At 68.0% G+C, this 56,309-nt stretch carries 52 protein-coding genes and 1 tRNA gene (2 of these 53 cut by a window edge); 24 read left to right on the forward strand and 29 right to left on the reverse strand.

The features are described 5' to 3' along the window. On the forward strand, positions 1 to 93 hold the 3' portion of the coding sequence (locus tag AC1D2F_RS08330; RefSeq protein ID WP_476966536.1) for an AMP-dependent synthetase/ligase. The gene continues 1,737 nt to the left of window position 1, outside the view; the window shows 93 of its 1,830 coding nt (coding positions 1,738–1,830); its start codon lies beyond the left edge, outside the window; the stop codon is at positions 91 to 93. A 23-nt stretch (positions 94 to 116) separates the two neighbouring features. On the opposite strand, the gene AC1D2F_RS08335 is transcribed toward AC1D2F_RS08330, so the two are convergent. The 5 genes from AC1D2F_RS08335 to AC1D2F_RS08355 form a co-directional block, all read right to left on the reverse strand. Further along, complete coding sequence (locus tag AC1D2F_RS08335; protein WP_364747238.1) at positions 117 to 1,391, reverse strand: TIGR01906 family membrane protein; 1,275 nt, start codon at positions 1,389 to 1,391, stop codon at positions 117 to 119. Positions 1,392 to 1,503: 112 nt separating this feature from the next. Further along, a complete protein-coding gene (locus AC1D2F_RS08340) occupies positions 1,504 to 2,730 on the reverse strand; it encodes a L,D-transpeptidase (protein ID WP_476966537.1) in 1,227 nt (408 codons plus the stop codon). Positions 2,731 to 2,887: 157 nt separating this feature from the next. Beyond that, positions 2,888 to 4,366, reverse strand: a complete 1,479-nt coding sequence (gene ahcY / locus AC1D2F_RS08345) for an adenosylhomocysteinase (RefSeq protein ID WP_229995159.1) — start codon at positions 4,364 to 4,366, stop codon at positions 2,888 to 2,890. A 131-nt stretch (positions 4,367 to 4,497) separates the two neighbouring features. Continuing rightward, on the reverse strand, positions 4,498 to 4,776 hold the full coding sequence (locus AC1D2F_RS08350) for a Trm112 family protein (protein WP_476966538.1): 279 nt from the start codon (positions 4,774 to 4,776) through the stop codon (positions 4,498 to 4,500). An 85-nt stretch (positions 4,777 to 4,861) separates the two neighbouring features. Beyond that, on the reverse strand, positions 4,862 to 5,251 hold the full coding sequence (locus AC1D2F_RS08355; protein WP_091250737.1) for a DUF3499 domain-containing protein: 390 nt from the start codon (positions 5,249 to 5,251) through the stop codon (positions 4,862 to 4,864). Positions 5,252 to 5,384: 133 nt separating this feature from the next. On the opposite strand from AC1D2F_RS08355, the gene AC1D2F_RS08360 reads away from it, so the two are divergent. Next, on the forward strand, positions 5,385 to 5,936 hold the full coding sequence (locus AC1D2F_RS08360) for a metallopeptidase family protein (protein WP_229995161.1): 552 nt from the start codon (positions 5,385 to 5,387) through the stop codon (positions 5,934 to 5,936). Here AC1D2F_RS08360 and AC1D2F_RS08365 read toward each other — a convergent pair. Genes AC1D2F_RS08365 through AC1D2F_RS08375 form a run of 3 tightly spaced genes read right to left on the reverse strand, consistent with a single transcriptional unit; the run spans position 5,933 to position 11,584 of the window. Further along, positions 5,933 to 7,645, reverse strand: a complete 1,713-nt coding sequence (locus AC1D2F_RS08365; protein ID WP_476966539.1) for a DUF5719 family protein — start codon at positions 7,643 to 7,645, stop codon at positions 5,933 to 5,935. The genes AC1D2F_RS08360 and AC1D2F_RS08365 overlap by 4 nt on opposite strands. Continuing rightward, entirely contained in the window at positions 7,638 to 11,012 is a 3,375-nt protein-coding gene (locus AC1D2F_RS08370; protein WP_476966540.1) for a glycosyltransferase, read from the reverse strand. The genes AC1D2F_RS08365 and AC1D2F_RS08370 overlap by 8 nt, the downstream gene beginning before the upstream one ends. A 29-nt stretch (positions 11,013 to 11,041) precedes the next feature. After that, positions 11,042 to 11,584, reverse strand: a complete 543-nt coding sequence (locus tag AC1D2F_RS08375) for a WhiB family transcriptional regulator (RefSeq protein ID WP_229995170.1) — start codon at positions 11,582 to 11,584, stop codon at positions 11,042 to 11,044. Between the two features lie 358 nt (positions 11,585 to 11,942). Between AC1D2F_RS08375 and AC1D2F_RS08380 the strand changes: the two genes are divergently transcribed. Beyond that, a complete protein-coding gene (locus AC1D2F_RS08380) occupies positions 11,943 to 12,647 on the forward strand; it encodes a TIGR03089 family protein (RefSeq protein ID WP_229995164.1) in 705 nt (234 codons plus the stop codon). 29 nt (positions 12,648 to 12,676) lie between these two features. On the opposite strand, the gene AC1D2F_RS08385 is transcribed toward AC1D2F_RS08380, so the two are convergent. Continuing rightward, on the reverse strand, positions 12,677 to 13,264 hold the full coding sequence (locus tag AC1D2F_RS08385; RefSeq protein WP_229995165.1) for a GtrA family protein: 588 nt from the start codon (positions 13,262 to 13,264) through the stop codon (positions 12,677 to 12,679). A gap of 268 nt (positions 13,265 to 13,532) precedes the next feature. Here AC1D2F_RS08385 and AC1D2F_RS08390 point away from each other — a divergent pair, with 268 nt between their 5' ends. The 5 genes from AC1D2F_RS08390 to AC1D2F_RS08410 all read left to right on the forward strand — a co-directional run bounded on the left by AC1D2F_RS08390 (position 13,533) and on the right by AC1D2F_RS08410 (position 19,360). Further along, positions 13,533 to 14,681: a 5-(carboxyamino)imidazole ribonucleotide synthase gene (locus AC1D2F_RS08390; RefSeq protein WP_476966561.1), complete on the forward strand. Its 1,149-nt coding sequence runs from the start codon at positions 13,533 to 13,535 to the stop codon at positions 14,679 to 14,681. Further along, positions 14,678 to 15,289, forward strand: coding sequence for a 5-(carboxyamino)imidazole ribonucleotide mutase (gene purE / locus AC1D2F_RS08395; RefSeq protein WP_476966541.1), 612 nt, complete (start codon positions 14,678 to 14,680; stop codon positions 15,287 to 15,289). The genes AC1D2F_RS08390 and purE overlap by 4 nt, the downstream gene beginning before the upstream one ends. A gap of 10 nt (positions 15,290 to 15,299) precedes the next feature. After that, complete coding sequence (locus AC1D2F_RS08400; RefSeq protein ID WP_476966542.1) at positions 15,300 to 16,946, forward strand: LCP family protein; 1,647 nt, start codon at positions 15,300 to 15,302, stop codon at positions 16,944 to 16,946. A 148-nt stretch (positions 16,947 to 17,094) separates the two neighbouring features. Further along, positions 17,095 to 18,384, forward strand: a complete 1,290-nt coding sequence (gene manA, locus AC1D2F_RS08405) for a mannose-6-phosphate isomerase, class I (protein WP_364747231.1) — start codon at positions 17,095 to 17,097, stop codon at positions 18,382 to 18,384. Between the two features lie 4 nt (positions 18,385 to 18,388). Next, entirely contained in the window at positions 18,389 to 19,360 is a 972-nt protein-coding gene (locus AC1D2F_RS08410) for a lipid II:glycine glycyltransferase FemX (protein WP_364747229.1), read from the forward strand. Between the two features lie 46 nt (positions 19,361 to 19,406). Here the strand turns inward: AC1D2F_RS08410 and galE are convergent, their stop codons facing one another. Continuing rightward, on the reverse strand, positions 19,407 to 20,381 hold the full coding sequence (galE, locus tag AC1D2F_RS08415; protein WP_364747227.1) for a UDP-glucose 4-epimerase GalE: 975 nt from the start codon (positions 20,379 to 20,381) through the stop codon (positions 19,407 to 19,409). 166 nt (positions 20,382 to 20,547) lie between these two features. Continuing rightward, positions 20,548 to 21,570 (reverse strand): class II fructose-bisphosphatase, encoded by a 1,023-nt coding sequence (glpX, locus tag AC1D2F_RS08420; RefSeq protein ID WP_175460428.1) that lies wholly within the window; start codon positions 21,568 to 21,570, stop codon positions 20,548 to 20,550. 212 nt (positions 21,571 to 21,782) lie between these two features. Here glpX and AC1D2F_RS08425 point away from each other — a divergent pair, with 212 nt between their 5' ends. The 5 genes from AC1D2F_RS08425 (at position 21,783) to AC1D2F_RS08445 (ending at position 27,246) form a co-directional block, all read left to right on the forward strand. Beyond that, on the forward strand, positions 21,783 to 22,499 hold the full coding sequence (locus tag AC1D2F_RS08425; protein ID WP_476966543.1) for a DUF4245 domain-containing protein: 717 nt from the start codon (positions 21,783 to 21,785) through the stop codon (positions 22,497 to 22,499). A 9-nt stretch (positions 22,500 to 22,508) separates the two neighbouring features. Then, entirely contained in the window at positions 22,509 to 23,123 is a 615-nt protein-coding gene (locus AC1D2F_RS08430) for a carbonic anhydrase (protein ID WP_229995697.1), read from the forward strand. Between the two features lie 71 nt (positions 23,124 to 23,194). Further along, on the forward strand, positions 23,195 to 24,631 hold the full coding sequence (locus AC1D2F_RS08435) for a class II fumarate hydratase (protein ID WP_090576918.1): 1,437 nt from the start codon (positions 23,195 to 23,197) through the stop codon (positions 24,629 to 24,631). A gap of 177 nt (positions 24,632 to 24,808) precedes the next feature. Continuing rightward, a complete protein-coding gene (locus AC1D2F_RS08440; RefSeq protein WP_476966544.1) occupies positions 24,809 to 25,525 on the forward strand; it encodes a TetR/AcrR family transcriptional regulator in 717 nt (238 codons plus the stop codon). Continuing rightward, the gene (locus AC1D2F_RS08445) at positions 25,522 to 27,246 is read left to right on the forward strand and encodes an MDR family MFS transporter (RefSeq protein WP_229995694.1); all 1,725 of its coding nucleotides are present in this window, start codon (positions 25,522 to 25,524) and stop codon (positions 27,244 to 27,246) included. Before AC1D2F_RS08440 ends, AC1D2F_RS08445 begins: the two co-directional genes overlap by 4 nt. 136 nt (positions 27,247 to 27,382) lie before the next feature. On the opposite strand, the gene AC1D2F_RS08450 is transcribed toward AC1D2F_RS08445, so the two are convergent. Then, on the reverse strand, positions 27,383 to 27,853 hold the full coding sequence (locus AC1D2F_RS08450) for an NUDIX hydrolase (protein WP_229995693.1): 471 nt from the start codon (positions 27,851 to 27,853) through the stop codon (positions 27,383 to 27,385). Between the two features lie 11 nt (positions 27,854 to 27,864). Beyond that, positions 27,865 to 28,422, reverse strand: coding sequence for a prepilin peptidase (locus tag AC1D2F_RS08455; protein ID WP_229995692.1), 558 nt, complete (start codon positions 28,420 to 28,422; stop codon positions 27,865 to 27,867). 58 nt (positions 28,423 to 28,480) lie between these two features. Here AC1D2F_RS08455 and AC1D2F_RS08460 point away from each other — a divergent pair, with 58 nt between their 5' ends. Further along, complete coding sequence (locus AC1D2F_RS08460) at positions 28,481 to 29,305, forward strand: hypothetical protein (RefSeq protein WP_229995691.1); 825 nt, start codon at positions 28,481 to 28,483, stop codon at positions 29,303 to 29,305. Positions 29,306 to 29,353: 48 nt separating this feature from the next. Continuing rightward, a complete protein-coding gene (locus AC1D2F_RS08465) occupies positions 29,354 to 30,004 on the forward strand; it encodes a GNAT family N-acetyltransferase (protein ID WP_476966545.1) in 651 nt (216 codons plus the stop codon). 447 nt (positions 30,005 to 30,451) lie between these two features. Here AC1D2F_RS08465 and AC1D2F_RS08470 read toward each other — a convergent pair whose 3' ends face one another. Both AC1D2F_RS08470 and AC1D2F_RS08475 read right to left on the reverse strand, forming a co-directional pair. Beyond that, complete coding sequence (locus tag AC1D2F_RS08470) at positions 30,452 to 31,891, reverse strand: PhoH family protein (protein WP_229995689.1); 1,440 nt, start codon at positions 31,889 to 31,891, stop codon at positions 30,452 to 30,454. 233 nt (positions 31,892 to 32,124) lie between these two features. Next, positions 32,125 to 32,886: an isoprenyl transferase gene (locus AC1D2F_RS08475; RefSeq protein ID WP_229995699.1), complete on the reverse strand. Its 762-nt coding sequence runs from the start codon at positions 32,884 to 32,886 to the stop codon at positions 32,125 to 32,127. A gap of 154 nt (positions 32,887 to 33,040) precedes the next feature. On the opposite strand from AC1D2F_RS08475, the gene trhA reads away from it, so the two are divergent. Beyond that, complete coding sequence (gene trhA, locus AC1D2F_RS08480; RefSeq protein WP_229995688.1) at positions 33,041 to 33,757, forward strand: PAQR family membrane homeostasis protein TrhA; 717 nt, start codon at positions 33,041 to 33,043, stop codon at positions 33,755 to 33,757. 156 nt (positions 33,758 to 33,913) lie between these two features. On the opposite strand, the gene AC1D2F_RS08485 is transcribed toward trhA, so the two are convergent. From AC1D2F_RS08485 to mca, 4 genes are all read right to left on the reverse strand, one after another. Then, a complete protein-coding gene (locus AC1D2F_RS08485; RefSeq protein WP_229995687.1) occupies positions 33,914 to 34,579 on the reverse strand; it encodes an HAD family hydrolase in 666 nt (221 codons plus the stop codon). Next, complete coding sequence (locus tag AC1D2F_RS08490) at positions 34,576 to 36,792, reverse strand: thioredoxin domain-containing protein (protein WP_229995686.1); 2,217 nt, start codon at positions 36,790 to 36,792, stop codon at positions 34,576 to 34,578. The genes AC1D2F_RS08485 and AC1D2F_RS08490 overlap by 4 nt, the downstream gene beginning before the upstream one ends. Further along, the gene (locus tag AC1D2F_RS08495) at positions 36,770 to 37,135 is read right to left on the reverse strand and encodes a hypothetical protein (RefSeq protein ID WP_229995685.1); all 366 of its coding nucleotides are present in this window, start codon (positions 37,133 to 37,135) and stop codon (positions 36,770 to 36,772) included. The genes AC1D2F_RS08490 and AC1D2F_RS08495 overlap by 23 nt, the downstream gene beginning before the upstream one ends. A 90-nt stretch (positions 37,136 to 37,225) precedes the next feature. Further along, complete coding sequence (gene mca / locus AC1D2F_RS08500; RefSeq protein WP_476966546.1) at positions 37,226 to 38,131, reverse strand: mycothiol conjugate amidase Mca; 906 nt, start codon at positions 38,129 to 38,131, stop codon at positions 37,226 to 37,228. A gap of 108 nt (positions 38,132 to 38,239) precedes the next feature. On the opposite strand from mca, the gene AC1D2F_RS08505 reads away from it, so the two are divergent. Further along, on the forward strand, positions 38,240 to 38,692 hold the full coding sequence (locus AC1D2F_RS08505) for a DUF4307 domain-containing protein (protein ID WP_229992876.1): 453 nt from the start codon (positions 38,240 to 38,242) through the stop codon (positions 38,690 to 38,692). Between the two features lie 207 nt (positions 38,693 to 38,899). Beyond that, positions 38,900 to 39,394, forward strand: coding sequence for a transcription elongation factor GreA (greA, locus tag AC1D2F_RS08510; protein ID WP_229992877.1), 495 nt, complete (start codon positions 38,900 to 38,902; stop codon positions 39,392 to 39,394). Between the two features lie 155 nt (positions 39,395 to 39,549). Here the strand turns inward: greA and AC1D2F_RS08515 are convergent, their stop codons facing one another. From AC1D2F_RS08515 to AC1D2F_RS08530, 4 genes are all read right to left on the reverse strand, one after another. Then, positions 39,550 to 40,176: a rhomboid family intramembrane serine protease gene (locus tag AC1D2F_RS08515; RefSeq protein ID WP_229992878.1), complete on the reverse strand. Its 627-nt coding sequence runs from the start codon at positions 40,174 to 40,176 to the stop codon at positions 39,550 to 39,552. A gap of 5 nt (positions 40,177 to 40,181) precedes the next feature. After that, positions 40,182 to 41,420 (reverse strand): threonine ammonia-lyase, encoded by a 1,239-nt coding sequence (ilvA, locus tag AC1D2F_RS08520; RefSeq protein WP_229992879.1) that lies wholly within the window; start codon positions 41,418 to 41,420, stop codon positions 40,182 to 40,184. Positions 41,421 to 41,441: 21 nt separating this feature from the next. Then, positions 41,442 to 42,755 carry an AI-2E family transporter gene (locus tag AC1D2F_RS08525; RefSeq protein WP_229992880.1) on the reverse strand — a complete coding sequence of 438 codons (1,314 nt, stop codon included), beginning with the start codon at positions 42,753 to 42,755 and terminating at the stop codon, positions 41,442 to 41,444. Positions 42,756 to 42,845: 90 nt separating this feature from the next. Further along, on the reverse strand, positions 42,846 to 43,820 hold the full coding sequence (locus AC1D2F_RS08530; RefSeq protein ID WP_476966547.1) for an aldose 1-epimerase family protein: 975 nt from the start codon (positions 43,818 to 43,820) through the stop codon (positions 42,846 to 42,848). Positions 43,821 to 43,896: 76 nt separating this feature from the next. On the opposite strand from AC1D2F_RS08530, the gene galK reads away from it, so the two are divergent. Both galK and AC1D2F_RS08540 read left to right on the forward strand, forming a co-directional pair. Further along, positions 43,897 to 45,057 (forward strand): galactokinase, encoded by a 1,161-nt coding sequence (gene galK / locus AC1D2F_RS08535; protein WP_364747216.1) that lies wholly within the window; start codon positions 43,897 to 43,899, stop codon positions 45,055 to 45,057. 20 nt (positions 45,058 to 45,077) lie between these two features. Then, entirely contained in the window at positions 45,078 to 46,316 is a 1,239-nt protein-coding gene (locus AC1D2F_RS08540; protein WP_364747215.1) for an acetyl-CoA C-acetyltransferase, read from the forward strand. Between the two features lie 116 nt (positions 46,317 to 46,432). On the opposite strand, the gene AC1D2F_RS08545 is transcribed toward AC1D2F_RS08540, so the two are convergent. Next, complete coding sequence (locus AC1D2F_RS08545) at positions 46,433 to 47,380, reverse strand: Bax inhibitor-1/YccA family protein (RefSeq protein ID WP_229992883.1); 948 nt, start codon at positions 47,378 to 47,380, stop codon at positions 46,433 to 46,435. Between the two features lie 166 nt (positions 47,381 to 47,546). Beyond that, on the reverse strand, positions 47,547 to 48,455 hold the full coding sequence (locus AC1D2F_RS08550) for a hypothetical protein (protein WP_476966548.1): 909 nt from the start codon (positions 48,453 to 48,455) through the stop codon (positions 47,547 to 47,549). A 478-nt stretch (positions 48,456 to 48,933) separates the two neighbouring features. Between AC1D2F_RS08550 and AC1D2F_RS08555 the strand changes: the two genes are divergently transcribed. From AC1D2F_RS08555 to AC1D2F_RS08570, 4 genes are read left to right on the forward strand one after another with little or no spacing between them, the layout of a single operon-like run. Then, positions 48,934 to 50,217, forward strand: coding sequence for a branched-chain amino acid ABC transporter permease (locus AC1D2F_RS08555; protein ID WP_229992885.1), 1,284 nt, complete (start codon positions 48,934 to 48,936; stop codon positions 50,215 to 50,217). A gap of 9 nt (positions 50,218 to 50,226) precedes the next feature. After that, entirely contained in the window at positions 50,227 to 51,195 is a 969-nt protein-coding gene (locus tag AC1D2F_RS08560; protein ID WP_229992886.1) for a branched-chain amino acid ABC transporter permease, read from the forward strand. Continuing rightward, a complete protein-coding gene (locus tag AC1D2F_RS08565) occupies positions 51,192 to 52,274 on the forward strand; it encodes an ABC transporter ATP-binding protein (protein ID WP_229992887.1) in 1,083 nt (360 codons plus the stop codon). Before AC1D2F_RS08560 ends, AC1D2F_RS08565 begins: the two co-directional genes overlap by 4 nt. Next, complete coding sequence (locus AC1D2F_RS08570) at positions 52,271 to 53,044, forward strand: ABC transporter ATP-binding protein (protein ID WP_229992888.1); 774 nt, start codon at positions 52,271 to 52,273, stop codon at positions 53,042 to 53,044. Before AC1D2F_RS08565 ends, AC1D2F_RS08570 begins: the two co-directional genes overlap by 4 nt. A 342-nt stretch (positions 53,045 to 53,386) precedes the next feature. Here AC1D2F_RS08570 and AC1D2F_RS08575 read toward each other — a convergent pair whose 3' ends face one another. The 4 genes from AC1D2F_RS08575 to AC1D2F_RS08590 form a co-directional block, all read right to left on the reverse strand. Then, positions 53,387 to 54,736: an ABC transporter substrate-binding protein gene (locus AC1D2F_RS08575; RefSeq protein ID WP_229992889.1), complete on the reverse strand. Its 1,350-nt coding sequence runs from the start codon at positions 54,734 to 54,736 to the stop codon at positions 53,387 to 53,389. Between the two features lie 187 nt (positions 54,737 to 54,923). Continuing rightward, a tRNA-Leu gene (locus tag AC1D2F_RS08580) sits at positions 54,924 to 54,997 on the reverse strand. A 32-nt stretch (positions 54,998 to 55,029) separates the two neighbouring features. Beyond that, positions 55,030 to 55,974 carry an N-acetyltransferase gene (locus tag AC1D2F_RS08585; RefSeq protein ID WP_229992890.1) on the reverse strand — a complete coding sequence of 315 codons (945 nt, stop codon included), beginning with the start codon at positions 55,972 to 55,974 and terminating at the stop codon, positions 55,030 to 55,032. Between the two features lie 124 nt (positions 55,975 to 56,098). Beyond that, positions 56,099 to 56,309 carry the end of an NAD(P)/FAD-dependent oxidoreductase gene (locus AC1D2F_RS08590; RefSeq protein WP_229992891.1) on the reverse strand. The gene runs 1,253 nt beyond the window's last position, so 211 of the gene's 1,464 nt are visible here — the last part of the coding sequence; its start codon lies beyond the right edge, outside the window; it ends in the stop codon at positions 56,099 to 56,101.

Consider the following 56,309-nt stretch of genomic DNA (forward strand, 5'->3'; position numbering starts at 1 on the left):
GTGGAGTCAGGGCACCTGACCCCCTCGCTCAAGCTCAAGCGGGCCGCCGTCGTGCGGGACTACGCGGAGCACATCAACCGCATCTACGGCTGAACCCCAAGGGGCAACTGGCCCTCTTAGACGGTGTGCCGGGTGCGCGCAGCGCCCTCTGCCTCGTTGCCGGTGCCACCGGGCGTGCCGTCTCCCGTGGGCGCAGCCTCGGCGGTGCCGGCGGTGCCGGCGTCAGCGTCTACGTCCGTGACTTTGGACGTGCCGGCCTTCTTGCCAAGGCCGCGGCGCCGGCGCGTGGGCCAGGTCAGGATCAGGGTGAGAAGGGAAGCAAGCAGGACGAGGGCTCCGATGACGATCCCGGCGTCCATCCAGAACTGGCCCGGGAACAGCCGGATCAGGGTGTCCTGGAGCGTAAAGGTCCAGGTCCCGTTAGCGAAGAAAATCCGGTGGAAATCGGTGAAGAACTGCTCCCAGCCGAGCACGGCGAGGGTTCCGAGGCCGATGATGACCGCGAGGGTGACGATCGAGCCGGCAAACAGGCCGCGGCGGACTCCGCCGTTGTGCTTCCGCAACAGGTAGATCACGGCAACCAGGCCCAGCAGGATCAACAGCGTGCCGGCACCGAACGTGGACAAGATGACGGCCTTGACGTCGGCCATGTGGCTGACTTCGCCGGCCTTGAACAGCCGCTCGCCGCCTAGGTCCACAAGATCGCCGAGGTAGCGCGGGCCTGACCAGTTGCTCAGGTAGTCCACCGCGTAGGAGCCGTAGGTCATGCGGTCATCCGTGCTGAAGCCGTAGCCGTCGCCGGGGAAGCCTGGCCGGTTGTACTCCACCCAGAGGAACATGGGGCTGGTCACGGCACGGACGGCGAGCACCAGCAGGATGAGGGGGTAGAACACGGCGAGCAGCACCTGCATCACCCGGGGCAGGACAGGCTTGGCCTTGGCGGCCTGCTCGCGTTCGGCATTCCGGCGTTCGGCATTGCGGCGTTCGGCGTCCTCCTGGGCAGGATCCTGCAGGGCCGTGGTCTGCAGCGGCTCGTCGGAGCCGGAGTCCTGGCGTGCTCCGGCTGATGCACCGGACGTCCCGGCCTCCGTCTGGAGGACGGCGGCCTCGGCCGCCTTGCGGTCGGCGCGGCTCCCTGGCTGGCTGGTTGCGGACGCCGCCGCGGCGGCCGCAGCAGCTGCGGCGCCGTCGTGCTTCGTGGCAGCGGGCTTGCCGGCAGAGCCTGCGGCGGAGGTGGCAGCGGGCTTGCCGGCAGGGGCGGCTGCGGAGCCTGCGGTGGGCTTGGCGGCGGTGGCCGGCTTCATCCAGTCGAACGCCGGCTCGTCGGTGTCGTCCGTGGGATCCAGGTGAGGATCCGGCCGGTCGGGTGGGGTGGGACTCTTGTCAGTCACGTGGAGCTTCGCTTCCGTAGGCTTTTGTGCTGCCCGGCCTGCGCCCGGCTGCGCAATTTATCTGGCTCCGAGCCTACCGTCAGAGGATCAGGCTCGGCGAGGTGCCACCCCGTCAGTTGGCGTATTGGGCCCAAGGGATGTTCCAGTCCCCGTAGCCGTCATCGAAGTTGGCGTACTCCCCCTCGGTGTTCACCACTTGGACGACGTCGCCGGTGGTCATGTTGTCAAAGACCCACTTCGCCCCGTCCGGGCCCAGGCCGATGCAGCCGTGGGAGAGGTTCGCCTTGCCGATGTAGGGCATTGCGGAATCCGTGGCCTGGTGGATGAACTCCCCGCTGGGCGTCAGGCGCGTGGCGTAGTTGACGTCAAGCTGGCCGTAGTAGGCCGGATCCCCCGGTTTGAGCCCGATCGTGGAGGCGTCCATGTACTCCACCCGGTGCTTCTCCATGAACACGAGATAGCCCCGGGCAGACGGGAACCGCTTGTCCCCCATGGTCGCCGGCCACTTCCCGACCGGCTGGTCGTTGATGCTCACCGAGAAGGTATGGGCCTTGGCGTCGGCCACTGCCACTTTCTTGTCCCCGACGCGAATGGTCACCGTCTTGTTGAAGTTGCCCACCTGCCCGTTGCCCAACTCGACGCCGAACAGCTGCATGTCCATCGTGATGGTGCTGTTCGCTGCCCAGAAGGCCTCCGGCCGGTACCTGACGGTGTTCTTGCTGAACCAGCGGAAATCTCCCTTCTGGCCGGAAGTGGAGGTGATCTTGATGGCCTTTTCGACGGCGTCCCGGTTCAGGACCGGCTCGCTGAAGGTGATCTGCAGGGGCTGGGCCACGCCCACCTTCATCCCGTCCAGGGGATAGATCGCGGCGTCGGCCTCGTTGGCCGTAGAGACGGTGGTGAAGGTCCGCGTGCTGTTGGTGTTGCGTCCGGCGTCATCCACCACGGAGTAATTGAAGTTGTACCGAGTGTTGAACGTCAGGTCGCCGGAGGAAGTCCATGCGGCCCCGTCCGCGCTCAGGGTGCCGTCAACGGTGTCGCCGGCGTCGGTCGTGAGGGCCACCCGGTCAATGCGCCCGTTGGTGACCTTGAGGGATACCGGCGCTGCGGGGTTTACCTGCTTGGCGCCGTCGGCCGGCGCGACGGCAAGTTCCGCGGGGGCCACCACCGGGACGGCGAGTCCCGGCGTCGTCCGGGCCGGGGATCCCGCCTCGGAGAAAATCGCCGGCTGGGCGATCCCCGGAGCCGCCGCTGCGAAGGCCCCGCCGCCGGCTGCCAGGGCGCAGACCACGCCCACCAAGGCGATCTTGCGGCCAGTACTCCAGTTTTTCAGGGCCATCACAGGACCCGGGCGTTTCCACACGTCATCTTGCCAGCATAAGCGAGTTACCTTGGAACCCCGGACCGTTTCGACCACGATCCGGTTACAAAAGTGCCCCCAAAACGGTCACAACAAGGGGCCCCGGACCTGAGTCCGGGGCCCCTTGGGAGGCTTCCTAGTAGCGGTAGTGACCAGGCTTGTACGGCCCGGCCACGTCGACGTCCAGGTACTCGGCCTGTTCCTTGGACAGCTCGGTCAGCTCCACGTCGAGGGCACCCAGGTGCAGGCGGGCGACCTTCTCGTCCAGGATCTTCGGCAGGACGTAAACCTGCTTCTCGTATTCACGTTCGCCCTCGGGCTGGCCGGCCTTCGTGAACAGTTCAATCTGGGCGATCGTCTGGTTGGCGAAGGAGTTGCTCATGACGAAGGAGGGGTGTCCGGTGGCGTTGCCGAGGTTCAGCAGCCGGCCCTCGGACAGGACGATGATGGAGCGCTGGGCGTCTGTGTCGGCTTCGAAGACCCACTCGTGCACCTGCGGCTTGATCTCGACCTTCTTGATGCCGGGGACCCGCGCCAGTCCGGCCATGTCGATCTCGTTGTCGAAGTGGCCGATGTTGCCCACGATCGCCTTGTCACGCATCCCGGCCATGTGCTTGGCCATGATGACGTCCTTGTTGCCGGTGGTGGTGATAAAGATGTGGCCTTCGCTGAGGACGGATTCCAGCTTGGCGACCTGGTAACCGTCCATGGCCGCCTGGAGGGCGCAGATCGGATCGATTTCCGTGACGATCACGCGCGACCCCTGGCCGCGGAAGGCCTCCGCAGCGCCCTTGCCGACGTCGCCGTAGCCGCAGACGACGGCGACCTTGCCGCCCATGAGGACGTCGGTGGCGCGGTTGATTCCATCCGGCAGGGAGTGGCGGATACCGTACTTGTTGTCGAACTTGCTCTTGGTGACGGAGTCGTTGACATTGATGGCCGGGAAGAGCAACTTGCCCTGCTCCGCCAGCTGGTACAGGCGGTGCACACCGGTGGTTGTCTCCTCGGTGACGCCGAGCAGGACGGAGCCGATGCGGGTCCACTTCTGCGGGTCGGCCGCGAGCGAGGCGCGCAGCACGTCGAGGAAGACCCGGCCTTCCTCGGACTCGTCCTCGGTGGCGGCGGGGACAGCACCGGCGGCCTCGAAGTCGACCCCCTTGTGCACCAGCATGGTGGCGTCGCCGCCGTCGTCCAGGATCATGTTCGGACCCAGCTCAGGGTTGGCGTCGGCGCCCGGCCAGGTGAGGATCTGCTGGGCCGTCCACCAGTATTCCTCCAGCGTCTCGCCCTTCCAGGCGAAGACGGGGACGCCCTGCGGGTCCTCGACGGTGCCGGTGCCGACCACAACTGCGGCGGCGGCTTCATCCTGGGTGGAGAAGATGTTGCAGGAGGCCCAGCGGACCTCTGCGCCGAGCGCGGTAAGGGTCTCGATCAGCACCGCGGTCTGGACCGTCATGTGCAGGGATCCGGCGATCCGGGCGCCCTTGAGCGGCTGGCTGGCGCCGAACTCCTCGCGCAGGGACATGAGTCCGGGCATCTCGTGCTCGGCGAGGCGGATCTGATGGCGGCCCGCCTCGGCCAGGGAAATGTCCGCAATCTTGTAATCGAAAGTCATGTGAATCCTTTGTTGTGGCCGGTGGCGTTGCGTGTCTGGAGCTGGTTGTAACCAGGTGGTTCTGGGTCTAGGCAGTCATTCGTTGCCGGGTGCTTCCCTGATGGGTGGCCGGGAGATGATTTGGGCGCCCGTTATTCCGCGGCGTGGCGCGGGGCTGTGCCGTGCTGGCCGTCGTCGGGCTGGCCGGCGCCGGGCTGGCCGGCGTCGTGCTGATCAGAGGCGGCCGCCGCGGCAGCGGGCAGGAGCTCCGGCGGCAGCAGCAGCGGGATGCCGTCCTCGATCGTGTACCGCAGCTTGTTCCCGGCTTCATCCGCCGTGGCGGTGACGAGCTCGTCGCCTTCCTGCACCAGGCCGGACCCGGTGACGGGGCATCGCAGGACAGACAACAGTTCGGGACTGAGCTTGGGCATGGTGAACGCTCCCTGATGGGCGCCGCGAAAGGGCGCCGGTGGCTGACGGCTTTTTGCAGTTTCCACCCTACCGCCAGTTGGCGCCTTAGGAAGGTTCGCGCAGGACGCGCAGATGCCCGCGCCTGGTGCCCTCGGCCGGTGCCGGTGCTTCCAGCGCCGGGTGCAGCGTGCGCTGCCCCTTTGCCGGTTCCGCCGCGGCCGGACGGGAGGCGGCCTCGCGGACCGCGTTGGCGAGGGCCAGGAGGTCGTCGGGACCGGGACCGGCCGGGGTTGCCGGCATCGCCAGCCGCATGACTTCCCAGCCGCGCGGAACGGTCAGCGAGTCGGCGTGCTGTTCGCACAAGTCGTAGCAGTGCGGTTCGGCGTACGTCGCGAGCGGGCCCAGGACGGCTGTGGAGTCGGCGTACACGTACGTCAAAGTGGCCACCGCAGAATTGCGGCAGGCAGACCTTGAACAAAGACGAATTGCACCCACGACATCACAGACTACTCCCCCTCGGGCCGGGGGCTGCGCATTGAAACGACCGTGGTCGTGCCGCGGCGGTGCGGCGGCGGATCGCCGCATGGCCTGTATCGCGTAAATCATTCCGCGGGTTTAGAGTCAAGATATGCAGTCATCGCACCACGATTCGGGTTTTACGGTCCGGTTGGCTGACCCCGACGCCGGACGTACAGGCGCCGGCTCCGGCCCCACCGGCGCGCCTGTGGCCGGATCGCCCACCGCTGTCCGGGGAAAAAACTTCCGGCAGCGCCGCAGGAACCGGCACGGCCGGGGTCTTCGTGGCGAGCTCATGCTCCCCACGCTGCCCGGCTACCGGACCCGCTCCGACCGCTTCGATGACTTCGTCCTGGACTCGGCGCAGCGGCTGCACGATATCTGGGGCAAACCCCTCGACGGTGTCCGCTTCGCCGTCGACGAGATCCCTCCCGGCCTGGAGCAGCTCGTGGCGGACCGCACGCCCGCGCCGATGGGCGCCTTCACGGCCGCGACGGCCGAGGACGGACCGGTCATCACGCTGTACCGCCGGGTGGTGGAGCAGGCGTGCGGAACCCGGGACGAGCTCCAGGACCTGGTCCACGACGTCGTCGTGGAATACACGGCTGAGATGCTCGGCGTACCCCCGGAGTCCCTCGACCCGGTCTATCGCCGCCGGTACTAGTACCCCAGCGTGACAGGGACCTGTTGTTGTCCTGCCGCTTCCGGCGCCAGGGCCACCGCGGAAATGTCCTGCCGGCCATCCCGCCCCAGGACCAGCGCCCCGTAGGCTGGGTCCCCGGCGGCGGACACCACATAGCCCACGAGCGGCGAGCCGCCCACGTCCGTGGGGACCTTGATGGACACGGTGGTTCCGCCGGCAATGTCGGCGGTACCGGCGGTCCGGATTTTGCCGTCGGCCGTGATGGGTGTGTAGGTCACTGTCGCCCGGCCTTCGGGTGCACCGAAAACGAGCTGCCGGTCCCCGGTGCGGGGAACCGGAACGATGTGCTGGCTGCCCAGCCGGGCCGAGGCGGCGGAAAACGCAATGTCCGCGGCGTCCCCGGACTGCAGTCCCCGCGTGAGCCGGGCAGTGGCCGCGAACGAGACATCGGAACTTGCCGCGACGGTGTAGGTCCCGGCCGGGACCCCGGCCAGGGAAACTTCCGTGACTGCGCCGGCCTTCGCCGTGACCACGCCGCCGCCGGGCAGCGCCTTCTGGCCGTCGCGTCCATACAACTTGATCTCAACCACGGCATCGGCCGCCCCGGGCACGGTGATTTCCAGGGCCGGTCCCGCATCGGCGAAGCCGGGCTTTGCCGTGAGCGCGGCCAACGCCGCCGGATCCTGGATCTCGAGACCGGCGGCCACCTGGCTGACGGACGGGGCGGTGCCGGGGGTGATGAAGTCGACGCCGCCGGGCGTGAGGCCGCGGAGCACGCTTTGCTGGATGACGGCAGCCACCGGGCCGCCCGTGCTGCGGACCCGCACGCCGAGCCGTTCCTGTCCCGGCGCAAGCCCGGCCAGGACTATGGAGCGGGTGCTGCCAGGCGCCACGAGCAGGCCGCGGCTTCCGGGCGCCGGGATCAAGCCCTCGGAGCCAAAGAGGTCCAGGCTCACCGTCGCCGGTGTGCTGGAGGCATTGGTGAGGTTCAGGACTGCCGACCGGCCGAGGGCCGTGTTGGCGCCGACCAGCCAGAGATCGTTGCCGGGTTGTTGGCAGGCGGCGGCCGCGGAGCCTTGGAGGTCCCCGTCCTCTGCCGTGTAGCTCAGGACGGCGCCGGCTGCTGCCTGGCGGTTGTCCTGGGCATCGGCGCTGAGGACGCTGATGTTGTCCACCTCTCGCTGGGGCACGACGCCGGCGATCAGCACGGGCGTGCGGGCCGCAGCCGCGGAGGCGGTGGGCGCAGCCGCGGCGCCCTTGGCGATTTCGGCGAGGGGGGCACCCTTGAGCGGCGCCAGCCGGCTCCCGGGAATGACGCCCGCGCTTGAGCCGAGCACAGCGGCGCTGACGGAGGTCTTCGCGGTGCCGGATTCCGGACTGAACTGGGGGTCGGTGCCCACGGAGGTGCCCTCAAGCAGCCGGGCCGGGCCCGGGCAGACTCCGACGCTGCTGCCGGCCGGCACCGAGGCCACAGGGGCCTCGAGATGCCGGCTGGCGGGACTCTGGGGGGTCAGCGACGCCGCCGACACGAGGCCTCCGCCCGCGGCAACGAGGGCGACCGCGGAGAGGATACCGCCGATCATGCCGGCCCGCGGCACGCCCCTCTTCCGCAGCGCCGCACCGGCGCCGGACTCGCCAGCGGCCGGGGTTTCCGTCATGGAAGATGCGTCCGTCGGGGTTTCCGGCGCCGGACCGGCGTCGTTTTTGTTTTTGTTGTCGCCCTTAGACATGCTGATGTTCCTTACGCAGGGAGGCTTCGTCCCTGGACAGGCCGGCGTTGGACCGGCGGGCAGGCATGGGCACGGCCAGGAGGACGGTCAGCCCGATCATCACGGCCTGCGCAATTCCGATCAGGACGGCCCAGGGTGCTTCATAACGGATGCTCAACTGGCCGCCCTGGGCGGGCAGCGTGAATGCCTGGGCCCATCCCGACGTCGTTGAGGTCAGGCGGCGGCCGTCCAGCCAGGCGCTCCAGCCCGGATCGGCCCGGTCGGCAAGAACCACCAGGCGGCCCTCGGGGCCGGCCGGGATGGTGCCGGCGGCCGAGACTTCCTCCGCAGGCAGCAGGCCGACGGTCGTGCCGGTGCCGTCCACCACGCGGACCCGGTGTGCGACGTCGGAGGCCTTGCTACCGGGCCGGTCCAGGGGGCTGACCCGCCAGAGCCAGCCTGTACCGGTCTGGCCGACGGCGACAAGACCGGGGACGGCGTCCATGCGGCTGGCCGTCAGCTCGGACGCTGAATCGGCAACCCGGAGCACGACAAATCCGACGCCGAGCCGCTCGAGGTCTTCCCGCGGATCCACGCCTTCGCCGGCCACAATGGTGGCCACGACGTTCCGGAGCGAACCGGCGACGGCGTCGTCGTCGCGGACCGTCTCTTGGCCTGGCGCCCCCATGATGCCGCGGGCCGCGGCGATCGTGGACAGGGCGTCCAGAGTGGTGCCGGCGCCGCGCATAAGTGTTGCGTCGAAGCTTCCGTCCTCGTTGCTGGCAATCAGGAGCGTCTTGGACTGTTCCGGGCCCTCGCCGCGGTCAACCGCCGTGGCCGGCAGGGTGCGGGCCTGGGTTGGCTGGACGAGCCTCGGGGTCCCGAGACCGGCGGGTTCCCCGGCGGCTGGCTGTGCCAGTGACAGGGCAGGTGCCGTGGGCTGCAGCAGGTTTTGCGCGCTCCACAGGGTGAACCCGGCCAGGGGTGCGGCCAGCAGCAGCGTCAGGGCTGCCGCGGCCGTGCCGCGGATCAGGACCTTCCGTGCCAGCCCGGTCTCCGCGGTCCGGTCGGCGGCGTCCAGGAGTCCTTCTGCTGCGATAAGGGCGGACCCCAGGAGGGCGAAGGCGGCCGCCGATACGGCGGGGCCGGGGAACGGCGTGACCAGGACATCGGCGCTGGCGCCGGAGGCGACATGCCCGGCGAGCCAGCCGCCGGCCAGCATCAGGACTGCGACGGCCCACAGGCAGCGTGCCGTCCAGGTGCGGCCTGCCAGCACCATCCGGCGCGGCAGGAACAGCGCGGCGAGGGCCAGAAGCAGCACCGGCAGCCCGAACAGCAAGGCCAACAGCAGTGCCCATGGCAGCCCGGTGGAGCCCGCGGCGGACGCGCCGAAGGCGCTGAGTCCGGTGAGTCCGGCGCCGGCGTCGAAACTCAGAGGCTGGCCCAAGGCCTGCTGCCACAACGGGGCGGCGTCGAAACCGAGCGGCAGGCCCGGGTCGGCCAGGAGCGCCCGCGGCCGGTCCAGGACCGAAAAAGCGAACGGCAGGAACAGGGCCAGGCTTGGCAGGAGCGCCCACCACACCGTGCGGCCGCGGCGGCCCAGAAGCACGCCGCACAGGGCAACGACGCTCAGGCAGGGCACCAGCAGCGACGGCGCCGCCGCGGTGACCACGGCCATGGCGAGGCCCGCAGCGGCCGCGGCCGTCCAGGAGGGCGTGCCGTTGATACCGGGGCGGGCGGCGGGCATGGGCGCGAGCCTGCCTTGGCCGGGCGCCGGGACGGCATGGACGCCGCGGCCTGCCGCCGTCCCGGTCGCCCGGAGCAGCGCCAGGACGAGCACCGGGATCATGACGTGCGCAATCAAGGCGCCCAGCCGGCCCTGGTTGAGGGAAACCTGGAGCGCCGGTGCCGCGGCCCAGACCAGGGCGGCCGCCAGGCGCAGTCTCCTGCGCGCCGTCAGGGCGCCGGCGGCGAACCAGGCGCCCAGCGCGGACAGCGGCATGGCAAGGATCAACAGCCAGCCGACGGCGCCGTTGGCGTCGCCGGCACCGAGCACTCCCAGCATCCACAGGAGGTAGCCGAAGGGGTCGCCGTGGCCCGGAAGGCCCGCTCCGAGGCTGATCCACCAGGTGGAGGCATGGTTCCAGATTTCGGAGAGGCGCAGTGAAACAGGGATCAGCGCGCCGCCGGAAACTGCCGGGGCCCGGAACAGGCTGAGCAGTCCGGTCAGGGAAACCGCCAGGGTCAGGAGTATGGCCAGCACGGCACCGTTGCCCACCCAACCGCGGTCCGGGGTGGCGATGGCGGCGAAGTCGTCGGCGTCCCCGGTAGGCTGCTCTGCCAGCGGATCGGTGCCCGTGGGTCCGTCGCCGTAGTCGTCGGCGCCAAGCGCCTCGATCAGGGAGCGCCGGTGCGCCCAGACCTCCCGGCGCGGGGTCTGCAGCCCTTTCATGACGGAGCGCCGGACCCGGCGGGTGCGGGCGGCGTTGCGCCGTCCGCGGATCACCGCGGCCGGGCGGCCCAGCGCGGCAAAGGTTGCCAGCAGCTGGGAGAACCCGTGCCCAGGGTCCTTGACTGCAATGCTCAGGACAAGTTTGAAGAGGCTCCCCAGAAGCGCGCCGGCGGTGTGCAGCGGGACTTTCCAGCCGGCCGCGTGTTTGAGCCGCAGATGGACCTGTGCCTTGCGTGCGGCGGTCGCGTTGCCCAGGGCGTGGGGACGGTGCGAAACATGGAACATCCTCGCGCTCGGGACCACCACCACGCGGTGCCCGGCGAGGCGGTTGCGCCAGCAGAAGTCGACGTCGTCGCCGCTTCCGGGCAGTGCCGGATCGAAGCCCCGGAGCTCCTCCCAGACGTCGCGGCGGACCAGCATGCCGGCGGAATTGACGGCAAAGGTATCGCTGCGGCCGTCGTACTGGCCCTGGTCGAGCTCGTCGGCGTCGATCAGCGTCAGTCGCTCGGCCCAGCGGCTGGTGGAGAGGCCGACGTCGATCAGCCGCCGCTCGGCATGCCAGTCCAACTGCTTGCAGCCTGCCACCGTGACCGACGGCGCGCGCTCGACCGCGTGGAGGAGTTCGGCGAGGGCCTCAGGTGCCGGTGCGGCGTCGTCGTGCAGCAACCAGATCCACTCGGCGCCCGGCGCGCCGCCGGGTCCGTCCGCAGGCCACGGTGAGAGGTCCTTGAGCCCGGCCATGACGGCTCCGCCCATGCCGGACCTGGGCTGATCGAAGACGGTGACGTTGGCCTTGCCCAATTCCTGTTCGAGGAGGGCAGCGGAGTGGTCGCGGGAGCCGGTGTCGACACCGATCAGGGCGTCGACGGGCCGCGTCTGGGCCGCCAGCGCCGCAAGGGTCCTGGGGAGAAAATCACCGCCGTCGTGGGAGACCACGACGGCGGTGACTCGTACTTCCTGAAGAATTAGACTGCTCGCTTCCTAAGCCGGCGCCGCTCGCGCTCGGAGAGGCCTCCCCAGATCCCGAAACGCTCGTCGTTGGACAAGGCGTATTCGAGGCACTGTGAACGCACGTTGCAGGCGCCGCAGACTTTCTTGGCGTCGCGGGTGGAGCCGCCCTTTTCAGGGAAGAAGGCTTCGGGATCCGTCTGGGCGCACAGGGCATCGGTCTGCCAGCCGAGCTCGCCCTCGTCGTCGAAATCCTGCCGGGACGGCAGTCCGATCCAGACGGGCTGCGCGGGGGAACCGGAACCGGGCGAATAGAGCTCCATCGGCGGGTCGAGGGGATCGGTGTCCTGATCCGGGCCGGCAAGGAGTTCGTCGTGCGCTGCGAGGAAGGCCGTGGCGGCCCCCTGCCGGGAATCCTGGGTGTGTTCGTTATAGCGGTCAACCGCGTCCGGATCGGCCGGATCTACGTACCAGTCACTCGGCACGCCGCGTGACCGGTATTTCGCCGTGGCCTGGCCGGCAACTACGGCATCTTCATGGATACGCTCTGCTAGCCCCATGGCGTCCCCCTCCTGATTTGCAGCCACTGCACGACCCCCTTTGGCACTCGGTTGAGTGCCGGTTTATGCGCAGCGGCTTAGATAACTAATTACACGCGTGTAAGTATCCGGGAGTCAAGCCACGGCGGAGATAATAATCAACTTGATACACAAAGTGCAGGCACGCCACGCCCGGAATTTTTTCGCCTCTTCCGCAAGAACCCGCGGAATAATCAGGGTACTGAGCACTTCTGCGGGTTTTCATTGAGTTTTCGGGAAATTTTTCCCGCCCCCGTGCGAAGGTCGCCGGACGCGGCCATCCCCGACGTGACGGACGTCACGGCGCCTGGGGTCGGATGGGCCGTGGCAAGATGAGGACATGAGCATTCCGGCAATCGAACTGATGACAGCGCTGCGATCGGGCCAGTCCACAGCGCCCCGGCTGACCTGGTACGGGCCCGATTCGGAGCGCGTTGAACTCTCCGGCCGCGTGCTGGACAACTGGGTGGCGAAGACTTCCAACCTGTTGCAGGACGAACTCGACGCCGAACCCGGCATGCGGCTGCGACTGGACCTGCCGGCGCACTGGAAGTCAGTGATCCTCGCCCTGGCGGCCTGGCAGCTCGGCATGGAAGTGGTCTTCGACGACGCGGAGGCGGAGCTGCTGGCCACCGCGGACCCGGGCCCGCGCGCTGCAGCGGGCGGGTTCGACGCCGTCCTGGCGGTGTCCTTGCCGGCGCTGGCGATGCGCTGGACGGGCGAGTTGCCCACCGGCGTCCTCGATTACGCCGCCGAGGTGCGCTCCCACGGCGACATCTTCATGCCCCATGTGGATCCGGAAGCAGAGCGCCTCGCGGTCCGCACCTCGGACGGCACAGTCCACGCGCACGCTGCACTCCTGGACGATTTTGCCGCGGCCCGTGACACGGGCCTGCGGCTGCTCGTTCCGGCGGCCGACGGCCTCGAGACGGTTCTTGCGCAGTCACTGGGAACCTGGAAGGCCGACGGTTCCGTGGTCCTGGTGCACCCCGAGGTCGAGGTGACGGGCAAGCTGCGGGCCGCCGAGCGCATCAGCGGGAACTGAACCTCAGCCACTGTTCCTCAGGCTTTCCCTCAGGCAGGCGGGCCGGGCAGCTCCGGATCCTTGACGGCTTCCCGGACGGCCGTCCTGGAAACGCTGGCACCGGGCTGCGTCTCCTGCGGCGCGTGCGGGTGCCGTTCGATGATCTCGTGGTCGTGCGAGAACTCCGGCTCTTCGTCGAGTTCCTGGTTGAACACGAGGAAGCGGTAGGCAAAGAACCGGACCACGGTCGCGACAAGGATGCCGACCACGCCGGCCAGGAAGAGCATGTTCTTGTCGGTGACACCCATGCCGTACTTCGCGATGGCGGTGAGGCCGGTGGAGATGCCGATGCCGATCCCGTTGATGATGACGAACATCACGAACTCGCGCAGCACGTTGGCCTGCCGGCGGTGCCGGAACGTCCAGAAACGGTTCGCAATCCACGAGAACACCGTGGCCACGCTGGCCCCGAAGAAGCGGGCCTTGGCCTCGCTGTCGGTCATGGGACCGTGCATCAGGTAATACGTCAGTCCGTTGTCAATGACGAACGCGATGCCGCCGACGGCGCCGAACTTGGCCACTTCGCGCCAGAACAGCGAGACCAGCCCGCGCATGCGCTCGTTAAGTGTAGTAATCATGACCCTCCGTGGCCTTTTGGAACTGTCGGCCATTGGGCCAAACGCCCATTTTACCGCCGTTTCCCGGGAGTCCGCCCTCAGTGGCCGTTCAGAAGGCGACCTGCGGACCCGACGCCGGGCGGCGCCGTAGCGGGCACGGAAGGCTCCCTTCGGCACCCTTCCCGCGCTTGCCAATCCCCAAAAGCCGGGTTCCCGTGAGGTTTTCGGTAGGCTGGGACTTGTGACTTTTCCTGTAATCGGTGTTGTTGGCGGCGGCCAGCTTGCCCGAATGATGGCCCCCGCCGCGACCGCCCTGGGCTTTGAACTCCGTGTTCTCGCCGAAGGCGAGGACGTCTCTGCCGTCTCTGCCGTGGCTAACGCCCCGGTTGGCGACTACACGGACCTGGAGCATCTGCTCGAGTTCTCCCGCGGCCTGGATGTTCTGACCTTCGACCACGAACACGTCCCCACGGCGCACTTGCGGTCCCTGATCGGCGCCGGCGTGAACGTCCATCCCGGCCCGGATGCCCTGGTCAACGCCCAGGACAAGCTCGTGATGCGGGCCGCGATCGACCGGCTCGAGCTGCCCAACCCCAAGTGGGCCAGCGTCGCCGATGTCGCGGACCTCGTCGCCTTCGGCGAGCAGACCGGCTGGCCGGTGGTGTTGAAGATGCCCCGCGGCGGTTACGACGGCAAGGGCGTGCGCATGGTGTCCTCGGCCGAGGACGCGGCCGGCTCCGCCGACTGGTTCGAGGCCATGTCCCCCCTCCTGGCCGAAGCCAAGGTGGACTTCAGCCGCGAGCTCTCGGCCATGGTCGCAAGGACGCCGGACGGTGAAACCCGGGCCTGGCCGGTTGTGCACACCATCCAGGTCGACGGGGTGTGCGATGAAGTGATTGCCCCGGCCCTGGACATCCCCCTCGATGTTGCCGCGGCCGCTGAGAACGCCGCGGTCCGGATCGCCAGCGAGCTCGGCGTGACCGGTGTCATGGCCGTCGAACTCTTCGAGACGCCGGGCGTGGGCGCGGGCTTCCTGATCAACGAGCTCGCCATGCGCCCGCACAACACCGGGCACTGGACCCAGGACGGCTCGGTGACAAGCCAGTTCGAGCAGCACCTGCGGGCCATCCTGAACCTGCCGCTGGGCGCCACAGACCTGCTCGGGCCCGTCGTGGTGATGAAGAACTTCCTCGGCGGCGCCAACCAGGACCTCTTTTCCGCCTACCCCGCGGCCCTCGCGAGCGAGCCGGCCGCGAAGGTGCACTGCTACGGCAAGGCCGTCCGGCCCGGCCGGAAGATCGGCCACGTCAACCTGGTCGGGACCTCAGCCGCCGACGTCGACTCCGTGCGGCAGCGGGCCACCACCGTGGCCGACATCATCCGAAACGGCCGGGCACATGCCGGCACAACGCCGGCAACCTCCGAGGAGACCGCATGAGCGCCGCACCCAGCCCCGAAGCCAACACCGCAGGAACCCCCCTGGCCGGCACCCGCGCGGACACCCCGATCGTGGGCCTCGTCATGGGCTCGGATTCGGACTGGCCGGTCATGGAAGCCGCCGCCGAAGCCCTCGCAGAGTTCGGGATCCCGTTCGAGGCCGACGTCGTCTCGGCCCACCGGATGCCCACGGAGATGATCCGCTACGGCCAGAGCGCCCACGAGCGCGGCCTTCGCCTCATCATCGCCGGTGCCGGCGGGGCAGCGCATCTTCCCGGCATGCTCGCCTCGGTCACCCCGCTGCCCGTGATCGGCGTCCCCGTACCCTTGAAGACCCTGGACGGCATGGATTCCCTGTTGTCGATCGTGCAGATGCCGGCCGGTGTTCCGGTCGCCACCGTCTCGATCGGCGGGGCTCGCAACGCCGGACTCCTGGCTGTGCGCATTCTGGCCTCGGGCACGGACGAACTCGCCGTCCAGCTCCGGGCGGACCTTCTGGACTTCGCCCAGGAACTGAACGACGTCGCAACCCGGAAGGGCGCGAGCCTGCGGCACAAGGTCAGCGAAGTGTTCGCCGACGGCAACGTCGCCACGCGGGGCAGCCGTTAGGATTCCCGGCATGAGCAACAGCTACGCCCCCACGCACCGCACTGAGAGCCCTGGGCAGTCCGGGCGGGTGCTGCGCGACCCGGTCCGGCACCCCTCCGGAGCCCCGGCCCCGGTGCTGACCAAACGGGCGTTCGTCCTGATCCTCATGACGCTCCTGGTCCCCGGCAGCGCCCAGATCGTCGCGGGCAAGCGCCGGCTCGGGCGGGCTGCGCTGCGCGTGACCTTCACGGTCTGGGCGCTGGCCTTGATTGCCGTGCTGCTCCTGCTCGTGTCCCGCTCCACGCTGATCAATATCCTCGCCGGCCAGGTGCCCTCGCTCTTGCTGGTGCTCGGCCTCGGGCTGCTGGCCATCGGCTGGGGCGCCTTGTTCCTGAACACCTTGCGGCTGATCCGGCCCGGGCTGCTCGCCCCCAAGATCCGCCCCGCGGTGGTGCTGGCGCTGGTGCTGGCCATGATCCTCAGCAGCGGGTCCCTGGGCTATGCGGCCTACCTGCTCAACGTCAGCCGCGACGCCATCGGCAGCATCTTCTCCGGTTCCGGTCCCACCCTTGAACCTTCCGAGGGCCGCTACAACTTCCTGATGATGGGCGGCGACGCCGGAGCGGACCGCACGGGCCGCCGGCCGGACAGCCTCTCAGTGATCAGCGTCGATGCCAAGACCGGCAACACGGCGATCATCTCGGTGCCCCGCAACCTCCAGAACGCCCAGTTCAGCGCGGACTCCCCGATGCGCCAGGTGTATCCGGAGGGCTACAACTGCGGCGACGAGTGCCTGATCAACGCGATCAACACCGAGGTCACCAACGAACATCAGGACCTCTATCCCGGGGTGGCTGACCCCGGTGCGCAGGCCACTCTCGAAGCGGTGTCCGGAACGCTGGGCATCAAGGTCCAGGCCTACGTGCTGGTGGACATGGACGGTTTTTCCAAGCTGATCGACGCCATGGGCGGCATCCGGATCAAGGCCGGCGGCTGGGTCCCCATCAGCGGACCGATGGTGGATGAGGCCAACGGCATCCACGGCATGCCGGACGGCTGGATTCCGGCAGGCGACCAAACGCTCGACGGCTTCCACGCCCTCTGGTACGGCCGTTCCCGGGAATTCGTGGACGACTACGCCCGCATCCAGCGCCAGCAGTGCGTGCAGCAGGCGATGCTGAAGCAGCTCGACCCCGCAAAGCTGCTGGCCAAGTTTGAGGATATCGCCAAGGCTGGCACCAAGGTGGTCGAATCGAACGTCTCCTCCGGCCAGCTCGGCAGCTTCGTGGACCTGGCCATTAGGGCCAAGGGCCAGGATGTCAGCCGCCTGACCATCGGTCCGCCCGACTTCGACGCTGCTTTCTCCACGTCCCCGGACTTCGACATCATCCACGAGCGGGTGGACAAACTGCTGGCCAGCCCGTCGGCCGGCGCAGCTGATAACACCGTCGTTGACGATACCGTCCTGCAGCCCGGAACGGCGGCGGGGCCGCTCTCTGCCGCCGGTGCCGCGCCGGCCACCGAGCCCCCGCCCTCGCCGTCGGACTTCACGCCGGTGACCACCACGCCGGACGGCGAGCCGATCACCGAAGAGATGCTCAACCAGTTCAAGCGCAATGGCGACGAACAGTCCATCCGCGACCTCGTCGCCACCAACGGCCAGTGCGCGCCGCTCTAACACCGGCCCGCACGCCGGGCACCGCCCGCTGCCCGCGGCGCGGGTGCCCGGGTCAGAGTGACCGCAGCAGTTTGAGCACAGCACAGTGACCACAGAACATTGAGCACAGCATAGTGACCACATTCATTGACGAGACAGGGACCAGGCCATGTACGAACTTGAGAACGTCCTCCGGCCCTATGCCTGGGGCTCCCCGACAGCCATCGCCCAACTGCTGGGCAGGCCCGCTTCCGGCGGTCCCGAAGCGGAGCTCTGGGTCGGCGCCCATCCGGACTCCCCTTCCGTCGCGCTGACGCCGGCGGCCGGGGGTGCCGGTCGGCACGCGCCCGAAACGCGCGACGACGGGCGGCTCGCGCTGGACACCCTGATCGCCGAGGACCCGGAACACAGCCTGGGAAGCGCGAGCGTGGCCGCATTCGGTCCGCGCCTGCCGTTCCTGCTCAAAGTCCTCGCGGCCGAGGCGCCGCTGTCCCTGCAGGTGCACCCGACGCTCGCCCAGGCCCGGGAGGGCTTCGCACGTGAGGAGGCGGCCGGCGTCGACCCTGCCGCCCCGGAACGCAACTACAAGGACGCCTTCCACAAACCCGAAATGATCTTCGCGCTGACACCGTTCGAGGCGCTCTGCGGTTTCCGGCCGGCCGCGGAATCTCGCGCGGTCTTCCTGCACGTGGCGGCGTGCTTCGATCTCGCCGGGCTGGAACTGCCGCCGCTTGTTCCGATGCTGCTCGCAGACCTGGCGCAGCCGGACGAGCCCGCGGCCCTCCGCTCGGCCTTCGAGCGGCTCATCGCCGGCGGCGAGGACGTCTCGCAGGCCACGGCGATGATCGTGGCCGCCCTCGTCTCCGGTGCGCCCATGGGATCGCACGTGGCGGAGCTGACCACGGTGGTGAACCTCAACCATGACTACCCCGGAGACCCGGGCGTCCTGATTTCGCTGCTGCTGAACCGGATCTCGCTGGCGCCGGGTGAGGCTGTCTACCTGCCGGCCGGAAACGTCCATGCCTACCTGCGCGGCCTCGGGATCGAGGTCATGGCGTCCTCGGACAACGTGCTCCGCGGCGGGCTCACGCCGAAATTCGTGGACGTGCCGGAACTGCTCAGAACGGTCGCGTTCGAGGCCGTCGCCGTGCCCATGCTCCCCGCCGAGACCACAATGCTGGGCCAGGAACTCTACCGCCCGCCGTTCCGGGAATTCCAGCTGCAGCGCATTGAACTGGCGCCCGGAGCGGAGCCCGTCCCGCTGGCGCAGTCCGGTGCCGCCGTCGTCATTGTCACCGCCGGCTCCGTCCGCCTCGACTCCCCGAAGGGTGAGCTGCGGCTGGAACGGGGCGCCAGCGCCTTCCTGCCCGCCGCCGAGGCCCCGGTCAACGTCCACGCCGTCTCCGGCGCCACCGGCCCCGCCCTCGCATTTGCCGTCACCACCGCATTGGAAGCCTGACACCATGGATTATTTCCTGCAAAGCCCGCAGTGGGCACAGTTCCAGCGCGCGCTGGGGCGCACGGTCCACGAACAGTCCGGCTCCGGGTGGCGCTTCCTTGCGGTCGAGGAATCCAATCCGGCCGGCAAACTGCTGTACTCCCCCTATGGTCCGGTGGCCGAGTCGCTGGCGGCGTTCGATGCCGCACTGGCGGCCCTGACGGACCTCGCCCGGGCCAGCGGGGCCGTGTTTGTCCGGATTGAGCCGGTCACCGCAGGCTTCACTGCCGCCGAGGCCGACGCCGTACTCCGCAGCCGCGGCCTGCAGCCGGCCCCGGTCAGCCAACAGCCAGAGCTCAGCTGGATTGTGGACCTCGACCGGGATTTCAAGGACGTCCTGGCGGATATGAAGCCCGCGAACCGGAACCTGTTCCGCAACATCCACAAGAAGGGCGTGACATTCCGCTCCAGCCAGGATCCGGCAGAGATCGCCGTTCTCCTGGAGTTCTTGCACATGACGGCCGCCCGCAACGGGTTCAAGCCGCAAAGTGACGAGTACCTGACCCAGGTGGCCGCCTCGCTGATGCCGGCCGGTGCCGCGACGCTGTTCATCGCAGAGCTCGACGGCCACCCCATTGCTGCAGCCCTGGCCTACGACTCGGCCGACACCCGGACCTACGCCCATGCCGCCCTTGATGCCACCCACCGCAAGCTCAGCGCGGGCATCCCCCTGCTCGTCACCCTGATCGAGGACGCCCAGGCGAAGGGCCTCAAGCACGTGGACCTCTGGGGCGTGGCGCCCGCGGATGAGCCCGAGCACAAATGGGCCGGGTTCACGGCGTTCAAGAAGTCGTTCGGCGGCCGCGGGATCGCGTATCCCGGAACATGGGACCTGCCGGTCCGGAAGGTGCGCTACGGCAGCTACCAGCTGGCCCGCAAGGGCGCTCAGCTCGCAAAGAGGCTGCGCGCCCGGTCCCGGGCCCTGGCAAACCGCTAAGGACGCTGCCGGCACAGCGTCCCGGTGGCGGCGTTGGCTGGCGGCGCTAGCTGGCGGCAGTGATCGCGTGCCGCTGGGCGTCGTAGGCGCTGGCCACCATCTGCTCCACGGAGTGCCGCATCTTCCAGTCGAGATCGCGGGCAGCCAGCGTGCCGTCGGCCACGATCCGGTCCGGATCCCCCGCCCGGCGCGGGCCGATTTCCGGTTCGAAGTCGATTCCCGTGACGTTCGCCATCGCCGTCATGATCTGGCGTACGGACAGCCCGTCCCCGGATCCGAGGTTGTACACACGCTCCAGCGACTTGCCCGCCGCGAGGGCCTGGGCGGCGGCCACATGCGAGGTGGCGAGATCGGCCACGTGCACGTAGTCACGCACGCAGGTTCCGTCCGGCGTGTTGTAGTCGATGCCGTTGATGCGCGGCGTCTGGCCCGCGGTGAGAGCCCGCAGCACGATCGGGAAAAGGTTGTGGGGGCTGGTGTCGTAGAGCTCGGGCGAGCCGGAGCCGACCACGTTGAAGTACCGCAGCGAGGTGTGGTTCAGGCCCCGCGCCCGGCCCTGGTCCCGGATCAGCCATTCGCCGATGAGTTTGCTCTCGCCGTAGGGCGATTCCGGGTTGGTGGGCGTGTCCTCGGTGACGACGTCGCCGGTGGGCGTGCCATAGGTGGCCGCGGATGAGGAGAAGACCAGTTTGTCCACGCCGGTGAGTTCCATGGCCTTGAGCAGCTGCGCGGTGCCTGTGACGTTCTGTTCGTACGTCAGCAGCGGCTCCTGGACCGAAACCCCGGCGTACTTGAAACCGGCCAGGTGGATCACGCCGGTCACCGCATGGTGCCGCAGCGTGTGGGCCACGAGGTCGGCGTCGAGGATGCTGCCGTGGATAAACGGCACGTCGGCCGGCACGAACTCGCGGTGCCCGCTGGAGAGGGAGTCAATCACCACCGGCTGGATCCGGGCCCCGCGCAACGCGGAAACCACATGAGAACCGATATATCCTGCACCGCCAGTTACGAGCCACGTCATGGCTCCACCCTATCTAATCCGGTGCCTCCGGCGCCGCACCGCGGCATCAGAACCGCGATTAAGACGGCGAATCCCGGGTCGCGGAGGCGGCCCGGGATTCGCTGTATTCACTGGTGCAGTTCAGTGGTGCAGTTCAGTGGTGCAGTTCAGTGCTGCTGTTCAGGTGCTAGCTCTTGCGGGCGTAGCCTTCCCACTTGCTGGCCTGGTGCTCGCCGTCGACAAAGCGGATGGTGCCGGACTTGGAGCGCATCACGATGGACTGGGTAAGGACCTTGTCCTTGGAGTAGCGGACGCCCTTGAGGAGGTCGCCGTCGGTGATGCCGGTGGCCGCGAAGTAGCAGTTGTCGCTGGAGACGAGGTCGTTGGTCGAGAGCACGCGCTCGAGATCGTGCCCGGCGTCGATCGCCTTCTGCTTCTCGTCGTCGCTCGTGGGCCACAGGCGGCCCTGGATGACGCCGCCGAGGGACTTGATGGCGCAGGCCGCGACGATGCCTTCCGGGGTTCCGCCGATGCCCATGAGGGCGTCGACGCCGGTGCCGGCGCGCGCAGCGGCGATGGCCCCCGCGACGTCGCCGTCCATGATGAACTTCGTGCGGGCGCCGGCTTCGCGGATTTCCTCCACGAGGGGGCGGTGCCGGTCGCGGTCCAGGATCATGACGTTGAGCTGGTTGACCTTGACGCCCTTGGCCTTGGCGATCAGGTGCAGGTTCTGCTTGACCGGCAGGCGCAGGTCAACCATGTCGGCCGCTTCCGGGCCGGTGACGAGCTTTTCCATGTAGAACACGGCGGAGGGGTCGAACATGGAGCCGCGTTCGGCCACGGCCAGGACCGCCAGGGCATTGTTGATGCCGAGGGCGGTCAGCCGGGTTCCGTCGATGGGGTCGACGGCGACGTCGCACTCGGGACCGGTGCCGTCACCGACGTGCTCGCCGTTGAACAGCATCGGGGCTTCGTCCTTCTCGCCCTCACCGATGACCACGACGCCGTTGAAGTGCACGGTCTGCAGGAAGGAGCGCATGGCGTCCACGGCGGCGCCGTCGGCCTTGTTCTTGTCGCCGAAGCCTACCCAGTGACCACCGGCGATCGCCGCGGCCTCGGTGACGCGGACAAGTTCGAGTGCGAGGTTGCGGTCAGGCTCGTCGATCCCGACGGCAAGCGAGGGGGAAAGCGTGGAGTACTTCTGGGACATGGGCGCTGGTGTCACGTGAACCTCTTCTTCGAGTGGCGGTCGTTGAACCCGTACGGCCAGGATCGATCCGTCGCGGTGATTCGTCTGATACTGATCATAGTCGGGGCGGGCGCGCAAGGTCATGGGATGACAGGCGCGTGACGCACTTCACCTCTGGGCGGCCGCTGCGCCGCGAATGTGAGATCGGCCCGGACATGCGCGACTATAGAGGGGTGAGCGAATTGCAGGACACGTCCCCCGCCGCCCCCGGTTCTCCGGCTGGCAGCTCCCCCGCGACAGGCCCGGACACTTCCGGACAGCCACCGGTGAAGCCCGTCATCGCCGCCGCGGCGGCCAAACGCGCCAATGCCTCCGTCATGGGCATGATCATCGCCCTGGTGGTGAGCATCGCCGCGTTCCTGCCGATCGTCCTCATGAACCCCTCCCCCAAGGCCGACGGCTACCGGCCCAACATCAACGTCAGTGCCATCGCACAGAGCGCGGTGGGTGTGGCGGGGTTCACACCCGTGGCGGCCGATACCGGCGACACATTTCGCGCCAACTACGCCCGCTGGCAGTCCGGCGCCGGCAGCGGCGTCCCCACCTGGGAAGTCGGCTATCTGACGCCCAAGGAATCCTTCATTGCCCTGGTGCAGGCCCGCGAGGCCAACCCCACGTGGCTCCTGCAGCAGACCAAGAACGCGCCGGTAACCGGCACCCGTAACGCGGGCGGCCGGGACTGGGAGCTGCGTGACACCGGCAAGGGCGAGAAATCCATGGTGCTGACCGAACGCGGCACCACCGTGATCCTGTCCGGATCCGCGACGCTGGAGGAGTTCTCCGCCCTGGCCGACGCAGTGGTGAAGTCGCTTGAAAGCAATCCGCCTGCCGGGGCACGGTCCAGCACGCCAGGCGCAACAGTTTCCCCTTCGGCCACCCCTTCACCGTAAAGTGGCCACGTGGCTACTTATCTGACTCCCGCGCTCGCCTGGCAACGTCTCCGTGAAGGCAACAAGCGTTTTGTCGCCGGCACGTCATCACACCCCAACCAGGACGCGTCGCGGCGCTCGTCGCTGGTAGAAAACCAGCACCCCTTCGCCGTCATCTTCGGCTGCGCCGACTCCAGGCTCGCCGCCGAAATCATCTTCGACCTGGGCCTCGGGGACGCATTTGTCGTCCGCACCGCCGGCCAGGTGATCGACGATGCCGTGCTCGGCTCGCTGGAATACAGCGTCAGCGAACTGGACGTCCCGCTGATCGTCGTCCTGGGCCACGACAACTGCGGTGCCGTCACCGTGACCAAGGCGGCCGTTGAAACAGGTCAGATGCCGGTCGGATTCATGCGCAGCCTGGTGGAGCGGATCACCCCGTCCGTACTGACCTCGCTGCGTAACAATCAGACCGACATCAACGACATGGTGGTCGAAAACGTCAAGCAGACCTCGCAGAGGCTCGTGGACAGTTCCCGGGTGATTTCGGGCGCCATCGACAGCGGCCGCACTGCCGTGATCGGTCTCGCATACAGCCTTAATGACGGCCGGGCCGACCTCGTCTCCAGCATCGGCCGGCTATAAACCCCGGCGCCCGGCCCTTGCAGGCCGTTCACGGTTTTCGATGGGACTCCCACTCCCAATAAGCTAGCCCCATGACTTCCACAGATGAGTTGAACACCGAAGAGTTCCGCATTGAACACGACACGATGGGCGAAGTCCGCGTTCCCGTGAACGCCCTGTACCGCGCACAGACGCAGCGTGCAGTCGAGAACTTCCCGATCTCGGGCAAGACCCTGGAGCGCGCCCACATCGAAGCCCTGGCCCGGGTGAAGAAGGCTGCCGCCCAGGCGAACGCCGAACTGGGGGTGCTCGACGGCGAGCTCGCCCAGGCGATCGCCGACGCCGCCGACCAGGTTGCGGCCGGCAAGTACGACGGCGACTTCCCGATTGACGTCTTCCAGACCGGGTCCGGCACGTCCTCGAACATGAACACCAACGAGGTCATCGCCGAGCTAGCCTCGCGGGCTCTCAAGTCCGCCGGCAGTGACAAAGTTGTCCACCCGAACGACCACGTCAACGCTTCACAGTCCTCCAACGACGTCTTCCCGACCTCCGTCCACGTTGCCGCCACGTCCGCGCTGATCAATGACCTGATCCCGGCCCTCGGCTACCTGGCCGAGTCGCTGGAGCGCAAGGCTGCCGAATTCAAGGACGTCGTGAAGTCCGGCCGCACGCACCTCATGGACGCCACCCCCGTCACCCTGGGCCAGGAATTTGGCGGCTACGCCGCCCAGGTCCGCTACGGCATCGAGCGCATCAACGCCTCCCTCCCCCGCGTCGCCGAGGTCCCGCTTGGCGGAACCGCTGTGGGCACCGGCATCAACACGCCGGCCGGCTTCCCCGAGCGCGTAATCGAACTGCTGGCGGCCGACACCGGGCTGCCCCTGACCGAGGCCCGCGACCACTTCGAGGCCCAGGCCAACCGGGACGGGCTCATCGAAGCCTCCAGCCAGCTGCGCAATATTGCGATCTCCTTCATGAAGATCAACAACGACCTGCGCTGGATGGGCTCCGGCCCCAACACCGGCCTCGGCGAAATCGCGATCCCGGACCTGCAGCCCGGCTCCTCGATCATGCCCGGCAAGGTCAACCCGGTCATCTGCGAAGCTTCCATCATGGTTTGCGCCCAGGTGATCGGCAACGACACCGCCATCGCGTGGTCCGGCACCAACGGCGCATTCGAACTCAACGTCGGCATCCCGGTCATGGCCGCCAACCTCCTTGAATCCGTGCGCCTGCTGGCCAACACCAGCCGCGTCATGGCCGACAAGATGATCGACGGCATCACCGCTAACGTGGAGCGCGCCCGCTTCCTCGCGGAGGCCTCGCCGTCGATCGTGACCCCGCTGAACAAGTTCATCGGTTACGAGAACGCCGCGAAGATCGCCAAGAAGGCCGTGGCCGAGGGCCTGACCATCCGCGAAACCGTCGTCTCCATGGGCTTCCTCGAGCGCGGCGAACTGACCGAGGAGCAGCTGGACACGGCCCTGGACGTCATGTCCATGACGCGCCCGCCGCACAAGGCCTAGCGGCTCCTGGCGGCGACGCCGCCCTGTTGGGACCATCCGCCGGCCGGCACCCTTCCTGGAAGGGTGCCGGCCGGCGGCATGTCTGCACCCTGGAATCGGGGCGGTTCCCCGCTCGTGCCCGTCCGTCAGCACGGCCATCTTTTGCACTATTTAGTAATAAGTGCAAAAATACACTCCATGGGAAACAGTGCAACTAACACGGGGGGCCTCCGCGAGCGCAAGCGGGCCGCAACACGGGCGAGCATCACCGCCGTCGCGCGTTCCCTGACCGCCGAACGCGGCCTCAGCGGCTACACCGTCGAGGAAGTCTGCGAGCGGGCGGGCATCTCCCGCCGTACCTTCTTCAACTACTTCCCCGCCAAGGAAGACGCGATCCTCGGCCACGTCGACGACGACTTTCCGGAAGGGGTGGTGGCACGGTTCATGGCAGGCGGCGCAGGATCGCCTCCCGGCGAAATATCGGCCTCACTCCTCGACGACCTCGTGCGGCTGTCCCTCGATCTGTCCGAACGGATGAGCGGCTCCGAGGAAGAGACCCGCCAGCTGATCGGCGTGATCAAGAAGGAGCCGCAGCTGATGCTCCGGATCATCGGCGCCACCGAGGAACGCGAGGCAGAGTTCGCCAGGCTGCTCGCGGCCAGGGAAGGCGTCGCTGCCGACCATCCCGTGGTCCGCATGGCCGTTGTCCTCCTGGGCAACGTTGCCCGGAAAACCAGCGCCGATTACTTCTCCGAAGGCAACACCCGCCCTTACAGGGCCATGTTGCTGGAAAACATTGCCGCCGCCCGCACACTCTTCTCCCTGCCGTTCACCATGTCCCCATCCGACACCTCCGGCTCCGAGACCGCTTACTCCGACACTGCCCAGTTCAACCCTTCCGAAGGAGCGCAATGAGCGCCGCCGTCAGCACCAAACCAGCAGCCGAGCCGCTGCTGCTGACCCAGAAACGCATCTGGATCATCTTCTCCGCCCTCATCGCGGGCATGCTGCTCTCCAGCCTTGACCAGACCATCGTGTCCACCGCCATGCCCACGATCGTCGGCAAGCTCGGCGGCGTGGAACACCAGGCCTGGATCACCACGGCCTACCTGCTGGCCACCACCATCGTCATGCCGATCTACGGAAAGTTCGGCGATATCCTGGGGCGCCGGAACCTGTTCCTCGTCGCCATCGGACTCTTCACGCTCGCCTCCGTCGGCTGCGCCCTCGCCACGGACTTCTGGGGCTTCGTGATCTTCCGTGCCGTCCAGGGTCTCGGCGGCGGCGGCCTGATGATTCTGTCCCAGGCCATCATCGCCGACATCGTTCCGGCCAAGGAGCGCGGCAAGTACATGGGCCCGCTGGGTGCCATCTTCGGCCTCTCCGCCGTCGCCGGGCCCCTGCTGGGCGGTTTCTTCGTGGACCACCTGACCTGGGAATGGGCCTTCTACATCAACATCCCGATCGGCATCGCCGCGTTCACCATTGCCTGGTTCACCCTGACGCTGCCCAACAAGAAGGCCGAGAAACGGATCGACATCCTGGGCGTGCTGCTGCTCTCCGCGGCCACCACGTGCCTGATTTTCTTCACCGACTTCGGCGGCAAAAAAGACGAGGGCTGGGATTCGCCGCTGACGTGGGCCTTCGGCGCCGGGCTGGTGCTCGCCGCAACCGCCTTCGTCCTGGTGGAACGCCGGGCCGAGGACCCCATCATTCCGTTGAGCCTGTTCAAGAACCGCATCTTCGTGAACTCCACCGCCATCGGCTTCACCCTGGGCCTGGGCATGTTCGCGGCGATCGCCTTCGTCCCGACCTTCCTGCAGATGTCCTCCGGGACCTCCGCCGCCGAATCCGGCCTGCTGATGCTGCCCATGATGGTAGGGCTCATGGGCATGGCCATCTTCTCCGGCATCCGCATCTCCAAGACCGGCAAGTACAAGCTGTTCCCGGTCCTCGGTGCCACCCTGACCATCGCGGCAATGCTGTGGTTGACCACGCTCACGGCTGCCACCCCCATCTGGGTCATCTGCGTGCAGCTGTTCATCTTCGGCGCCGGCCTGGGCTCGATCATGCAGGTGATTGTCCTCGTGGTGCAGAACTCCGTGCCTGCAGACCAGATCGGCACGGCAACGAGCACCAACAACTACTTCCGTGAGGTCGGCGCATCCCTCGGCGTCGCAGTGTTCGGCTCCATCTTCACCACCCGGCTCTCCGAGTCCCTGACGAACGCCTTCACCGGCGCGGGGGCGTCCGCTGAGCAGGCGTCGCAGTCCACCCGGACGATGGACCCGCAGATGCTCAGCCAACTCCCGGCGCAGCTCAAGGATGCGATCGTCAACGCCTACGCGGACTCGCTGGCCCCGGTCTTCTGGTACCTGCTGCCGTTCCTGGGCATCGCACTGATCCTGGCCCTGACCCTCAAGCAGATCCCGCTCTCGGACACCGCCGGCATGGTGGCCCGCGGAGAAGCAGTCGGCGGAGAGGAAGCCGAGCGGCTCGAGGCGGAACGGGCGGCAGCCCGCCACGGCACCGAAAGCTCGGAGGACCCGAACCGCGACGAGCCGGAAGGGCCCGCCGCGCACAGCAACGCCGACGAGCCCAGCCGCGACGACGCGTTCACCAGCCTGCGCGGCTGACGGTCCGGTTTCGGCCCGCCCGCCGGCGCCCGCCAGCGGGTGCCGGCCAGCGCCAGCCAGGGACGCCGCAATCTTTGGGGGTTGCGGCGCCCCTGCTGCGTGCCGGGCCGGTCAGGGCCGGCAGCCCGGTGTGGGGTCAGCGGCGGTAGTGGACGTCGCCGGCGGGGTCGGCGGCCCGCCGGATCATCTCCAGATGCCCGGGCATGAGCTCCGGGAAGTCCTCCGGATGGAACCATCCGACGTCGAGGGATTCGTCGTCGTTGACCCTGGCCTCTCCCGAGACGAAACGGCAGCGGAACACCAGGGTCAGGAACTGGCACACGTCGCCGTTGGGATAGCGGACCGGACCCACAGCATCCACCGACACCAGCCGTTGCACCGCGGCCACCACGCCGGTCTCTTCGAGGATCTCCCGCAGCAGGCCCGGCGCCGGGTCCTCGCCCGGTTCCAGGATCCCGGTGATCAGGCCCCACTGCCGGTTATCGGCGCGCTGGCCGAGCAGGACCCGGCCGGCGCCGTCGAACACCACTGCCCTGACGCCGGGCAGCCAGAGGGCCTCGTGTCCGATCTTCTCGCGCAGTTTCAGGATGAAATCCGGGGTGGCCATGCCGTGTCGGCCTAACTGGCCGGAATCAGCAGCATGGCGGCCGCCGTGCCGGCCAGCATGAACGGCCCGAAGGGAATGGCCGACTGCAAATTGCCGCGCCGCGCCGCGAGTATTCCGAGGCTCCACAGCCCGCCGAGGACGAACGCGGCAAAGGTCCCGGCCATGACGTGCCCCCAGCCCAGGAATCCCAGGTACATTCCCAGGACGCCTGCGAGCTTCACGTCGCCGAATCCCATTCCCGGCGGATACACCGCGTGCAGGAGGAAGTAGAAGAGCCAGAGGGCCGCCCCGCCGGCGAGGACACGCAGCCCCGGCACACCGAACACTCCGGCGTCCGCCGTGCCGGCAACGTCCTGGCCGCCGGGAAGCAGCTGGCTGGCGGCCGCGCCCAGCAGGAGGACTCCGGCGATCGCATAGGACGGAAACACAATCCTGTCCGGGAGCAGGTGGTGCCGGACATCGATGACGGTGAGCCGGATGGCCATCACAAAGAAATAGGCGCACGCGGCCAGGGCAAGCCAGAAGGCCAGCGGGTTGGCGGCGCCCAGGGTGCCGAGTCGTTCGATCACTCTCGGATGCTACTGGATATTCGTCCGGCCCGGCGGTCCCCGCGCGTAAACTGTGGATATGGCCGCATGGGACAGCAGGAACGGGCGCGGGCCGCTCGCGCCCCGCGGCCCGGCGAATCCGGCTGCGGCCTTCCGGCACCTGTGCCGGTCCTCGCCCTGGAAGTGGCAGTCACTGAGGTTCGAGTACCTGGACCGGCCGCTCACGAGTTCCGCAAGCTCCCCTACGGCCCTGCCCGACGGCCTCATCAGGGCGTGGCTGCGCAGGCCCGGCGCCTTGCGGCTGGAGACCGCCGACGGGCTGGTGATCGCCAGCACCACCGGCATCAACGATTCACGCGGCGGCTTCTATGTCAGTTCCACGAGGAAGACCTGGCTCCTGCCGCCGCATCTGGTCACCCCGGTGTACGACGACGACGGCCTGGTGCGCCGCCGCCCGGAGGCAGCCTACGGCGAGCCGTCCTTCGGGAACGGCCGGTTCGCCGCAGCCCTGGACCCGGTGGAGCTCGCAGGCAACTCCCCTGTCCCGCTGGAGTTCCCCAACGCCAACGCCGTGGAGCTTGGCCCCATCACGGAGGTTGACCACGAGGGCCGGCCCGCCCTGGAAACCACGGTCAGCCCGAACCCCTCGTACCGCCCAGCCGATCCGGCTGCCCCGCTCTGCCGGCCCGGACGCACGCTGCTGAGGATCGACGCCGGCACGGGCGTCTGCGTTGCGAGCCGCTGGCTGGACGAGCCGGGAGCCGGCGACGGGCCGGCCGGCTACGGCCACTGGCTCAGGATCCTGGGCGTGGACGAATACATGCTCGATGACCTGTTCCTCGCCGAATCGATGAACCTCACCGACGTCCGTCGCCACATCAGCTGGGACGTTCCCGCGGAATAGCCGGTCTGTGACTGGCATCCGGCCGCCGGCACCGTTAGGCTTCCTGCGATGACTGGACCTGCCGACTACTGGCCCCCTTTCGGCCTGACCCTGACCACGCCGCACCTGGAGCTGCGCCCCATCCGCGACGAGGAAATTCCGGCCGCGGTCGAGGCCTCCCTGGGCGGCGTTCACGAGCCGGGCCGGAACCCGTTCAGCAACCCCTGGACCGAAGCCCCGCCCAACGAGCTCGGAACCAACATGGCGCAGTGGTACTGGCGGTGCCGCGGCAGCATGAGCCCCCGGGATTGGACCCTGCTGCTCGGCATCTGGCACGACGGCGAGTTCATTGGCTGCCAGGACATCGCGGCCAAGGACTTCGCCACGCGGAAGACGGTCACCACGGGCTCCTGGCTCCGCCAGAGCGCCCAAGGCCGCGGCCTCGGCAAGGAGATGCGGGCCGCCGTCGCCCTCTATGCCTTCGACTGGCTCGGCGCAGAAGTGGCGGAATCCGAGGCCGCCGCCTGGAACCAGCAGTCCCTGGGCGTCTCACGTTCCCTCGGCTACGAGCTCAACGGCGTCACCCGCGCCGTGTGGGGCGGCAAGGCCCAGGAGGTCCAAAACGTCCGCCTCACCCCCGCCACCTTCAAACGCCCGGACTGGCAGCTTCAGGTACAGGGCCACGAAGCAACAGCGAAGTACCTGGGCATCAACGGGTAGTCACAACGGCCCCCAATCGGGCCCGCGGCGACCCGCCGTCGCTTAGACACCTCCCGTCGCTGTGTTGCCGTGGTTGGGTTTGCCGGGCCCGCGGCAACCCGCCGTCGCTTAGACACCTCCCGTCGCTACGCTGCGGTCGCTGGGCGACCTTCGCTTCGCTTTGGTCGGCGATGCGCTCCTTAGCGGGACACCGCAGCCCCGCTAAGGTCACCCTCGCGAGAAGGCAGCCAGCCAACAGCGAAAGAAGTGCCGGGACGCGGTCTTTCGTAGAGGAGCGCATCGCGGCGCATCGGGCCCCGGAGGTCGCCCAGCGACCGCAGCGGGTCCCATGCGACGTGTCTAAGCGACGGCGAAAGGCCGTGGCCCGGCAGCCAACCCCGGCAACCCAACAACGGCGAAGGGCCGTGGCCCGGCAAAACCGGACCACGGCCCCAAACCGGAACGGGCTTAGATCTCTGCCCCCTCCAGCAGCTCCGTCACCAGTGCCGCGATCGGCGAACGCTCCGAGCGGGTGAGCGTGATGTGGCCGAACAGCGGGTGCCCTTTCAGCGTCTCGACGACGGCCGCCACGCCGTCGTGCCGTCCGACCCGCAGGTTGTCCCGCTGGGCGACGTCGTGCGTGAGGACAATCTTCGAGTTCTGCCCGATCCGGCTCATCACCGTCAGCAGCACATTCTTCTCCAGCGACTGCGCCTCGTCGACGATCACGAACGCGTCGTGCAGCGAGCGTCCGCGGATGTGGGTCAGCGGCATGACCTCAAGCATGCCCCGGTCCATCACTTCCTCCACGACCTCCTGGCTGACCAGCGCGCCCAGGGTGTCAAAGACGGCCTGCGCCCAGGGGTTCATCTTTTCCGCTTCGGATCCGGGCAGGTAGCCCAGCTCCTGGCCGCCCACCGCGTACAGGGGCCGGAAGACGATCACCTTGCGGTGTTCCCGGCGCTCCAGGACGGCTTCGAGCCCGGCGCACAGGGCCAGCGCGGACTTGCCCGTGCCGGCGCGGCCGCCGAGGGACACGATGCCGACCGACGGGTCCATCAGGAGGTCGATCGCCAGCCGCTGCTCGGCCGAGCGGCCGTGGAGCCCGAAGACGTCGCGGTCGCCCTTGACGAGCCGGACCTGCTTGTCCGCCCCTACCCGCCCGAGGGCCGAGCCGCGGCTGGAAAGCAGGACCAGCCCGGTGTTGGTCGGCATCTCGGCCGCGGCCGGGATGAAAACCGGCTCGTGCCCGTAGAGGGTCGCAACCTCGTCCTCACCCGCGTCCAGCTCCGCGACGCCGGTCCAGCCGGAGTCCTTGACGAGTTCATTGCGGTATTCGTCGGCCAGCAGCCCCATCGCGGAGGCCTTGACGCGCATCGGCAGGTCCTTGGACACCACCGTCACGTCGCGGCCCTCGTTGGCCAGGTTCTTGGCCACCGCGAGGATGCGGCTGTCATTATCCACCCCGCGGAAGCCGGCGGGCAGCACCTCGGCGGAGATGTGGTTCAGCTCCACCATGAGCGTGCCGCCGTCGGGGCCAAGCGGGATGGGACGGTCCAGGCCGCCGTGCTCGAGCCGCAGGTCATCGAGCAGCCGGAGCGCCTTGCGCGCGAAGTAACCCAGCTCCGGGTCGTGGCGCTTTCCTTCGAGCTCGGTGATGACGACAATCGGCAGGATGACCTCATGCTCGGCGAAGCGCAGGAGGGCCCGCGGATCGGAGAGCAGCACGGAGGTGTCGATCACGAAACTGCGGGCCGTGCCCCGGCTCCCTGTTCCTTCCCCGGAAACAGCAAGACCGGCCGCAGCGGAATCTGCTGCACCGGTCTTTGAGGTGGCTCGCTTGGCGCGAGAGGTAGCTTTCTGTCCCTGATCGGAAATGACGTCGGGCAGTTGCTCAGAAATAGCCACATCGACTCCAGCCCCGGGGCAATGCCCGGAATTGTTATTGGTGAGGCGGCTCGGCCTGGAGGCCGGACGCGGCCTCCCATACACCCGGTGCGAAAATCCGCTCCATGTACTGGCCTCCCCGATCGGCCGGCGAATTGCCCGCCGATGGGATTAACGTACGTCTCCGGGAGTGGTTTTGTCCGATTATTTTCCGGCGATTCTTGTTGCTTTCTTGTGAACTCCGCGTGAACGGCTCAGGCGCCGAAGCGGCGCTGCCTGCCGGCGTAATCGCGCAGGGCGCGCAGGAAATCAACCTTGCGGAACGCCGGCCACAAGGCCTCGCAGAAGTAGAACTCACTGTACGCGCTTTGCCACATGAGGAACCCGGACAGCCGCTGTTCCCCGGAGGTCCGGATCACCAGCTCAGGATCCGGCTGGCCCCGAGTGTAGAGGAAGCGGGAGATGTCATCCACGGTGAGATCGTCGGCCAGTTTTCCGATGTCCGCACCCCGGGCGACGGCGTCGTGCAGCAGTTCCCGGACGGCGTCGACAATCTCCCGCCGTCCGCCGTAGCCGACGGCGACATTGACGTGCAGCCTTTCGTGCGCGGGCGTGCGCGCCGTGAGCTTGTTCAACCGCTCGGCGAGATAGTCCGGCAGCAGTTCGGGGGCGCCCATGGCGTGCACCGAAATGTTGGCGTCCTCGTCCAGCCGGTCCAGGGTGTTGGCGATGATACCCATCAGGAGGTCGAGTTCCTCGCCGGAGCGGTTCATGTTGTCCGTGGAGAGCATGTACAAGGTGACCACCTTGATGCCCAACTCCTGGCACCAGCCGAGGAATTCGTGGATCTTGTCCGCGCCGGCCTGGTGTCCCTGGCTTGTGGGGGCGTTGAACTGGCGGGCCCAGCGCCGGTTCCCGTCGACCATGACGCCGACGTGGCGGGGGATCCGCTCCGGGTCGAGGGAGCGCTGCAGTTTGCGCTCGTAAAAGCCGTAGAGGAGCCCGGGCATTTCCATCCGGAGGTTCACCTGGCTTCCTTGAGGTACTTGTTCAGTGCACATCCTAGGCTACCTGCCGGCGGGCCTTGCCGGGTGCAGGTCCGCCACCAGGCAGCCCCGGAGTGTTTGTTACTCGCCGGTAACTTACTAGGGCGTAGGTTATTATTGCGGCATGGAAAGCAACAGTCTTGAGCCCCGGCCGGAGCCTCCGCCGAAACGGGGAACCCCGGTGGACGACGCCGCGGTGAGACTTGCCGAACTGCTGATGATCAAGCCCAAATGGCGAGGCTGGATCCACACCGTGACCGCTCCGCTGGCGCTGGCCGCCGGGCTGGTGCTGGTGATCCTGGCGCCGCCGGACCTGAAGGTCGCCTGCGCCGTCTATGCCGTCACCGGGGTCCTGCTGTTCGGCGTCAGCGCCGTCTATCACCGCGGGAACTGGTCACCGCGCGTGAAGATCGTCCTGAAGCGGCTGGACCACACGAACATCATGCTGGTGATCGCCGGAAGCTACACGCCGCTCGCCTGGGCCCTGCTGGACCGGCAGAAGGCCGAAGTGCTGTTGTGGGTCATCTGGTCCGGTGCCATCCTCGGCGTGCTGTTCCGCCTGCTGTGGACCGACGCCCCGCGGTGGCTCTACGTGCCGATCTACATCGCGCTGGGCTGCGGGTCGCTGTTCTATCTTCCGGACTTCTTCGCCGCCAATGTTGCCTCGGCGGTGCTGATCTGCGTCGGCGGCGTCCTGTACATCACCGGGGCTGTCTTCTATGCGCTGAAGAAACCAAACTTCAGTTACGAGCACTTCGGCTTCCACGAACTCTTCCATGCCCTGACGGTCTTTGCCTTCGCCGCGCACTACATCGCCATTGCCATCGCGGTCCTGGGCTGACTCCGCCGGGCCTTGGGCTCAGGACTGCCACTGGCTCTCGGCACCCCGCGGATTCTCCCCACCTTTGAGGCAGGGACGCCGCGGCTCACCGGCGGTTCGGCCCGACACGCCGGGCGCCGACTTCAAAGGTGGGGAATTTCAGCGTCGAGGGCCGGCTCAGCCGTGCCGCCCTGCCGCGATGAGCTCGGGGAGACGCCGCATGTCTGAAAAGACGGTGGTCCCGGGACCGGCCAGGCGCGCGGCCGGCGTGACACCCCCGGCGTACGCGAAAACGTGCATTCCGGCCGCCCGGGCGGCCTGGACGCCGTAGGCACTGTCCTCGACGACGGCGCAGCGTCCGGGCGCGGTGTTGAGGCTTGCGGCGGCGTGGAGGAACAGGTCCGGGGCCGGTTTGCCGTTGGCGACCTCCGTGGCGCTGTAAATGCGGCCCTGGAAGCGGGGCAGCAGCCCGGTCTTGCCAAGGGTCCGGTGCATCTTGTCGTGGCTGCCGCTGGAGGCCACACAATGCGGCAGGGACAGCCGGTCCAGTGCCTCCTCGATGCCGTCGACCGCTTCGAGGTCGCGCTCAAACGCCTCCTGGTACCAGCGCCCGTAGTCCTGGTCCCAGCCGTCGGCCAGCCGGACACCGAGCTGTTGTTCAACCGCGGCGACAAAGTGCGCCTCGGACTTTCCGACGAACCGTTCCACGATTTCCTCGAGTTCCAGGTCCCAGCCAAGATCTGCCAGCACGCGCTGGTCCACCCGGATGGCGATCACCTCGGAATCAACCAGCACCCCGTCGCAATCGAACACCACCAGCTCAAAACCGTCCGGACCAGTCATGAGGACATCCTAGCCAGCCGCTCGCGCATCTCTTCGACCGAACCCGTCGGTAGGTCACAGACCATGCCACGGCACAGGAACACCTGTGGGCCACCGTCCGGACCCGCGCCGCGGCCCCGCAGCAGCGGCACTGGCCGGGCGGCGCCGTCGTCCTGGACCGCGATCACCAGCCCGGGGCTGGCCGAGAGCAGCAGCTCCCGGTGCAGCGCGGCCCGATCCGGGATGTCCGGCCCGGCGACGGCGGCCTCGACCGGACCGGCGAGGGCGGCCTGGGCGGTCGCGAGCAGCCAGCCGGCAGCGCGGGGCGCCCGGACCGCGAGCGGAGGCAGCAGCAGGGCGAGGATGTTGGCCGCCAGGGTGCGGTGTTCGGAAGAGCCGGACAGGGCCGAGTGGGTCAGCAGGGCACCGGCCAGTGCGGCGGCGCCGCTGGGGGTGGCACTGTCGAACAGCTCCAGACCGTCCCGGCCGCCCTGGGCGGCCGTGACCTGCACCGACTCCCCGGCCGCGTCCCTCAGGCTGCCGTCGGCTGCGAACCGCCCGCAGGCAGCCTCCAGGATGGCCTCGGCCAGCTCATACCAGCGGGTGTGCCCGGTAACCCCATAGAGCGCGAACAGCCCCTCGGCGCAGAAGGCGTAGTCCTCCAGCAAGCCGCCGATTCCGCGCGCCGCCCCGTCGTGGGAAACGCGCATGAGCCTGCCGGGGCCGTCCGCCGGCCGCCAGTGCACGCGTTCAAGGTAGTCCGCGATCCGTTCCGCGGCGTCCACAAGCTCAGGACGGGCCAGGACGGCACCGGCGTCGGCGAGGGCCGCGACGGCGAGCCCGTTCCAGCCGGCCACCACCTTGTCATCCCGGCCGGGCTGGGGCCGTCCGTTGCGCGCCTGCGCCAGCAGCGGCCCCGCCCGCTGCCATAGCGCGGCGTCCCCGCCGGTTACCGCCCGGCCCGGATGCAGCGGCGAACCGTCGGCGCTCACGCTTCCGGGCGTGCGGACGTTCATGAGGGCCGCCACGGCGGCGCCGTCGGCCGGTCCCAGGAGCGCCTTGAGCTCCTCGGGGGTCCACAGGTAGCTGGCCCCCTCGGCGTGCACGCCGTCGACGACCGTATCGGCGTCCAGGGACGACGCCAGGGCCACGACCCCCGCGTCCGGGTCCGTTGCAGGGCCCGTCGCGGGGCCTGTTGCAGGATCAGGCGTCAGCCCGAGGCGGGCCAGGAGCCAGTCGGCGGTGTGCCCGGCGATCCTTGCGGCCTCGGCCGCCGGGTACTCGGGCGTGCCGCCCAGCCGGACCCAGTGGGCATAGACGCGCAGCAACTGGGCGTTGTCGTAGAGCATCTTCTCGAAATGTGGAACGGACCAGTCGCGGGTCACCGAATAGCGGGCGAAGCCGCCGTCGAGCTGGTCGAACAACGCCGAGCGGGACATGGCCGCAAGGGTCCGCCCGGCCATGTCACGGGCCGCGGCGGCGGTGTCCGGGGCCGCGGCTGTCGAGGGCACCGCGGCGTGCCGGATCAGGAATTCGAGCACGGCCGCGGGCGGGAACTTCGGCGCCCCGCCAAAACCGCCATAGGCCTCGTCCTCGGAGCCGGACAGGGAGGCAACGGCAACGCCCAGGAGCGCGGCGTCCAGGGGCTCGGGCGGCCCGTCAAGGCGCAGGGCGGCGGCCGGTTGGGACGCGGCGATGCCGCGCGCCAGGGTGGCTGCGTTGGCCTCGACGGCGCCGCGGCGTTCCGTCCAGGCCTCGCTCACGGCCTCAAGGACCTGCCGGAAGGACGGACGGCCCGGCATGGGCCGGGGCGGGAAGTAGGTCCCGGCATGGAAGGCCCGGCCATCGGGCAGGAGGAAAACGGACATCGGCCAGCCGCCCTCGCCGCTGATCGCCTGCGTGGCGGCCATGTAGACGGCGTCGACGTCGGGGCGCTCCTCGCGGTCCACCTTGATGGAGACGAAGTGGGCGTTCAGGTAGTCGGCGGTGCCTTGGTCCTCGAAGGATTCATGCGCCATGACGTGGCACCAGTGGCAGGCCGCGTAGCCGATTGAGAGGAACACCGGCACGTCCCGGGCGGTCGCTGCGGCGAAGGCCGCGTCACCGAACGGCTGCCAGTGCACTGGGTTGCCAGCGTGCTGGCGCAGGTACGCAGAGGGTTCCGCCGCCAGGGCATTCGAGGCCCCGGACAGCGGGTTGGGGGAACCGCCGTCAGCGGTTTCCGGGTCCCGCATCGCCGTTGACTTCCGGCCGGGAAACCCCGCCGTCGGCGGGCAACGCCGTGCCGTCAGCGCGGAAGGCGGCGCCGTCGGCAGGGAACACGCCGCCCGGGGCCCCTGCTTCCCCGGATGCTTCCTCGGCGGCCGCCCGCTCGGCCTCCACCTGGGCACGGTAGCGGACCCGGCGGATACGCCGCACCATGTCAACGATCAGCAGCGCGGTCAACACCACGATGAAGGCGGTCAGCAGGAAGCCCAGCAGACCCGGGGTGACCTGGTCCTCGGACAGGCCCGGGCGCAGCGACGGCGTTGGGGTCGGCGCCGGGGTTGTTGCCAGAGCGATGAGCAAGGAGTGCACGGTGAAAACCTTCTGTGGAAACTGGTGTCTTTTCTACGGCGCCTTTTCTACCGCGTCTTTTCTACGCGGGATAGAAGAGCCCTTTCGTCTCTATCTTAGCCCGGCGAATAGGTCCGTTTCGGGCAGTTCCGCCGGGATCCTGGACTCGATCAGGGAGTAGTCCTCCCACGGCCAGGCCTTGCGCTGCATGGCCGCGGAGACCGCGAAGAAGAATCCTTCCGGGTCCACCTGGGTGCGGTGGGAGCGGAGCGCGTCGTCGCGGGCTTCGAAGAAATCCCCGCACTCGATCTGGGTGGTGGTGGGGTGCGTCGGCGGCGGCGGGGTGTGCCCCTCGGCGTCCGCTTCCAGCCAGGCGGCCAGCCGCTCCGCATACGGCGACTGCAGGCCGGCCTCTTCCAGCGCAGAGTGGAGGGCGCGGAAGCGGTCCGGGCTGAAGGCACGGTCGTAGTAGAGCTTGCTGGGCTCCCAAGGTTCCCCGATGCCCGGGTACCGGGCGGGATCACCGGCGGCTGCGAAGGCCTCGACGGCCACCCGGTGCGCCATGATGTGGTCCGGGTGCGGGTAGCCGCCGTTCTCGTCGTAGCTGAGGATCACGTGCGGCTTGAAGTCCCGGACCAGCCGGATCAGCGGCGCGGTCGCCCGCTCCAGCGGCTGCAGGGCGAAGCACCCGGGCGGCAGGGCCGGCAGGGGGTCGCCCTCCGGCAGCCCGGAATCGACGAATCCGAGCCAGCGCTGCCGGACGCCGAGGACCTCCGCGGCGGCGTCCATCTCGAGCCGGCGCGCCCCGGCCATGTCGCGTTTGGGGTGCGGCTGTCCCTCCATCGTGGGGTTCTGGATGTCGCCGCGGGAGCCGTCGGTGCATGTGGCCACCATGACGTCCACACCGGCGGCGGCGTACATCGCCATCGTGGCGGCACCCTTGCTGGATTCGTCGTCGGGATGAGCATGGACCGCCAGCAGGCGAAGCGGTGCTGACGGGCTGGGGGATGCTGTCATCGTGGGACGGCTCCTCTTTCTGCTGTTCTGCTCTGTTGGAGTGCGGCTTGATCTGTACGGCCAGCCGCCACGGAAAAATCCCGGTCCGATCCACACTAAACTGGACTGGTGACTTCCGAGGATCAGCCTGCCGCGCCGGCACCTACCAGCCTAGCCAATCGATACGGCGGCCAAAAGCGCGCGCTGACCCGCAAGGCCAAACGCAACATCCTGATCGCCGCCCTTGCCGTGGGCGTCGCTTTCCTGGCCTGGGTATCGACGTCGGCCGCCACCGACAGTGTCAGCTTCAAGGATGTCGGCTACAGCACCCCCGACGCCACGCTGACGGAAATCGACTTCCAGGTCACCAAGGACCCCGCTGCGGATGCGAAATGCGCCGTCAAGGCCATGGACTCCAAGTTCGCGATCGTCGGCTGGAAGGTCGTGGACATCGGGCCGAACGCGGCGGACGTCGGCACCGACGGCGGTCGCACCACCGCCCACCGAACCCAATTGCGCACGGAATCCCAGGCGGTCTCCGGTGTCGTGGACAGCTGCTGGATTCCCGACGCCGGGAAGTAGACCGCGGCAAGCGCCGGCCGCACGTAGACTGAAGCCGGCTGAAGCGGCCTGTAACACGGTGTGACCCACGCCGCTGTGCTCTTTGGTTTATCCACAGCATTGACTACAATGGATCAATACCTTTCCCCCGCTGAGCTGGTTACTGCGTCATAAAAGTGGCCACCGTGGCGGGGTCTTTGCTTGTATGACCACCCAAAGGAGAAGTCCGTGTCTACCACCAACAGCGCAACTGCGGCTTGGCTTACCCAGGAAGCTTTTGACCGCCTGAAGGCAGAGCTGGACAACCTTTCCGGCCCCGGCCGGGCAGAAATCGTCCAGAAGATCGAAGCTGCGCGCCAGGAGGGCGACCTCAAGGAGAACGGCGGCTACCACGCTGCCAAGGAGGAGCAGGGCAAGATCGAGGCCCGCATCCGCCAGCTCACGGCCCTTCTCCGGGACGCCCACGTCGGCGAGGCACCGGCCGACGACGGCATCGTCGAGCCCGGCATGATCGTCGTGGCCAAGATCGCAGGCGACGAGGAAACCTTCCTCCTCGGCTCCCGCGAGATCGCCGGCGACTCGGACCTGGATGTCTTCAGCGAGAAGTCCCCCCTCGGCGCGGCCATCGTCGGCCACAAGGAGGGCGACAAGCTCAGCTACACCGCCCCGAACGGCAAGGACATCACGGTGGAGATCATGTCCGCCAAGCCGTACGCCGGCTGACACCGCAACACGTTCCGTCCGTGACGGAACACTTTCACGAAACAGCGACGCCGGTCTTCCCTTCGCGGGGCGGCCGGCGTCGTGTTTTCCGCCTGTTTTGGCGGGTCAGCCTGGCGCGACAGCCTGGCGCGAGGGTGCAGGGTCTCCCCGGGTTGTCAGCGTCCGGCGGGCAGCGCCCCCGGGCGCCGGGTGCTCAGCAGCAGTGCGGCCGCGACGCCGCCGATCGCGCCGCCCAGGTGGGCCTGCCACGAGATAAAACTGGCCACGGTGGGCAGGACGCCGAACAGGATGCCGCCGTAGGCCATGAACAGCACCACGGACAGCACGATCTGCCACCAGTTCCGGTTGATGAAGCCGCGGACCAGGAGGAACGCGAAGAGTCCGAACACCAGGCCGGAGGCACCGACCGTGATGCTGGCGCCGCCGATGAGCCACACCGCGAGCCCGGACGCCAGCCAGCTGGCGGCCAGGGCGGTGATGAACACCCGCCGCCCGGAGAGGAACACGAGGAACCCGAAGATGATGAGCGGGAGCGTGTTGGACATCAGGTGGGCAAGGCTGGAGTGCAGCAGCGGAAACGTCAGGATGTCCAGGAACCCGTCCAGGCTGCGCGGCCGCAGCCCGAACGTGCGGTTCAGGGAGTGGAACAGCGCGGTGTTGACGATCTCGATCAGGTAGAGCAGCACCACGAAGGAACCGACCACCAGCAGACCCCGGCGGGCCCGTGCCGCGGCATTGTCCCCCACTCCCGGCGGCCGTCCCGGGGACCCGTCCGTCACCATGGCCCCTAGTGCACCACGATCGGCTGGAAACCCTCGGCACGCAGCGCCGCAAGGACCTGGCTGCAGTGCTCGTGGCCCTTGGTTTCCAGGTTGACGGTGATGGAGACGTCGCCCATGCTGATGGAGCCGCCCACCCGCGTGTGGTCCAGGCCCGTGACGTTGGCGTCGTTTTCGGCGATGATGCGGGCGATTGTGGCCAGCGAGCCCGGACGGTCGTCCAGCATCATCCGCACGGTCATGTACCGGCCGGCGGCGGAGAGGCCGCGCTGGATGACCTTGAGCATCAGCATGGGATCGATGTTGCCGCCTGAGAGAACCACCGCAACGGTTCCGGGGTTTTCGATCTTGCCTTCCATGAGCGCCGCGACGCCGACGGCCCCGGCGGGTTCCACCACCATCTTGGCGCGTTCCAGCAGGAAGATCAGCGCCCTGGCCAGGGCGTCTTCGCTGACCGTGACGACGTCGTCGACGAGCTCGCGGATGATGCTGAACGGCAGCTGGCCCGGCCGGCCCACGGCGATGCCGTCCGCCATGGTGGAGACCTTCTTGAGCGGGACGAGGGCGTCGGCGGCGAGCGAGGGCGGGTAGGCGGCAGCGTTCTCGGCCTGGACGCCGATGATGCGGATGTCACGGCCAAGTTCCTTGGCGCGTGCCTTCACGGCAACGGCAACGCCTGCGAGGAGGCCGCCGCCGCCGACGCCCATGAGGATGGTATCGACGTCGGGGACCTGTTCGAGGATTTCCAGCCCCACCGTCCCCTGGCCGGCGACGACGTCGACGTCGTCGAACGGGTGGACAAAGACGGCGCCGCTTTCGTCGGCGTAGCGCTTGGCTTCGGCCAGCGCCTCGTCCACGTTGTGGCCGTGCAGCACCACCTCGGCGCCGTGGCTACGGGTGGCGGCAAGCTTGGGCAGTGCGACGCCGAGCGGCATGTAGATCCGGGCCTTGATGCCGAGGCTCTTGGCTGCGACAGCCACGCCTTGGGCGTGGTTTCCGGCGGAAGCCGCCACGACGCCGCGCTTCTTTTCGGCGTCGGAGAGCTTGGCCATCCGCACATAGGCGCCGCGGACCTTGAAGGAGCCGGCGCGCTGCAGGTTTTCGCATTTGAGGAAGACCTCGCCGCCCACCGTGCTGCCGAGGGCCCGCGATGATTCCACGGGCGTCCGCGTAATAATCCCGTCGAGCAGCTTCTGCGCCTCCAGGACAGCGTCCAGCGTGACGGGCAGGCTCTCAAGGGTATTCACGAACTGTTCTCCTTCTTCGGATCAGGCGCTGGTGCCCCGTCCGGCATCGCTGCCTGGAGCACCGCTGTTGGGTGCGGCGCCCTCGCGGCCGGGGGTTCCGCCCGGCAGGTGGACGTCTGTGAAGGTGGCGTCTGCGCCGGGTTCGAGGGCAGGGCTGCCCTCTGGTCCCGCGGTTGCCAGCACTTCATCATGTTCCCACGTTCTGCCCGCGATGTAGCGAATCGACGAGTTTGCTACGGCGAGGATCGGAACGGAGAACAGTGCGCCGGGGATCCCGGCGAGGTAGGAGCCCGCCGCGACGGACAGGATCACGGCCACGGGGTGGAGGGAGACGGCCTTGCCCATGACGAGCGGCTGCAGGATGTGGCTTTCGAGCTGCTGGACGCCGAGCACGATCGCCAGCATGATCAGGGCGTTGACGGGCCCGTTGGCGACCAGTGCCAGCAATACGGCGATGGCGCCCGTGACCAGCGCACCGACCACCGGAATGAAGGAACCGAGGAAGACCAGCACGCTCAGCGGCAGCGCGAGCGGCACGCCAATGATGGCGGCGCCGACGCCGATTCCCACGGCGTCCACGAACGCGACGAACATTTGGATGCGGGCGTAACTGACCATGGAAGTCCAGCCGCGGCGGCCCGCACCGTCCGTGGCGCGGCGCGCCTTCCGGGGCATGAGGCTGACGAGGAAGGCCCAGATCCTGTCGCCTTCGAGCAGGAAGAAGATCAGGATGAACAGCGCCAGGACCAGGCCGGCGGCGAAGTGCCCGGCCGTACTCCCGAACGTCAGGGCCCCGCTGAGAATGCTGCTGCTGTTGTTCTGCAGCGCGGCGGTGGCGTCTTCGATGTACTTGTCGATCTGTGCGGCCGTCAGGTGGAGCGGGCCCTCGGACAGCCAGGTCTGGACCTGCTGCACGCCCGTGAGCGCCTGGGACCACAGCTCACCAAAGCCCTGCATGAGCTGGCGCCCCACCAGGGTCAGGGCACCGACGATGATGCCGATGAAGCCGAGCACCGTGATGGCGACGGCGAGCCCCTTGGGCACGCTGCGTTTGGCCATCCAGCGCACTGCGGGGCTGAGCAGCCCTGACAGGAGGGCGGCCACCATGACGGGGATGATGAGGAAGCTGACGTGGCTCAGCATCCAGACCAGGCCCCCGACCACCAGCAGGATCAGCCCGGCGCGCCACGCCCAGGCGGCGGCGATCCGCACACCGTAGGGAATGTCCTGGTCGATCTCGCGGTCGGTCCGGGGCCGGGCCCCGGCACGCGCCCCCGTCCCGGCCGCGGAAGGGGAAGGGCTTGTGGCGGGTACGGCGTCCTCAGCTGGCGTCATAGCCCCATGATTCCGCAGCGGCCGGTTAATAGGAAACCAGCAACCGGCTGGTGGGGCCGGGCCGCGGGGCCGGTTCCCCCGGCCGCCCGGTCAGCCCCTGGGGTCAGCCCCTGCCGTCAGCGAGGCCGAGATGCCCCAGGTCATGGAGAACTGCTCCCCCGGCGCAAGCCAGCGCAGGCCCTCGCCGCTGTTGAACGCGTTGGCGGGCCCGGTCATCGGCTCCATCGCGACCGCCTTCGACCGGCCCGGAAATTCGGTCGTCACGAAGACATGGACGTAACCGCAGCTGGCGTCCTGCCATAGGCTTACGGTCCGCCCGTCCGGGGAGCTCAGCGTGTGCCGGGCGATGCCGCCGTCGAAGTCCAGGTCCGTATAGGCCGAATCGAGGTCCAGCGTCCCCACCGGCCGGCCGCCGCGCAGATCGAAGTCGCCGCTGACCGGCTCGGTGCTGCGCGGGATGAGGCGGTCATCGGCGACCAGCCGGGTCCGGGCGTCCACGCTCACGGTGAGGTCCTCGCTGGGCACATCGCCCAGCCGCAGGTACGGGTGCGCGCCAAGCACGAACGGCGCTGCGTCCTGGGAGTCGTTGATAAGGGTTTGGCGCACTACCAGCCCCAGGTCCTCCGCCAGTTCGTAGCGGACCCGGTGCCTGAGCAGGAACGGGTAGCCGTGCTGCGGGAAGACCGCCGCTTCCAGGGTGACGGAGAACTCGTCCTCGTCCACGAGGTCGTAGGAGGAGTTCCGCAGCAACCCGTGGCTGGCGTTGTTGCGGGAGGCCTCGGTGATGTCCAGCTGCAGCTTCTTGCCGTTGAGGTACCAGACACCGTCTTCCACCCGGTTGGCCCACGGTGCCAGGGTGATTCCGGTGGCGCCGGGCGGAATGTCGGCATCGCCATAGCTCTCCGTCAGGGCAGTGCCGCCGCGGCTGTAGAGCCGCAGGCCGGCGGCGAGTTCGGTGACGACGGCCAGGGCGTCGCCGCGCCGGAGCTCGTATTGCCGCCCGGTGGCGTACCGCCGCATGGTTTCATCGGGGCCGGAGGCCAAGGGGGTCGCTGAGAGATCCATGATGACCACCGTACAGACCCGCCCGGCAACCCGTATACCTTGGTTCCATGACTTCCAGCAGCGCAGGCGCCAGGCCATGAATCCTCCCCTGGACAGCAGCGGGCTCGCCGCCCGGTTTGAGGCGGTCTTCGGCGCCCGGCCCGACGGCGTGTGGCGGGCACCGGGACGGGTCAACCTCATTGGTGAGCACACCGATTACAACGAGGGCTTCGTCCTGCCGTTTGCCATCGACCGGGCGGCCCGGGTGGCCGTCAGGGTCCGGCCGGATTCCACAGTGCGGTTGCTCTCCACGTTTGGGAACCAGGGGCTGACCACCGCGGACACCGGTTCGCTGGCCCGCGCCAGCGCCAGGGGCTGGACAAAGTACCCGCTGGGGGTCATCTGGGCCCTGCAGCAGCAGGGCCTGCCGGTTCCCGGCGTGGACCTGCTCCTGGATTCCGATGTCCCCCGCGGCGCCGGCCTGTCCTCCTCCCACGCCATTGAATGCGCCGTGATTTCGGCGCTGAATGAGCTCATGGCCGCGGGCCTCTCCGCGCAGGACATGGTCCTGGCCACCCAGCGGGCGGAAAACGACTTCGTCGGCGCGCCCACCGGCATCATGGACCAGTCCGCCTCGCTGCGGGCCACGGCCGGCCACGCCGTCTTCCTCGACTGCCGGGACCAGAGTGTCCGGCTGGTGCCGTTCGACGCCGACGCCGCGGGGCTGGTGCTGCTGGTCATCGACACCCGGGTTTCCCATTCCCACGCCGACGGCGGGTACGCGGCCCGGCGGGAATCGTGCGAACTCGCCGCCGAGGTCCTGGGCGTGCCGGCGCTGCGCGACGTCGGGTTCGAGGACCTCGAGGAGGCCAGCGGGCTCCTGGACCCGGAGACGTTCCGCCGCCTCCGGCATGTGGTCACCGAAAACGACCGCGTCCTGCAGACGGTGGAGCTGCTGGACACCGAGGGCCCGGCCGCCATTGGCCCCCTGCTGGACGCGTCCCATGCCTCGATGCGCGATGACTTCGAGATCTCCTGCGCCGAGCTGGACCTTGCCGTGGACGCGGCGCGGTCCGCCGGCGCGATCGGGGCCCGCATGACTGGCGGCGGCTTCGGCGGTTCCGCGATCGCACTGACCCCGGCGGGATCGGCGCAGCAGGTGCGTGCCGCCGTCGAACGGGCCTTCGCCCGGGCCGGGTACGCGGCGCCGGAGGTCTTCAGCGTCAGCCCTGCGGCCGGGGCCATGCGGCTGGCATAGGCGGGGCGTAGTCTGGGCGCATGCCAGAAGCTGTCATCGTTTCCACTGCCCGAAGCCCGATCGGGCGCGCGTTCAAGGGGTCCCTGAAAGACGAGCGGCCTGACGATCTCGCCGCCGCCATGGTCACGGCGGCCCTCGCCGGGATTCCGGCGTTCGATGCCGCCGCCGGGCCGGGCCGTGGCCTGGACGACATCTATCTGGGGTGCGCCGAGCCGAGCGGCGAGGCCGGCTCCAACATGGCCCGCGTGGTCAGCATCCTGGCCGGGCTGGACAACGTTCCGGCCGCCACCATCAACCGTTTTTGTGCCTCCAGCCTGCAGACGCTCCGGATGGCATTCCACGCCGTCAAAGCCGGCGAAGGCCAGGCGTTCGTGGCCGCCGGCGTGGAGGCGGTGTCCCGCTACCGGGAATGGGCCGGTGCCGGCGAGACCGACGCGAGCACGCACAACCCGCGATTCGAGGCGGCCCGCAAACGCACCGAGGCCCGCGCGGGCTCCAACACTCCGTGGACCGACCCGCGCCTGGGCGGCCGGATGCCGGACGTGTACATCGCCATGGGCCAGACGGCGGAGAACGTCGCCACAAGCTACGGCATCACCCGCCAGGAGCAGGACGCCTGGGCGGTGCTCAGCCAGAACCGGGCCGAGGCGGCCATCGCCTCCGGGTTCTACGCCCGAGAAATCACCCCCTACACCCGCGCCGACGGCACAGTGATCGACCGCGACGATTCGCCGCGTCCCGGCGTCACCGCGGAGGCCGTGGGTGCGCTGCAGCCGGTCTTCCGCAGCGGCGGCACCGTGACGGCCGGGAACGCGTGTCCGCTCAATGACGGGGCCGCCGCCGTCGTGGTCATGAGTGACGCGCGCGCCCGCGAGCTGGGCCTCGAGCCGCTGGCCCGGATCGTCTCCACCGGTGTCAGCGCCCTGTCCCCGGAGCTGATGGGCATGGGCCCGGTGGAAGCGACCCGCCGGGCGCTGACAATCGCCGGGCTGACCATCCGCGAGATCGACCTCGTGGAGCTCAACGAAGCGTTCGCGGTCCAGGTGGTGGCCAGCGCGCGGGAGCTCGCCATCGATCCGGAGAAGCTCAACGTCCACGGCGGCGCCATCGCCCTCGGCCACCCCTTCGGGATGACCGGGGCCCGCATGACCACCACGCTGCTCAACGGACTCCGCACCCGCGACGCCTCCCTCGGCCTGGCCACGCTGTGCGTCGGCGGCGGCCAGGGCATGGCGGTTGTGCTGGAGCGGCTCAGCTGACGGTGGGCAACTGACGCATTGCAGTTGACGCATTGCAGCTGGCTGCCGCAAACGCGAGGAGCCCCGCCGTTAGGCGGGGCTCCTCGTTAGGAAACGGTGTTCAGGGACGACGGCGGTTACTCGTCACCGCGGAGGATGGCCAGCAGTCGGATGATCTCGACGTAGAGCCAGACCAGCGTGACCGTGAGGCCGAAGGCGGCGGTCCAGGAGAAGCGCTGCGGGGCTCCGGCGCTGATGGCCGCCTCGATGGATGTGAAGTCCATGATCAGGGAGAAGGCGGCCAGGCCGATCGCCAGGACGCCGATGAAGACGCCGAGCGGGATGCCCATGATCTCCATGCTGGTGCTCAGGCCAAACGGCGTGGTCACGGCCCCGGTCATCATCATGAACATGTTGACCAGCGCGAACACTGCATAGCCGATCAGGGCAATCATGAAGAACCGCATGAGCTTGGGCGTCGCCCGGACCTTGCCGCTCTTGAACAGCACCAACGTCACGGCGAAGACGGAAAGCGTCCCGACGACGGCCTGGATGCCGACGCCCGGGAACAGGTTGTCAAGGATGCGGGTCAGGCCGCCGAGGAAGAATCCTTCGAGCAGGGCGTAGGCAAGGATCAGCCCGGGGGACGGCTGCTTCTTGAAGGTGTTGACCATTGCGAGGGCGAAGCCACCGAGGGCTCCGAGGATCATCAGCATGGATCCGGTGCCCTGCGGGACGGCGAGGGCCACTGCGGCGCCGACCACCAGGATCCCGAGGCACCCGGCAGTCTTCATGATGACGTCGTCGTACGTCATCTTGCCGATGTCAGCCGGGCCGGCCGCCGGGCGGTTGTACAGGTCCTGGAGCTGTTCCTGGGTCATGCCCTGCTGCGCAGAATTCCACCCGCCCTGGCCCGGGGCCTGACCGTAGGGGTTCTGGCCGTAGGGGGCCTGACCGTAGGGGGCCTGACCGTAGGGGTTTTGGCCATAGGGGTTCTGGCCATACGGGGCCTGCGGGGCAGGCGGTGCCTGGGTGGCTTCGCGGAAATTCTTTCCGCTGAAGATCGGGTTTCCGCCAGATGCCATTGCGGGTGTCCTCCAAAATAAGGGGGTGGGTGATGTTCCGGTGCGATGCGGACTATACGAAAGGGAGTTTTATATAGTCACGCTACCAATTCCCACGGCCGGCGGGGAGGGATAGTTCCCTCAGGGAGCCGCCGCAACCGAACCGTGACCTAAACCAGCGGGATATTCAGGCCCAGGAAGCCCGCATGGACGCCGGCCGTTTTGGGCGTGCCGGGCGCCCGGTGCGCCGCGCACCGGTTCCGGCTGCCAGCACGGCGGATTGTCCGTCGTCGCGGAAATCGTCGAGCCGCTTCGACGGATCCCCCTTCGGCTCCGGGAGCGGGCCGGGAACCGGCGCCGGCGTTCCCGTGCCGCTGTTGACAATGACGTCGTCGATGTAGATGTCGGCCATTTGCTGATCGTGTTCGGAGCCAAGCTGGACCGTGTCGAGTGTCGTCGCGGAAATGCTGACTGTGCCCGCGTAGACGGAACGCCCGTCCCACCAGATTTGGACGGTGGTCCCGGGACCGTTGGGGACCACGTGCATGACCAGCCGGTGCCAGGAGTCAGTGGGGACATCCCGCCGCAAAGTCGTGTAGGCGAACCCCGCGGGTGATGACGTGCGGAGCACCAGTTCATGGGAGATGTTCTGCCGGAAAACGTCCAGGACGCGGACTCCGCCGGAAAAGAACCGGAAGTAGGGAACATTGTTCCCTGCCATTCCCTCAGCGGCGATATTGAACCATCCGTCCGCATACGCCTCGGTGTTTCCGGGGGTCAGGCCCACGGTCAGCCTGGCGATGGAGCCGGGCCCTGCGGTGGTGTGCAGGCGGGCGGCACAATTACCGGAGTGCGACAGCCCGGTGGACACCGAGGCATTTCCCGTCCCGGCCGTGGAGACGCCGAATCCGTCCAAGGTGCCAGCTTCAAAGGTGGAGGCCGCCGCCATGATCCCCGGATAGGGGTCGGTGAGTGCATCTGTCGAGGGCACGCAGGCCTGCGCCCCGGCGGGCTCGGGGCCGAGGCTGAGCGCCGGAAGGCCCAGGATCGCCAGCACAAGCGAACCTGCGAGGCACAGCTTCACCACCCGGTTCATCAGTCGGCCCTCCAAGATCGGTTCAGGCGCTCTTCGCACGATAACGCCGGAGGACTTGGAAAAAGCTTGGATTTGCTGGTTCCCCACGCCGGAGCGGAGGTGCCCGGCGGACAGCACCGGCACCGGGTTGGCCGGGCAAACCGGGGACCGGACCGGCCACTGTTTAGGCATACTCGGAATCAACAAAAGTTTTCTTTAGCGGGGCTACAGCGAGGTACTCCCGCGACTACACGGTTGTTACCCGATCGCGACGTTCTGCCTGCTCGCAGCGGCATTCTTTGCCTCGCCCGGGCTGTAGCATAGGCCACACAGGGTGACGGACATCACAACAATGGATCGTATTGCGAGACGCTCGTCCCCTGACCGTTCGCAACGGTTGCAAAGGCGCAACCCACAGCACCCCCATGTGGAGGTTTTCAATTTGAGAAGCACAACGAGCGGCCTGTCGCAGAGACGGCGCGGCAGACTATTGAGGGCTGTGGGGGCAGTATTTGCAGCCACGGCTGCGCTACTGCTCATCGTGGCCCCGGCGTCCAGCGCCACGACCCCCTCGCCGACACCATCCCCGTCGGCCACCCAGTTCACCAACAGCATCAGCGGCTTCCTGCGCGGCGACGACCGCGCACCGATCCCCGGGGTAACCATCACCGCCACGAGTGGCGATTTCACGGGAACCACGAAATCGGGACCCAACGGCGCCTGGACTATTGGCGTCCCCACCCAGGGGACCTACCAGGTCGAACTCGACGAGTCCACGCTGCCGGAGGGCATCAAACTGGCCGAGGGCCAGGAGAACCCCCGCAACGTCACCTTCAGCCAGACCTCAAACCTCTCGGTAATCTTCACCTTTGGCAAGGGCATTGTCGTGGAGCAGCAGAACTTCATGCAAAACCTGCTCAACCGGCTGGTGGCAGGGCTGAGCTTCGGCCTGTTGCTCGCCCTCGCGTCCGTGGGCCTGTCCCTAATCTTCGGCACCACCGGCCTGACGAACTTCGCCCACGGAGAAATGGTCACCCTCGGCGCGGTACTGGTGTTCGCCTTCAACCAGATGCACCTGCCGTTCTGGCTGGCCGTCGTCCTGGCCGTCGTCGGCGGCGGATTGTTCGGCTACGTCCAGGACGCGGGCCTGTGGAAGCCGCTGCGGCGCCGCGGAACCGGGCTTGTTCCGATGATGATCGTCAGCATCGGCCTCGCCCTGTCCGTGCGCTACATCATCCAGTTCTATTTCGGCGGCGCCACCCAGCAACTGCCGTTCGCCCAGAGCGTGGAAATCCTGATCGGCCCGATCTCCATCTCCCCCAACAACCTCTTGTCCCTCCTCGTCAGCGCCGTCGTGATCGCCGCCCTCGGCGTCGTCCTGCTCAAGACCCGCCTCGGCAAGGCCACCCGCGCGGTGGCCGACAACCCGGCGCTGGCCGCAGCCTCCGGCATCGACGTCGACTCCGTCATCCGGATCGTCTGGGTGGTCGGCGGCATGCTCGCCGCCCTCGGCGGCATCCTCTGGGCCTACTACCGGCCCGGCGTCACCTTCGACATGGGCTCCCAGATCCTGCTGCTCATCTTCGCCAGCGTCACCCTCGGCGGCCTCGGCACGGTCTGGGGCGCCCTGGTCGGTTCCATCATCGTCGGCATCTTCGTTGAGCTGACCACCGTGTTCGGTCTCGCAGCCGACCTCAAATACGTGGGAGCGTTGTTCATCATGATTGTTGTCCTCTTGTTCAGGCCTCAGGGCATTCTGGGCCGCCGCGAGCGCGTGGGTTAGGAGACAGCCATGGATTTCGGATTCATATTTTCCAGCGCCGCCGGCGAGCTTTTCAGCCCGACGACAGCTGCCTACGCCCTGGCCACCCTCGGCCTCGCGGTCCACTTCGGCTACACCGGCCTGCTCAACTTCGGCCAAGCAGGCTTCATGGCAGTGGGGGCCTACGGCTTCGCCATCTCCACCCTGACGTTCCATGTGCCGTTCTTCATCGGACTGCTCATCGCCGTCGTCTGCTCCGCCATCTTCGCCCTCTTGCTGGGCATCCCGACGCTGCGGCTCCGGGCGGACTACCTGGCCATCGTGACCATCGCGGCGGCCGAAATCGTGCGCTACATCGTCACGACCAACCAGCTGACCGCCATCACCGGCTCGGCCAACGGCCTGGCCGCCTTCGAGGGCGATTTCTACGCCATGAACCCCTTCCCGCCGGGCACCTACATCGGCATGAACAACCGCGACTTCTTCATCCGGGTGGTCGCCTGGGCAGTCGTGGCCATCTTCTGCGTCATTGTCTGGCTGCTGATGCGAAGCCCCTGGGGCCGGGTCCTCAAGGGCATCCGCGAGGACGAGAACGCCGTCCGCTCGCTCGGCAAGAACGTTTACGCCTACAAGATGCAGTCCCTGATCATCGGCGGCGCGCTCGGTGCCCTGGCAGGCATGATCTTCACGATTCCCCGCGGCGCGGTGCAGCCGGCCAACTACGGCACGGAACTGACGTTCTTCCTCTACACCTGCCTGCTGCTCGGCGGCCTCGGCACCGTGCTCGGCCCGGTGGTCGGCGCCATGATCTTCTGGGTGGTGCTCTCGCTCACCCAGGGCATCCTCTACGGCCTGATCGAGTCCGGCACCATCACGTGGCTGAACACGGTCCAGGCCGGGCAGCTGCGCTATATCCTGGTCGGCGTGGCGCTCATGCTGCTGATGATCTTCAGGCCCCAGGGCGTTCTCGGCAATAAGAAGGAGCTGGCATTCGCATGAGCAATCCAAGCGAAGAGTCGCGCGCAGAGAGCATCGACTACATGACGGACACCCGTCCGATCGCTGCCGGAGAGATCGCGCCCGGCTGCAAGAAGCGTGATCCGATCGTGGTGGCGGAAAACGTCACCCGCAGCTTCGGCGGCATCAACGCCGTCGACGTCCAGTACCTCGAGATCCCGCGGCACAAGATCACTGCACTGATCGGCCCCAACGGCGCCGGCAAGACCACGTTGTTCAACCTCCTCACGGGATTCGACACCCCGAACTCGGGTACATGGCAGTTCGAGGGCAACAACATCGCCGGCGTCTCCTCGTACAAGGTTGCCCGCATGGGAATGGTACGCACGTTCCAGCTCACCAAGGTCATGGGCAAGCTCACAGTCCTGGAGAACATGCGCCTCGGCGCCTCCAGCCAGTCCGGCGAACGGCTGTCCAAAGCCTTGTTCAAGGGCATCTGGGGCGGCCAGGAAAAGAAGATCACCCAGGAAGCCAACGTGCTGCTGGAGAAGTTCAAGCTGGACGCCAAGAAGGACGACTACGCAGCGTCGCTGTCCGGCGGGCAGCGGAAGCTGCTGGAAATGGCCCGGTCCCTCATGGTCCGGCCCAAGCTGGTCATGCTCGACGAGCCGATGGCCGGCGTCAACCCGGCGCTGACGCAGTCTCTGCTGGACCACATCAAGAACCTCAAGGCCGAGGGCATGACCGTCTTGTTCGTCGAGCACGACATGAACATGGTCCGCCACATCGCCGATTGGGTGGTCGTGATGGCAGAAGGCAAGATCGTGGCCGAAGGGCCTCCCGCCGAAGTCATGAAGAACCCCGCCGTGATCGACGCCTACCTCGGCGCCCATCACGACGTGGATCTGGGCGATGCGGAGGGCATCAAGGAACTGGCCGCGGAACTGGTCGCCGACGAGGAGTCGATTGTCGGCACTGAAAACGCCGGCATCATCTCCGCCGACGTCCTCGCCACTGAGGCGGAGGAAGCGGCGAAGAACGGGACGACGCGTGGCCGCCGCAGCGCCGGCGAGCCGAACCGCGCCGAAGAGCCGAACCGCACAGAGAAGGACACAGAATGAGCGCCACCAGCGCGGCACCGGCCGCCCAGCCCGCCTTCGACGGCGACTCGGTCGTGAAGGTCACCGATCTGGTGGCCGGCTACATCCCCGGCGTCAATATCCTCAACGGCTGCAGCATCGAAGCCCGCAAGGGTGAGCTGATCGGCATCATCGGCCCCAACGGCGCCGGCAAATCCACGCTGTTGAAGGCCATGTTCGGCCTGGTCAAAGTCCACTCCGGCTCGGTAGTGGTCCGCGGGCAGGACATCACCGGGCTCAAGGCCAACAAGCTCGTCAGCAAGGGTGTCGGCTTCGTTCCGCAGAACAACAACGTGTTCGCGGCCCTGACCATCGAGGAAAACCTGCAGATGGGCATGTTCCAGCGGCCCAAGGACTTCGCCCAACGGTTCGACTTCGTCACCGAGCTGTTCCCGGAGCTCGGCAAGCGGCGCGCCCAGCGGGCCGGCTCGCTCTCCGGCGGCGAACGCCAGATGGTCGCCATGGGACGGGCCCTCATGATGGACCCGGCCGTGCTGCTGCTCGATGAGCCCTCTGCGGGCCTCTCCCCTGTCAAGCAGGATGAGACCTTCCTCCGGGTCCACGAGATCAACCGGGCCGGCGTCTCAGTCATCATGGTGGAGCAAAACGCGCGCCGCTGCCTGCAGATCTGCGACCGCGGCTACGTGCTGGACCAGGGCAAGGACGCGTACACGGGTACGGGCCGGGAACTCATGAAGGATCCCAAGGTCATCCAGCTCTACCTGGGAACGCTCGCAGACACTGTGGAATAGCGCTTCGGGCAGTATTCCCGCAGGGGCCGTCACCAGCCGGTGGCGGCCCTTCTGCGTGCCCCGGGGTAGTCCTGGGCGCTTGGTACAGTCCGGGCGCCTCCGCAGCCACTTGCTCGGCGCCTGTCCTCCCGGCAGAACGACGACGGCGTCACGCGGCGCAGAGTCTTGCGCGGGCACACGGCGGGCTGAGGCGGGTTCCCGCCGTCGGGCGCCCCGGCACCCCTCGAAGCCTGCTGCGCGTGGCGCCTTGGCCCGCCCTGCCGCTCCGCCCCCACTCCCCCGCACGCAAAAGACCCCCGTCCGGACTGGACGGGGGTCTTTTGCGTGTCGGTGGGAAGCGGCTTACAGCTTGCCGAATTCTTCCTTGGCCGGCTTGTAGGTGTTGTCATCCTGGTACTCGTAGATGCCGATGTAGGCTTCCGTGGGGTCGCCGGCGTCGGAGAACGACACGGGGCCGGACTGGCCGTCGTAGTCGATGTCCTTACCGTTGCGGAGCAGGGTGACGCAGGTGGGGAAGGTGTTGCACTTCTCGCCGCCTTCAGAGACTGCCTTGAGCTGGGCCGCGATGTCAGTGCCCTTGGTGCTCTTGGCGGCCTCGGCAGCCAGTGCGACCAGGTTCACGGCATCGTAGGACTCACCCGCGTAGCTGTAGTCCTTCAGCGCCGGGTCGATCGCCAGGAGCTGCTTCTTGAAGTCCTCCTTGGCGAAGGTGCCCGGGATGGTGCCCTGGGCGCCCTTGAGGGTTCCCGGCTGGAAGTCCTTGCTGTAGTCGGACATGTTGCCGTCCACCATGAAGATCTGGGTCGGCTTGACGCCCTTGCCCGTCATCAGCGGAACGATGCTCTTGGCCTGGTCGAAGGTGATCAGGGCAATGGCGTCCGGCTTGGCGGCCAGAACCTTGTCCACCTGGCTGCTGAACTGGGAATCGCCCTCATTGAAGAGCTCCTGGGCAACAACCTTGCCGCCGGCTGCCTCGAAAGCGGCCTGGACGTTCTTTGCAAGGCCGGTTCCGTAGGCGTCGTTCAGGACGATCATGCCGACCGTCTGGGCGCCACAGGTGGCCATGTAGTTGCCGAGGACCTTGCCCTGGAGCACGTCCGAGGGGGCGGTGCGCCAGTAGAGGCCCTTGTCATCCCACGCGGTGAAGTCCGGCGAGGTGTTGGCCGGGGAGAACTGGACGACGCCTGCACCGGTGATCTGGTTGATCACGGTCTTTGAGACACCCGAGGAGGCGGCGCCGACGATGGCGCTGACGCCCTGTCCGAGCAGTGCCGTGGTGGACTGGGTGGCGATGTCGGTCTTGGTGTCGCCGGAGTCACGGTGGATGACCTCGACAGGCTTGCCCAGGACGCCGCCGGCGTCGTTGACCTCCTTGATGCCGAGGTTAACACCGGCAATTTCGGGCGGGCCGAGGAAGGCCAGCGAACCTGTCGTCGGCAGGAGCGAGCCGATCTTCAGGGGCGTGGGGGTGGTGGTGGCAGAAGCGGGCACGGTGCCCGTTTCGCCGGCAGCGCTGGTGCCGGCGCCGGTGGCGCTGGGTGCCGGGCACGCGATGCCCGCGGCCGCGGCTGAGCTGGATCCCGTCGAACTCGGGGCGGGTGAACCACCGCAAGCCGTAGCCAGAAGGGCGACGCCGAGGCTAAGCACTGTGAGCTTAGCGATGCGGGGCGCAACCTGGGGGAGTGAAGTCATGTACAAGCTCCTCGATCTAAAGGTGCGAACGGCCTTTGACGCGAAAGATCAGGTGTTCCTGATTCCACTTCAAGCTAGTGCAATTTCGACGTGAAAATAAGTGACTACGGTCACATCCTTATAACACTCGTTGCATAGAGGAAATCTGGAGGGTTACGCGGCGGTTTCTGGGCGGCGCGCAGCAAAGTGCCCCAGGTGGGACTCGAACCCACAACACGCGGATTTTAAGTCCGCTGCCTCTGCCAATTGGGCTACTGGGGCGCCCGGTCAATGGTATCCCGTCGCCGGACGGATCAGCCCGAAAAAGGGCCGGCGTAGCGGAAGGTGCCGCTGACGCCGCCGGGCCAGACGGCGAGCGGCAGCAGCTGGAAGTGCGCGCCCCAGCCGGCCTCCGGTGGTGCCACCCCGAGCGATGTGGACGGTACAAAGCCGAAGCGGGAGTAGTAGTCGGGGCTGCCCAGCAGCGCGATCCCCCGCTCCCCCGCGGCGTTGGCCCGCGCCACGGTTTCGTTCATGAGCGCGGTGCCGATGCCGTGGCGCTGCAGCCGGGGCACCACCCCGATCGGCCCGAGCCCGAGCAGCTCCAGTTCGCCCACCCAGCCGCGGGTACTGATCACGTGCCCCACGATTTCGCCGTTGAGTTCGGCAACGACGCTGAACTCGGGGAGGTATTCCTGGCTCTCGAACAGCTGGGCCAGCAGCTTCACCTCTTCGGGTTCGCCGTCCACGTGATGCCCCGTGACGGGTGAAATGGCAAACGCGGCGGCTGTCAGGGCGAGGATGGCCGGGCGGTCCGCCGGTTCCTCGCTGCGCAACACGAGGTCCGGTGCCGGCTTGTGCTCCCCATGGTCTGCGACCAGTTCGTGCAGAATCTCCAGAGCACGGTCGGCGTCGGCCACGGGGACCAGCAGGTGGTCATGGTGGAAGCCGGCCAGGACGTTGCAGCTGATCTTCGCCTCGGTCAGGGCGGCGCTGACGGCTGCCGTCAGGCCGATCGCCTCAAGCGACGAGTGCACCTGGAGCGTAATCCACGCTGCGACGAAGTCGTAGGAGAGCCCCAGGCTGTCTGCTTCGTCCCGCGGCAGCACAACGGTCAGCCCTTCCGCCTCGCGGACGGCAGCCGCGATTGCCCCGGCCAGGGGTCTGCCGTGCGGCCACAGGGCGTAGACGTAGTCGCCCTCGCGCAGTTCGGGGTGCATGGTGGCCAGGAGGGTGTGCAGGTCCTTTTCAGCTGTCATGGAGCCAGTCTAGGCGCGGGGCCCTGCGCACCTGCCCCTTCCCGGCGCCCCCGCGGCTTCCGGCAACGAAAACGGCGGCTGCTCCCCCGGAGGGGAACAGCCGCCGCCGAAAGCTCGGATCAGGCTACTTGGAGTCGGCCGGAACAGCTTCCTTGGTGTCGTTTTTGGCTTCAGGCTTGGCTTCGGCCTTGGCGGGTTCCGGAGCAGCGGCCGGCTTCGGGGCCGGCGTCGCTGCGGCCACGAAGGCGCCGCGCGGGTTGTCCAGGTCCATCAGCTGCGTGGTGTCGCGGCCCAGGAAGAAGGCCCACAGCCAGCCGGAGATCACGCGGATCTTG

The organism is Arthrobacter sp. P1_B3 (assembly GCF_056406615.1).

Excerpts from the sequence above, each read along its gene's own strand:
- AC1D2F_RS08340 (WP_476966537.1), bottom strand. The coding sequence starts at position 2,730 with ATGGCCCTGAAAAACTGGAGTACTGGCCGCAAGATCGCCTTGGTGGGC.
- ahcY (WP_229995159.1), bottom strand. The coding sequence starts at position 4,366 with ATGACTTTCGATTACAAGATTGCGGACATTTCCCTGGCCGAGGCGGGC.
- AC1D2F_RS08350 (WP_476966538.1), bottom strand. The coding sequence starts at position 4,776 with ATGCCCAAGCTCAGTCCCGAACTGTTGTCTGTCCTGCGATGCCCCGTC.
- AC1D2F_RS08360 (WP_229995161.1), top strand. The coding sequence starts at position 5,385 with ATGCAGTCATCGCACCACGATTCGGGTTTTACGGTCCGGTTGGCTGAC.
- AC1D2F_RS08365 (WP_476966539.1), bottom strand. The coding sequence starts at position 7,645 with ATGTCTAAGGGCGACAACAAAAACAAAAACGACGCCGGTCCGGCGCCG.
- AC1D2F_RS08375 (WP_229995170.1), bottom strand. The coding sequence starts at position 11,584 with ATGGGGCTAGCAGAGCGTATCCATGAAGATGCCGTAGTTGCCGGCCAG.
- AC1D2F_RS08380 (WP_229995164.1), top strand. The coding sequence starts at position 11,943 with ATGAGCATTCCGGCAATCGAACTGATGACAGCGCTGCGATCGGGCCAG.
- AC1D2F_RS08385 (WP_229995165.1), bottom strand. The coding sequence starts at position 13,264 with ATGATTACTACACTTAACGAGCGCATGCGCGGGCTGGTCTCGCTGTTC.
- AC1D2F_RS08390 (WP_476966561.1), top strand. The coding sequence starts at position 13,533 with ATGATGGCCCCCGCCGCGACCGCCCTGGGCTTTGAACTCCGTGTTCTC.
- purE (WP_476966541.1), top strand. The coding sequence starts at position 14,678 with ATGAGCGCCGCACCCAGCCCCGAAGCCAACACCGCAGGAACCCCCCTG.
- AC1D2F_RS08400 (WP_476966542.1), top strand. The coding sequence starts at position 15,300 with ATGAGCAACAGCTACGCCCCCACGCACCGCACTGAGAGCCCTGGGCAG.
- manA (WP_364747231.1), top strand. The coding sequence starts at position 17,095 with ATGTACGAACTTGAGAACGTCCTCCGGCCCTATGCCTGGGGCTCCCCG.
- AC1D2F_RS08410 (WP_364747229.1), top strand. The coding sequence starts at position 18,389 with ATGGATTATTTCCTGCAAAGCCCGCAGTGGGCACAGTTCCAGCGCGCG.
- galE (WP_364747227.1), bottom strand. The coding sequence starts at position 20,381 with ATGACGTGGCTCGTAACTGGCGGTGCAGGATATATCGGTTCTCATGTG.
- glpX (WP_175460428.1), bottom strand. The coding sequence starts at position 21,570 with ATGTCCCAGAAGTACTCCACGCTTTCCCCCTCGCTTGCCGTCGGGATC.
- AC1D2F_RS08435 (WP_090576918.1), top strand. The coding sequence starts at position 23,195 with ATGACTTCCACAGATGAGTTGAACACCGAAGAGTTCCGCATTGAACAC.
- AC1D2F_RS08440 (WP_476966544.1), top strand. The coding sequence starts at position 24,809 with ATGGGAAACAGTGCAACTAACACGGGGGGCCTCCGCGAGCGCAAGCGG.
- AC1D2F_RS08445 (WP_229995694.1), top strand. The coding sequence starts at position 25,522 with ATGAGCGCCGCCGTCAGCACCAAACCAGCAGCCGAGCCGCTGCTGCTG.
- AC1D2F_RS08450 (WP_229995693.1), bottom strand. The coding sequence starts at position 27,853 with ATGGCCACCCCGGATTTCATCCTGAAACTGCGCGAGAAGATCGGACAC.
- AC1D2F_RS08460 (WP_229995691.1), top strand. The coding sequence starts at position 28,481 with ATGGCCGCATGGGACAGCAGGAACGGGCGCGGGCCGCTCGCGCCCCGC.
- AC1D2F_RS08465 (WP_476966545.1), top strand. The coding sequence starts at position 29,354 with ATGACTGGACCTGCCGACTACTGGCCCCCTTTCGGCCTGACCCTGACC.
- AC1D2F_RS08475 (WP_229995699.1), bottom strand. The coding sequence starts at position 32,886 with ATGGAAATGCCCGGGCTCCTCTACGGCTTTTACGAGCGCAAACTGCAG.
- trhA (WP_229995688.1), top strand. The coding sequence starts at position 33,041 with ATGGAAAGCAACAGTCTTGAGCCCCGGCCGGAGCCTCCGCCGAAACGG.
- AC1D2F_RS08485 (WP_229995687.1), bottom strand. The coding sequence starts at position 34,579 with ATGACTGGTCCGGACGGTTTTGAGCTGGTGGTGTTCGATTGCGACGGG.
- AC1D2F_RS08490 (WP_229995686.1), bottom strand. The coding sequence starts at position 36,792 with ATGCGGGACCCGGAAACCGCTGACGGCGGTTCCCCCAACCCGCTGTCC.
- mca (WP_476966546.1), bottom strand. The coding sequence starts at position 38,131 with ATGACAGCATCCCCCAGCCCGTCAGCACCGCTTCGCCTGCTGGCGGTC.
- AC1D2F_RS08515 (WP_229992878.1), bottom strand. The coding sequence starts at position 40,176 with ATGGTGACGGACGGGTCCCCGGGACGGCCGCCGGGAGTGGGGGACAAT.
- AC1D2F_RS08525 (WP_229992880.1), bottom strand. The coding sequence starts at position 42,755 with ATGACGCCAGCTGAGGACGCCGTACCCGCCACAAGCCCTTCCCCTTCC.
- AC1D2F_RS08530 (WP_476966547.1), bottom strand. The coding sequence starts at position 43,820 with ATGGATCTCTCAGCGACCCCCTTGGCCTCCGGCCCCGATGAAACCATG.
- galK (WP_364747216.1), top strand. The coding sequence starts at position 43,897 with ATGAATCCTCCCCTGGACAGCAGCGGGCTCGCCGCCCGGTTTGAGGCG.
- AC1D2F_RS08540 (WP_364747215.1), top strand. The coding sequence starts at position 45,078 with ATGCCAGAAGCTGTCATCGTTTCCACTGCCCGAAGCCCGATCGGGCGC.
- AC1D2F_RS08545 (WP_229992883.1), bottom strand. The coding sequence starts at position 47,380 with ATGGCATCTGGCGGAAACCCGATCTTCAGCGGAAAGAATTTCCGCGAA.
- AC1D2F_RS08550 (WP_476966548.1), bottom strand. The coding sequence starts at position 48,455 with ATGAACCGGGTGGTGAAGCTGTGCCTCGCAGGTTCGCTTGTGCTGGCG.
- AC1D2F_RS08560 (WP_229992886.1), top strand. The coding sequence starts at position 50,227 with ATGGATTTCGGATTCATATTTTCCAGCGCCGCCGGCGAGCTTTTCAGC.
- AC1D2F_RS08565 (WP_229992887.1), top strand. The coding sequence starts at position 51,192 with ATGAGCAATCCAAGCGAAGAGTCGCGCGCAGAGAGCATCGACTACATG.
- AC1D2F_RS08570 (WP_229992888.1), top strand. The coding sequence starts at position 52,271 with ATGAGCGCCACCAGCGCGGCACCGGCCGCCCAGCCCGCCTTCGACGGC.
- AC1D2F_RS08575 (WP_229992889.1), bottom strand. The coding sequence starts at position 54,736 with ATGACTTCACTCCCCCAGGTTGCGCCCCGCATCGCTAAGCTCACAGTG.
- AC1D2F_RS08585 (WP_229992890.1), bottom strand. The coding sequence starts at position 55,974 with ATGACAGCTGAAAAGGACCTGCACACCCTCCTGGCCACCATGCACCCC.